The sequence below is a fragment of the Butyrivibrio sp. genome, assembly GCF_015056685.1.
Classification (GTDB): domain Bacteria; phylum Bacillota; class Clostridia; order Lachnospirales; family Lachnospiraceae; genus Butyrivibrio.
The window spans coordinates 1-57,671 of record NZ_SVFW01000014.1 but is presented as its reverse complement, the minus strand read 5'-3'; the positions used below and the strand labels follow the sequence as shown (position 1 = coordinate 57,671).

Annotated in this window: 52 protein-coding genes and 3 pseudogenes (1 of these 55 running past the window's edge); 51 read left to right on the top strand and 4 right to left on the bottom strand. The window is 41.1% G+C overall.

The window, feature by feature from the left end; all coding sequences use genetic code 11:
* The 14 genes from rimP to E7303_RS06835 all read left to right on the top strand — a co-directional run.
* Positions 1 to 283, top strand: partial view of a ribosome maturation factor RimP gene (gene rimP, locus E7303_RS06895; RefSeq protein ID WP_022775539.1) — the 3' portion only. Its footprint begins 179 nt before the window's first position; the window shows 283 of its 462 coding nt (coding positions 180-462); its start codon lies beyond the left edge, outside the window; the stop codon is at positions 281 to 283.
* A gap of 24 nt (positions 284 to 307) precedes the next feature.
* The gene (nusA, locus tag E7303_RS06890) at positions 308 to 1,465 is read left to right on the top strand and encodes a transcription termination factor NusA (protein ID WP_292144464.1); all 1,158 of its coding nucleotides are present in this window, start codon (positions 308 to 310) and stop codon (positions 1,463 to 1,465) included.
* A gap of 1 nt (position 1,466) precedes the next feature.
* The gene (gene rnpM / locus E7303_RS06885) at positions 1,467 to 1,736 is read left to right on the top strand and encodes an RNase P modulator RnpM (protein ID WP_022775536.1); all 270 of its coding nucleotides are present in this window, start codon (positions 1,467 to 1,469) and stop codon (positions 1,734 to 1,736) included.
* Positions 1,726 to 2,055: a L7Ae/L30e/S12e/Gadd45 family ribosomal protein gene (locus tag E7303_RS06880; RefSeq protein ID WP_292144463.1), complete on the top strand. Its 330-nt coding sequence runs from the start codon at positions 1,726 to 1,728 to the stop codon at positions 2,053 to 2,055. The genes rnpM and E7303_RS06880 overlap by 11 nt, the downstream gene beginning before the upstream one ends.
* On the top strand, positions 2,056 to 4,971 hold the full coding sequence (infB, locus tag E7303_RS06875) for a translation initiation factor IF-2 (RefSeq protein ID WP_292144462.1): 2,916 nt from the start codon (positions 2,056 to 2,058) through the stop codon (positions 4,969 to 4,971).
* Positions 4,968 to 5,390: a 30S ribosome-binding factor RbfA gene (gene rbfA, locus E7303_RS06870; RefSeq protein WP_074886625.1), complete on the top strand. Its 423-nt coding sequence runs from the start codon at positions 4,968 to 4,970 to the stop codon at positions 5,388 to 5,390. Before infB ends, rbfA begins: the two co-directional genes overlap by 4 nt.
* A gap of 19 nt (positions 5,391 to 5,409) precedes the next feature.
* A complete protein-coding gene (locus E7303_RS06865) occupies positions 5,410 to 6,354 on the top strand; it encodes a DHH family phosphoesterase (RefSeq protein WP_292144461.1) in 945 nt (314 codons plus the stop codon).
* 63 nt (positions 6,355 to 6,417) lie between these two features.
* Positions 6,418 to 7,374 (top strand): tRNA pseudouridine(55) synthase TruB, encoded by a 957-nt coding sequence (truB, locus tag E7303_RS06860; protein WP_292144460.1) that lies wholly within the window; start codon positions 6,418 to 6,420, stop codon positions 7,372 to 7,374.
* A gap of 23 nt (positions 7,375 to 7,397) precedes the next feature.
* On the top strand, positions 7,398 to 8,306 hold the full coding sequence (locus E7303_RS06855; RefSeq protein ID WP_292144459.1) for a bifunctional riboflavin kinase/FAD synthetase: 909 nt from the start codon (positions 7,398 to 7,400) through the stop codon (positions 8,304 to 8,306).
* A 43-nt stretch (positions 8,307 to 8,349) separates the two neighbouring features.
* On the top strand, positions 8,350 to 9,288 hold the full coding sequence (locus E7303_RS06850) for an AEC family transporter (RefSeq protein WP_292144458.1): 939 nt from the start codon (positions 8,350 to 8,352) through the stop codon (positions 9,286 to 9,288).
* A 194-nt stretch (positions 9,289 to 9,482) separates the two neighbouring features.
* Positions 9,483 to 12,059, top strand: coding sequence for an alpha-L-rhamnosidase (locus tag E7303_RS06845; protein WP_292144457.1), 2,577 nt, complete (start codon positions 9,483 to 9,485; stop codon positions 12,057 to 12,059).
* Between the two features lie 18 nt (positions 12,060 to 12,077).
* The gene (locus E7303_RS18015) at positions 12,078 to 13,565 is read left to right on the top strand and encodes an MFS transporter (RefSeq protein WP_330601638.1); all 1,488 of its coding nucleotides are present in this window, start codon (positions 12,078 to 12,080) and stop codon (positions 13,563 to 13,565) included.
* 11 nt (positions 13,566 to 13,576) lie between these two features.
* A complete protein-coding gene (locus E7303_RS06840; RefSeq protein WP_330601637.1) occupies positions 13,577 to 16,669 on the top strand; it encodes a beta-glucosidase in 3,093 nt (1,030 codons plus the stop codon).
* A 13-nt stretch (positions 16,670 to 16,682) separates the two neighbouring features.
* The gene (locus E7303_RS06835; protein ID WP_292144456.1) at positions 16,683 to 17,111 is read left to right on the top strand and encodes a hypothetical protein; all 429 of its coding nucleotides are present in this window, start codon (positions 16,683 to 16,685) and stop codon (positions 17,109 to 17,111) included.
* An 88-nt stretch (positions 17,112 to 17,199) separates the two neighbouring features.
* Here the strand turns inward: E7303_RS06835 and E7303_RS06830 are convergent, their stop codons facing one another.
* From E7303_RS06830 to E7303_RS06820, 3 genes are all read right to left on the bottom strand, one after another.
* Positions 17,200 to 18,396, bottom strand: coding sequence for a hypothetical protein (locus E7303_RS06830; RefSeq protein WP_292144454.1), 1,197 nt, complete (start codon positions 18,394 to 18,396; stop codon positions 17,200 to 17,202).
* A 111-nt stretch (positions 18,397 to 18,507) separates the two neighbouring features.
* On the bottom strand, positions 18,508 to 19,821 hold the full coding sequence (locus tag E7303_RS06825) for an MBOAT family O-acyltransferase (RefSeq protein ID WP_292144453.1): 1,314 nt from the start codon (positions 19,819 to 19,821) through the stop codon (positions 18,508 to 18,510).
* A gap of 206 nt (positions 19,822 to 20,027) precedes the next feature.
* A complete protein-coding gene (locus tag E7303_RS06820; protein WP_292144452.1) occupies positions 20,028 to 21,821 on the bottom strand; it encodes a leucine-rich repeat domain-containing protein in 1,794 nt (597 codons plus the stop codon).
* 109 nt (positions 21,822 to 21,930) lie between these two features.
* On the opposite strand from E7303_RS06820, the gene E7303_RS06815 reads away from it, so the two are divergent.
* The 24 genes and pseudogenes from E7303_RS06815 to E7303_RS18075 form a co-directional block, all read left to right on the top strand.
* Positions 21,931 to 22,659 carry a LytR/AlgR family response regulator transcription factor gene (locus E7303_RS06815; protein WP_292144451.1) on the top strand — a complete coding sequence of 243 codons (729 nt, stop codon included), beginning with the start codon at positions 21,931 to 21,933 and terminating at the stop codon, positions 22,657 to 22,659.
* Positions 22,660 to 22,661: 2 nt separating this feature from the next.
* Complete coding sequence (locus tag E7303_RS06810; RefSeq protein ID WP_292144450.1) at positions 22,662 to 23,978, top strand: ATP-binding protein; 1,317 nt, start codon at positions 22,662 to 22,664, stop codon at positions 23,976 to 23,978.
* 84 nt (positions 23,979 to 24,062) lie between these two features.
* Positions 24,063 to 25,757: a phospho-sugar mutase gene (locus E7303_RS06805; protein WP_292144449.1), complete on the top strand. Its 1,695-nt coding sequence runs from the start codon at positions 24,063 to 24,065 to the stop codon at positions 25,755 to 25,757.
* 160 nt (positions 25,758 to 25,917) lie between these two features.
* Positions 25,918 to 26,184 (top strand): 30S ribosomal protein S15, encoded by a 267-nt coding sequence (gene rpsO, locus E7303_RS06800; protein WP_022775827.1) that lies wholly within the window; start codon positions 25,918 to 25,920, stop codon positions 26,182 to 26,184.
* A 268-nt stretch (positions 26,185 to 26,452) separates the two neighbouring features.
* On the top strand, positions 26,453 to 28,543 hold the full coding sequence (locus E7303_RS06795) for a polyribonucleotide nucleotidyltransferase (protein ID WP_292144448.1): 2,091 nt from the start codon (positions 26,453 to 26,455) through the stop codon (positions 28,541 to 28,543).
* A gap of 145 nt (positions 28,544 to 28,688) precedes the next feature.
* Positions 28,689 to 30,293: a peptide chain release factor 3 gene (locus tag E7303_RS06790; protein ID WP_292144447.1), complete on the top strand. Its 1,605-nt coding sequence runs from the start codon at positions 28,689 to 28,691 to the stop codon at positions 30,291 to 30,293.
* A gap of 27 nt (positions 30,294 to 30,320) precedes the next feature.
* Positions 30,321 to 31,811 carry a transglutaminase domain-containing protein gene (locus E7303_RS06785; protein WP_292144446.1) on the top strand — a complete coding sequence of 497 codons (1,491 nt, stop codon included), beginning with the start codon at positions 30,321 to 30,323 and terminating at the stop codon, positions 31,809 to 31,811.
* Positions 31,812 to 31,962: 151 nt separating this feature from the next.
* Positions 31,963 to 32,316 carry an Asp23/Gls24 family envelope stress response protein gene (locus E7303_RS06780; RefSeq protein WP_292144445.1) on the top strand — a complete coding sequence of 118 codons (354 nt, stop codon included), beginning with the start codon at positions 31,963 to 31,965 and terminating at the stop codon, positions 32,314 to 32,316.
* A 31-nt stretch (positions 32,317 to 32,347) separates the two neighbouring features.
* Positions 32,348 to 32,749 (top strand): transcription antitermination factor NusB, encoded by a 402-nt coding sequence (gene nusB / locus E7303_RS06775; RefSeq protein WP_022775833.1) that lies wholly within the window; start codon positions 32,348 to 32,350, stop codon positions 32,747 to 32,749.
* Positions 32,739 to 33,962 (top strand): exodeoxyribonuclease VII large subunit, encoded by a 1,224-nt coding sequence (xseA, locus tag E7303_RS06770; RefSeq protein WP_292144444.1) that lies wholly within the window; start codon positions 32,739 to 32,741, stop codon positions 33,960 to 33,962. Before nusB ends, xseA begins: the two co-directional genes overlap by 11 nt.
* Positions 33,946 to 34,179, top strand: coding sequence for an exodeoxyribonuclease VII small subunit (xseB, locus tag E7303_RS06765; RefSeq protein ID WP_292144443.1), 234 nt, complete (start codon positions 33,946 to 33,948; stop codon positions 34,177 to 34,179). Before xseA ends, xseB begins: the two co-directional genes overlap by 17 nt.
* 1 nt (position 34,180) lies before the next feature.
* Positions 34,181 to 35,125 carry a polyprenyl synthetase family protein gene (locus tag E7303_RS06760; protein ID WP_292144482.1) on the top strand — a complete coding sequence of 315 codons (945 nt, stop codon included), beginning with the start codon at positions 34,181 to 34,183 and terminating at the stop codon, positions 35,123 to 35,125.
* 58 nt (positions 35,126 to 35,183) lie between these two features.
* Positions 35,184 to 37,034, top strand: coding sequence for a 1-deoxy-D-xylulose-5-phosphate synthase (gene dxs, locus E7303_RS06755; RefSeq protein WP_292144442.1), 1,851 nt, complete (start codon positions 35,184 to 35,186; stop codon positions 37,032 to 37,034).
* Positions 37,035 to 37,039: 5 nt separating this feature from the next.
* Positions 37,040 to 37,954 (top strand): TlyA family RNA methyltransferase, encoded by a 915-nt coding sequence (locus tag E7303_RS06750; RefSeq protein WP_292144441.1) that lies wholly within the window; start codon positions 37,040 to 37,042, stop codon positions 37,952 to 37,954.
* 2 nt (positions 37,955 to 37,956) lie between these two features.
* Positions 37,957 to 38,799 (top strand): NAD(+)/NADH kinase, encoded by an 843-nt coding sequence (locus E7303_RS06745; protein WP_292144440.1) that lies wholly within the window; start codon positions 37,957 to 37,959, stop codon positions 38,797 to 38,799.
* A gap of 27 nt (positions 38,800 to 38,826) precedes the next feature.
* Positions 38,827 to 39,282: an arginine repressor gene (gene argR, locus E7303_RS06740; protein WP_292144439.1), complete on the top strand. Its 456-nt coding sequence runs from the start codon at positions 38,827 to 38,829 to the stop codon at positions 39,280 to 39,282.
* A 46-nt stretch (positions 39,283 to 39,328) separates the two neighbouring features.
* Positions 39,329 to 41,020 (top strand): DNA repair protein RecN, encoded by a 1,692-nt coding sequence (gene recN / locus E7303_RS06735; protein ID WP_292144438.1) that lies wholly within the window; start codon positions 39,329 to 39,331, stop codon positions 41,018 to 41,020.
* Between the two features lie 4 nt (positions 41,021 to 41,024).
* A complete protein-coding gene (locus tag E7303_RS06730) occupies positions 41,025 to 41,678 on the top strand; it encodes a DUF1836 domain-containing protein (RefSeq protein ID WP_292144437.1) in 654 nt (217 codons plus the stop codon).
* Positions 41,679 to 41,691: 13 nt separating this feature from the next.
* Positions 41,692 to 44,193: a UvrD-helicase domain-containing protein gene (locus E7303_RS06725; RefSeq protein WP_292144436.1), complete on the top strand. Its 2,502-nt coding sequence runs from the start codon at positions 41,692 to 41,694 to the stop codon at positions 44,191 to 44,193.
* A gap of 90 nt (positions 44,194 to 44,283) precedes the next feature.
* Positions 44,284 to 44,550 (top strand): hypothetical protein, encoded by a 267-nt coding sequence (locus tag E7303_RS06720; RefSeq protein ID WP_022775848.1) that lies wholly within the window; start codon positions 44,284 to 44,286, stop codon positions 44,548 to 44,550.
* A 10-nt stretch (positions 44,551 to 44,560) separates the two neighbouring features.
* On the top strand, positions 44,561 to 45,961 hold the full coding sequence (rlmD, locus tag E7303_RS06715) for a 23S rRNA (uracil(1939)-C(5))-methyltransferase RlmD (RefSeq protein WP_292144435.1): 1,401 nt from the start codon (positions 44,561 to 44,563) through the stop codon (positions 45,959 to 45,961).
* Positions 45,962 to 46,139: 178 nt separating this feature from the next.
* Positions 46,140 to 48,407 carry an AMP-binding protein gene (locus tag E7303_RS06710; protein WP_292144434.1) on the top strand — a complete coding sequence of 756 codons (2,268 nt, stop codon included), beginning with the start codon at positions 46,140 to 46,142 and terminating at the stop codon, positions 48,405 to 48,407.
* A 26-nt stretch (positions 48,408 to 48,433) separates the two neighbouring features.
* Entirely contained in the window at positions 48,434 to 49,663 is a 1,230-nt protein-coding gene (locus E7303_RS06705) for an MFS transporter (RefSeq protein ID WP_292144433.1), read from the top strand.
* Positions 49,664 to 49,731: 68 nt separating this feature from the next.
* A pseudogene (locus E7303_RS18075) lies at positions 49,732 to 49,834 on the top strand (YoaP domain-containing protein); the annotation flags it as partial.
* 4 nt (positions 49,835 to 49,838) lie between these two features.
* Here E7303_RS18075 and E7303_RS06695 read toward each other — a convergent pair.
* Positions 49,839 to 50,324 (bottom strand): helix-turn-helix domain-containing protein, encoded by a 486-nt coding sequence (locus E7303_RS06695; RefSeq protein WP_292144431.1) that lies wholly within the window; start codon positions 50,322 to 50,324, stop codon positions 49,839 to 49,841.
* A gap of 521 nt (positions 50,325 to 50,845) precedes the next feature.
* Here E7303_RS06695 and E7303_RS06690 point away from each other — a divergent pair.
* The 13 genes and pseudogenes from E7303_RS06690 to E7303_RS18070 form a co-directional block, all read left to right on the top strand.
* Entirely contained in the window at positions 50,846 to 51,175 is a 330-nt protein-coding gene (locus E7303_RS06690; protein ID WP_292144430.1) for a DUF3847 domain-containing protein, read from the top strand.
* A pseudogene (locus E7303_RS06685) lies at positions 51,175 to 51,522 on the top strand (MobA/MobL family protein); the annotation flags it as partial. The gene E7303_RS06690 and the pseudogene E7303_RS06685, both read left to right, overlap by 1 nt.
* A gap of 72 nt (positions 51,523 to 51,594) precedes the next feature.
* Complete coding sequence (locus E7303_RS06680; protein WP_292144427.1) at positions 51,595 to 51,858, top strand: hypothetical protein; 264 nt, start codon at positions 51,595 to 51,597, stop codon at positions 51,856 to 51,858.
* 79 nt (positions 51,859 to 51,937) lie between these two features.
* Positions 51,938 to 52,423 (top strand): RNA polymerase subunit sigma-70, encoded by a 486-nt coding sequence (locus E7303_RS06675; protein ID WP_292144426.1) that lies wholly within the window; start codon positions 51,938 to 51,940, stop codon positions 52,421 to 52,423.
* 115 nt (positions 52,424 to 52,538) lie between these two features.
* The gene (locus E7303_RS06670) at positions 52,539 to 52,823 is read left to right on the top strand and encodes a resolvase (protein ID WP_292144425.1); all 285 of its coding nucleotides are present in this window, start codon (positions 52,539 to 52,541) and stop codon (positions 52,821 to 52,823) included.
* On the top strand, positions 52,820 to 53,335 hold the full coding sequence (locus tag E7303_RS06665; RefSeq protein WP_292144424.1) for a metallophosphoesterase: 516 nt from the start codon (positions 52,820 to 52,822) through the stop codon (positions 53,333 to 53,335). The genes E7303_RS06670 and E7303_RS06665 overlap by 4 nt, the downstream gene beginning before the upstream one ends.
* 65 nt (positions 53,336 to 53,400) lie before the next feature.
* Positions 53,401 to 54,009 carry a DUF6088 family protein gene (locus E7303_RS06660; protein ID WP_292144423.1) on the top strand — a complete coding sequence of 203 codons (609 nt, stop codon included), beginning with the start codon at positions 53,401 to 53,403 and terminating at the stop codon, positions 54,007 to 54,009.
* A gap of 125 nt (positions 54,010 to 54,134) precedes the next feature.
* A complete protein-coding gene (locus E7303_RS06655; RefSeq protein WP_035783510.1) occupies positions 54,135 to 54,488 on the top strand; it encodes an AbrB/MazE/SpoVT family DNA-binding domain-containing protein in 354 nt (117 codons plus the stop codon).
* Between the two features lie 3 nt (positions 54,489 to 54,491).
* A complete protein-coding gene (locus E7303_RS06650; protein WP_292144422.1) occupies positions 54,492 to 54,782 on the top strand; it encodes a type II toxin-antitoxin system RelE/ParE family toxin in 291 nt (96 codons plus the stop codon).
* A 230-nt stretch (positions 54,783 to 55,012) separates the two neighbouring features.
* The gene (locus E7303_RS06645; protein ID WP_292144421.1) at positions 55,013 to 56,089 is read left to right on the top strand and encodes an acyltransferase family protein; all 1,077 of its coding nucleotides are present in this window, start codon (positions 55,013 to 55,015) and stop codon (positions 56,087 to 56,089) included.
* Positions 56,086 to 56,520 (top strand): helix-turn-helix domain-containing protein, encoded by a 435-nt coding sequence (locus E7303_RS06640; protein WP_022774247.1) that lies wholly within the window; start codon positions 56,086 to 56,088, stop codon positions 56,518 to 56,520. The genes E7303_RS06645 and E7303_RS06640 overlap by 4 nt, the downstream gene beginning before the upstream one ends.
* 159 nt (positions 56,521 to 56,679) lie before the next feature.
* Positions 56,680 to 57,591: a helix-turn-helix transcriptional regulator gene (locus tag E7303_RS06635; protein WP_292144420.1), complete on the top strand. Its 912-nt coding sequence runs from the start codon at positions 56,680 to 56,682 to the stop codon at positions 57,589 to 57,591.
* Positions 57,592 to 57,594: 3 nt separating this feature from the next.
* Positions 57,595 to 57,671, top strand: a pseudogene (locus E7303_RS18070) (GNAT family N-acetyltransferase); the annotation flags it as partial.

Genomic DNA, 57,671 nt, shown 5'->3' with positions numbered 1-57,671 from the left:
GCTTTCGGATGCTCTTGATGCAGATGACTTTATTGAGGATGCTTATACCTTGGAGGTTTCAAGTCCGGGACTTGGCAGACAGCTCAAAAAGGACAGACACTTTGAGAACAGCCTTGGACAGGATGTTGAGCTTAAACTTTTTAAAGCACGTGATGGTGTTAAAGAGTTTGCCGGTACACTTAAAGGTTATGACAGCGACAGTGTTACCGTGACAATAAATGATAAAGATGAGATTTTTTCCAGAAAAGAGATATCAGTGATTAAGCTTGCACTGGATTTTTGATCCAGGCGGAAAAAGGAGATTACGATGAGTAAAGAATTAATGGATGCCCTTGACCTTTTAGAGAAGGAGAAGAACATCAGCAAAGATTCTCTGTTTGATGCAATTGAGAATTCACTTATCACAGCCTGCAAGAACAATTTTGGCAAGGCTGAAAATATCAGAGTAGAGGTAGACAGAAACAACTGCGACTTCAAATGCTATGCCGATAAAGAAGTAGTCGAGCTTGCAGATGATGTTATGGATCTACAGCTTGAGATCTGCCTTGATGATGCAAAGAAGATAACAAAAAAGGCAAAGATTGGTGATATAGTTGCAGTTCCTCTTAATTCTAAGGAATTTGGACGTATCGCTACTCAGAACGCCAAGAATGTTATCCTTCAGAAAATCCGTGAGGAAGAGCGCGGTGCTATCTACAATGAGTATTTTGAGAAAGAGCATGACATTGTAACAGGTGTTGTTCAGAGATTCATTGGAAGAAATGTAAGCATCAACCTTGGACGTGCAGATGCAATTCTTAACGAGAATGAGCAGGTTAAGGGTGAGGTATATAGACCAACATCACGTATCAGAGTATACGTACTTGAAGTTAAGAACGGATCAAAGGGACCAAGAATTCTTGTATCAAGAACTCACCCTGATCTTGTAAAGAGACTTTTTGAGCAGGAAGTTGCTGAAATCCAGGACGGAACTGTAGAGATCAAGTCAATTGCAAGAGAAGCAGGAAGCCGTACAAAGATCGCTGTTTATTCTAACAACCCTAATGTAGATGCTGTTGGTGCATGCGTAGGTGTAAACGGTGCAAGAGTTAACCTTATCGTAGATGAGCTTAACGGTGAAAAGATTGATGTCATCAACTGGGATGAAAACCCTGGAAATCTTATCCAGAATGCTCTTTCACCAGCTAAGATCGTAGCAGTATTCGCTGATCCTGATGAGAAGAGCGCAAAGGTAGTTGTTCCTGATTACCAGCTCTCACTTGCAATTGGTAAGGAAGGTCAGAATGCAAGACTTGCTGCAAGACTTACAGGATACAAGATCGATATCAAGAGTGAGACACAGGCCAAGGATGCTCCTGGATTCCGTATGGAAGATTATCTTGATGATGAAGATTATGATGAGTACGAAGAAGGCGAGTATGAGGAAGGCGAAGTAGAAGCTTCCGATTCTGAAGTAGAGGAATAATATGCAGAAAAAGATTCCGATGAGAAAGTGCGTTGGATGCATGGAGATGAAGGAAAAGAAGGAGATGATCAGAGTCATCAAGTCTCCTGAAGGTGAAGTAAAGATTGATTTCACCGGGAAGGCTAATGGCAGAGGTGCTTATCTGTGCAGATCAGAGGAATGTCTGAAAAAAGCATTTAAGAATAAGGGCCTTGAAAGATCTCTTAAATCACCTGTTCCTGAAGACGAGCTTCAAAAGCTTAAAAAGGAGTTAAGCGAGATTGGATTCTAAAGAAAAGTTACTTGGTACGCTGGGGCTGTGTCAGAGAGCCGGCAAGCTAAAGAGCGGTGAATTTGCTGTTCTTGAAGCAATCCGGAAAAAGACAGCTGTCATGGTTATTGTAAGCAATGATGCCTCAGACAATACCAAAAAAGAATTTAATGATAAATGTAGTTATTATAAAGTTCCAATTTATTTCTATGGAAACATGGATGAGTTGGGACATGCAATAGGTAAGGACGTTCGAACGAGTTTGGCTATTACTGATGCGGGATTTGCCAAGACGCTCATAAAGAACTTACTTTCAGAAAAAAGTACGGAGGAAATGTGAATGGCAAAGATTAAAATATCCGAACTTGCAAATGAGCTTGGATGCGACGCAAAGGAGCTGATAAGTGTTTTGCAGGAGAAAGGCATAGAGGCAAAACGTTCGAACAGTTCAATAGAGGATGCTGATGCGGAGGTGGCTAGAAAACACTTCAAGGGTTCATCTAAAAAAGCAGATGAGGCCAAGACAGAAGAGAAAAAGGCACCTGCAAAAACAGAAGCTCCTAAGGCTGAGGCGCCTAAAGCAGATGCTGAAGCGCCAAAGAAAAAGAAGAAGATCATCATGGTTACAAATGCCGGCAACTCAAAAATGGGTGGCTATCACAATAACCAGGGTGGAAACAACAGCGGTGCTCAGAATAACAATAACAACAATCAGCGCCGTGATAACAGAGGTGGTTATGGCAATAACCAGAATAATGGTAACAACAGAAGAGGCACTTTTGCACAGTCTCAGAATGTATACCATCCAATTAAGCCATTGACTGCTCCTTCACAGCTTGAGAGCTATAACACTCCTGTAAATAAGAGTGTTAACCCAAAGCCGGCTCCTAAAAAGGAAGCAGCACCTGAAGTTCAGGAAAATAAGGTTGTTAAAGAGCAGCCGGTTCAGCAGGCAGCACCTGTTCGCAGCGAAGCTCCTAAGAAAGAAAATGCTGCACCTGTTCAGAATGAGAGACCTAGAGATAACAGGGATAACAGAGATAACAACAGAGATAATAACAGAGATAACAGAAATAATTCCGGAAGGAACGAGCGAGGCGACAGAAACGGCTTCCAGAATAGAAATAATGGACAGAATGGCGGATTCCGCAGAGATAATAATCAGGGCGGATTCGGTCAGCGCGGTGGCCGTGATGGTCAGATGAGCGGTGGACAGCCTGGCGGCAAGTTTGGCGGAAGAAACGATCGCAACGACAGAAATGACAGAAACGATAGAAATAACAAATTCGATAAGAACCAGAGAGGCTCATTTGCTGACGCAGCTCCTGTAAAGGACGGAGGAAACCACAGAGACGAAGAGAGACGTCGTATCGGTCAGGAGAAGGATAAGAGAAATAAGAAGGATCTTGCTTACGAACAGGAAGAGATGATGCCAAGAAGCAAGAGAGTTGGCAGATTCATTAAGCCTGAAGTTAAGAAGGTTGAGGAACCTGAAGAGCAGATCAAAGTTATTTCTATTCCTGAGAAGGTTTCTATCAAGGAACTTGCTGAGAAGATGAAGATGCAGCCTTCAGTTATCATCAAGAAGCTCTTTATGGCTGGACAGGTTTCTACTGTAAATACAGAGCTTACTTATGAAGAGGCTGAGAATATAGCAATCGAGTACGATATCATCTGTGAGAAGGAAGTTCCTGTAGACGTTATTGAAGAACTTCTTAAAGAGGATGAGGATGCACCTGAGACACTTAAGAAGAGACCACCTGTTGTCTGTGTAATGGGTCACGTTGACCACGGTAAAACATCACTTCTTGATGCAATCCGTAAGACAAGCGTAACTGACAGAGAGGCCGGCGGCATTACTCAGAGAATCGGTGCTTATACAGTATCTGTAAATGATCAGAAGATCACATTCCTTGATACCCCTGGTCATGAAGCATTCACAGCAATGCGTATGCGTGGTGCTAATTCTACAGATATCGCAGTACTTGTAGTAGCTGCTGATGACGGTGTAATGCCTCAGACAGTAGAAGCTATCAACCATGCTAAGGCAGCTGAAGTTGAGATCATCGTAGCTGTCAACAAGATTGATAAACCAAATGCAAATATTGATAAAGTTAAACAGGAAATGACAGAGTATGGTCTTATTTCTACAGATTGGGGCGGAACAACAGAGTTTGTTCCTGTATCAGCTAAATCTGGTGAGGGTATTGAAGACCTTCTTGAGACAATCATCCTTACAGCTGATATCTTAGAGCTTAAGGCTAATCCTGACAGAATGGCCAGAGGACTTGTTCTTGAGGCAAGACTTGATAAGGGTCGTGGTCCTGTTGCAAACGTTCTTGTTCAGAAGGGAACACTTCATGTTGGTGACTTCATTTCTGCAGGCGCAAGCTCAGGTAAGGTTCGTGCCATGGTTGATGATAAGGGCAATAAGCTTAAAGAAGCTCGTCCTTCACAGCCTGTTGAGATCCTTGGTCTTTCTGATGTTCCTAATGCAGGTGAAGTATTCCTTGGACATGAGACTGATAAGGAAGCTAAGCAGTATGCAAATACATACCTTCAGCAGCACAAGAAAGACCTTATCGAAGAGACAAAGGCTAAGATGTCTCTTGATGATCTTTACTCCAAGATTGAGGAAGGAAGACTTCAGGAACTTGATATTATCATCAAGGCTGACGTTCAGGGTAGCGTAGAAGCCCTTAAACAGAGTCTTCTTAAGCTCTCTAATGATGAAGTTGTTGTTAAGGTTATCCATGGTGGTGTTGGTGCCATCAACGAGTCAGATGTAACACTTGCTGCTGCATCTAACGCTATCATTATCGGATTTGACGTTCGTCCTGATGCTACAGCAAAGAGCATGGCTGAGCATGAAGGCGTTGAGATCAAGCTTTACAAGGTTATCTATCAGGCAATCGAAGAAATTGAATATGCTATGAAGGGTATGCTTGCTCCTGTCTATGAAGAAAGAGTTACAGGACATGCAGAAGTTCGTCAGATATTCAAGGCTTCCAAGATTGGTAATATCGCAGGTAGCTTCGTAAAAGATGGTATCATTAAGAAAGACTGCAAAGTTCGTATTTCAAGAGATGGCGAGCAGATCTTTGAAGGAGACCTTGCTTCACTTAAGAGATTTAAGGATGATGTTAAGGAAGTTAAGGAAGGCTTCGAGTGTGGTCTTGTATTTGATGGCTTCGACCAGATGCATGAAGGCGATATGGTAGAGGCTTATGAGATGGTAGAGGTACCTCGTCAATGAGAAAAAACAGTAATAAAAATAAAAGAATAAATGGCGAAGTAATGAAAGTTATTTCAGAAGCCATTCGTTATAGTAAAGATCCAAGAATCAGTCCATTTGTCTCCGTTATGGAAGTTGAAGTTGCTCCAGACCTTAAAACATGCAAGGTCTGGGTAACTGTAATGGGTGATGAAGAGGACAGACTTCGCACTCAGGAGGGACTTAAGAGTGCATCAGGTTATATCCGCAGCACTTTGGCAAAAGAGCTCAATATGAGATACACTCCAGAACTTAGATTCATTATGGACGACTCAATTGAGTATGCTATCAATATGTCCAAGAAGATTGATGAAGTTACAGCAAAGGACAATGAAGCAAGGGCAGCCCGCGGAGAAGAAGTAGAAGATTCTTTTGAGGACGAAGAAGATAACGAAGATTGATAGGAAAGAGTAGGTAGATATGAAGATAGATGAATTAATGCAAGGCGTAAAGACAGTAGGTATTAGTGGTCATATAAGGCCAGATGGGGACTGTGTTGGATCATGCATGGGAATGTATCTTTATCTATCCAAGAATTATCCTGATGCAAGGGTGGATGTTTTTCTTGAGAGTATTCCACCTGAACTTGAATTCATCAAAGATTCAGATAAGGCCAATAAAGACTACACAACAGATATTGACAGTTATGATCTGTTCATTGCCCTTGATTGTGGCAAGGATCGTCTTGGAAATGCAGAAGGCTTTTTTGATGCAGCTAAAAACACTGTAAATATCGATCATCACATCAGTAATCCGGGAACAGGCAATGTGAATTATATAGTTCCTACAGCAAGTAGTGCCTGCGAGCTGGTTTATACTGTGATCGATACTGATAAGATGGATGAAGATATTGCAAAATCTCTTTATACCGGAATGGTGACAGATACAGGTGTATTTAAGTATTCCTGCACTTCTCCAAGAACTATGGAGATAGCTGCAAAGCTTATCGGATACGGATTTGATTTTGGAAGTCTTATAGACCATGTATTCTATGAAAAGACATATCTTCAGAATCAGATTCTTGGTAGAGCGCTTCTCGAGAGTATTCTGCTGATGGATGGAAAGTGCATTGTATCAGTTGTTTCAAGACAGACAATGGATTTTTACGGTGCTACCAGCAATGACATGGATGGAATCGTTAATCAGATGCTTCTTACAATCGGTGTTGGTTGTTCAATATTCATGTATGAAGAGGAACCAATGACTTACAGGGTAAGCCTTCGCAGCGACGGAAGTGTAGATGTTTCGAAGGTTGCCAAGATTTTTGGCGGCGGCGGACATATGAGAGCTGCAGGTTGTACTGTCAATGGAACACAGCATGATGTTATAAATAACATTACAAAATATATTCAGCAACAGTTATAACAATATAGCCACAAGATATGAGATGTCTTGTGGCTAGTTTTGACTAAGAATGAGAATAAGAACATGAACAAATATAATGGCTTGATAAATATATATAAGGAGCCTGGCTTTACATCTAATGATGTGGTGGCTAAACTAAGAGGAATCCTTAAGCAAAAAAAGATTGGACATACCGGAACTCTTGATCCTGATGCTGTTGGTGTGCTGGTGGTGTGCCTCGGGACAGGTACAAAGCTTGTTGAGATGCTTACAGATCATGATAAAGAGTATATCGCGGTCTGCAGGCTTGGGGTTACAACTGATACACAGGATATGTCGGGAAATATTCTTAGAGAGCAACCTGTAAATGTAACAAAGGCTGAACTTCATGAGGCTGTTCAGGCTTTTGTTGGCGATTATGATCAGATTCCTCCCATGTATTCTGCTATAAAGCAGGATGGCAAAAAGCTCTATGAGCTTGCAAGAGAGGGAATTGAGGTCGAGAGAAAGCCAAGAAAGATCCATATTGGAGCAATAACTGTTCTTGATGATTCTCGTCTTGAAAGTGATCATATTTTTACCATTGAGGTTAAGTGCTCAAAGGGAACGTACATCAGAACTCTTTGCCATGATATTGGACAAAGGCTTGGTTGCGGGGCAGCTATGCAGCACCTTACAAGAACAAGAGTCGGAGCATTTAATCTTGAAACAGCTATAACACTGTCTCAGGTGGAGGAGATGCGCGATAATGGTACATTATCAGAGGCAATTCAGTCTCCTGAGTATATCTTTAGGGATTTGGATAAGATTCATGTAAAAGACAGCGCGAGGGTTCTTCTTGAAAATGGTAACAGCTTCAGAAAAGACAATATTTTAAATGAAGATCCAAACGGAGTTAATGATAAAGAATTCGAAAAAGAGATGTTTACAGATGGAAACATGATAAGGGTTTATGCGGAAGACGAAACTTTTTTTGGAATCTATAAATATGATGAGAGAACAAGGATGTTCAAAGTCGATAAATTCTTTTTCGAGAAATAATGATTTAATTGGTGGTGATTTGATTGGAAATAATAACCAGACTTGATGAACTGAATATAAATAGCAAAACTGCCATAGCAATGGGAAAGTTTGACGGTATCCATTTAGGACACAAAAAGCTTTTGGGGAAGATTCTTGAGCAGAAGCAGGATGGTCTTAAGGCCTGTGTGTTTACATTTGAACCTTCACCTGAGGAGTTCTTTGTTGGACACACGGTCAGACAGCTTTTTACCAGAAATGAAAAGAGACGTGCCTTTGAAAAACTGGGTATTGATATCCTGGTTGAATTTCCTCTTACAGAGGCTACAGCAGCCACGGATCCTGAGGATTTTGTAAGAGATATTCTTTGCGATGATCTGAAAGCTGTGTATATCGCTGCGGGGAGCGATGTATCTTTTGGCGATAAAGGAAGAGGAGATCAGCATCTGCTCAGAAACTTAAGCAAGGAACTTGGCTTTGAGCTTGATCTTATTGAGAAGGTTATGCTTGATGGAACAGAAGTCAGCTCTACAAGAGTCAGAAACGAAGTCGCAGACGGCAATATGGCTGAAGTAAAAAGACTTCTTGGAACAGAGTACAGCATAAGCGGAATTGTGGAGCATGGAAGACATATAGGTCACACAATAGGAGTTCCTACAGTCAACATCCTTCCTCCAAATAATAAGCTTCTTCCTCCATTTGGAGTATATTCAAGCATTGTGGTCATAGATGATAAGGAATATGCGGGCATGACCAATATTGGCAGGAAGCCGACAATTTCTGAAAAAGAAGCAGTTGGAGTTGAGACTTATATCTATGATTTTGATGAGGATGTATATGGTAAAGGCCTCACTGTAAGATTAAAAGAGTTTTTGAGACCTGAAATGAAGTTTGACAGTATTGAGAACCTTAAGCATCAGATTGAAAGTGATCTGAAAAGAGCTGCGAATTAAGATAAAGAAATGGGGAATTGGGACAGGCTAAGAGGAGAAGAGTATGGAGAATCTGCAAATTGCAACCAGTGCTGTAATACCTTTTATGGTGTACATTTTTCTGGGGATGATTGCCAAAAAAAGTGGCGCTGTAAAAGAGAGCTTTTTAAAGGAATTAAACGGGGTTGTATTTAAAGTTTTTTTCCCATTTATCATGTTTAACAACCTGTACGATGTGGACTTTAGCAGGCTGAGCAATGCGGGGTATGTAGCCTTTGCATTTGTGGCTACGCTGATAGTTATATTTGCCTGCTTTTTCATGGTTCCTCTTTTTGTAAAAGAAAACCCAAGGCGCGGAGTTGTGATGCAGGCGATTTTCAGGAGCAATTCGGTTCTTTTTGCCATTCCGCTTACTGAGAGCGTTTTTGGAAAAGAAGGAGCTGTAATGGCCAGCATCATGGTTGCATTTATTGTTCCTTTATACAATATTGCGTCAGTAGCTATTCTAGAGTATTTCAGAGGAGGCAGGGTTTCTTTTCCTGTACTTCTTAAGAACATACTGAAAAATCCGCTTATCATAGGCGCTATTGCAGGTGTTGCATTTAATATTCTTCCGGTGACCATGCCAACAAGCCTTGTAAAGCCTATAGCTGAGCTAAACAGCATGGCAACACCACTGTCGCTCTTTGTTCTTGGAGGAAGCCTCCATGCAGCAAATATGAAAAGAGATGTGATTCCGCTTTGCACAGGAATATCCCTAAAGCTTGTTATCATCCCAAGTATCATGGTGACTGCTATGTCCCTGGTGGGAATAAGCGGAGCAGAGCTATTCGTAGTATTTTGTATGTTTGCAACTCCTGTTGCTGCGGCTTCTTATCCAATGGCCCAGAGCATGGGCGGAGATGCAGATCTTGCCGGTGAATATGTCCTTGTTTCAACTCTTTTGTCAATTGTGACAATATTCTTCTGGATACTTATACTAAAGAGCTTTGGATTAATGTAAAAAATAAATGTCAAAAAACTAAATACTATCGGATTGGTGAAAATATACAATTATTATCCGTGGTTTATTGTGCATAAACACCAAGGCAAAAACCAAATATGTAATAAAAGGAGCAAAACATGACAAAATTGTTTTGCTTCTTTTTTTTGTGAGAATATAAGTTAACAAGATTAGGTTGAGAAAAGAGGCTAAGTATGTTTGAGATAGCGCGACTTACAGTTGAAGGTCTTGAGAACAATATTGTTACTGATCAGAGCAATCCTCATATTTCTTACAAAGTGGTATCAGATGGACAGAATGTGCATATTGCAAACTGTCATATTGTGGTGAGAGATGAAGCAGGCAAAACGATGTGGAAAACAGATACCACAGAGCAGATAGAAATATCATATGAAGGAGAAAGGCTGAAACCTTCTTCTGAATATACTGTGGACGTAGCAGTAAAGTCAGACACCGGGGAAGAAGCGTTTTCATCAATAAGATTCACAACAGGACTTATGACAGACAAGTGGCCGGGGAAATTTATTACTGATGGAAGCTATTCTTTTACGGAAAAGAAAGTATCTCCTGAGCCTATGACTTTCAGGAAAAAGATAAGGGCAGCAGGAAATGTTGTAAAGGCCTATGTGTATGCTACAGCCATGGGAATATATGAGATGTATTTTGATGGAGAAAAAGTTGGCAACAGATATTTTGCTCCCGGATTTACATCCTATAAAAAGAGACTACAGTATCAAACCTATGATGTAACTGAGTTTTTTAATCAGGGAAAAGAAATAAACGTAGATTTCACTGTATCGGGTGGCTGGGCAGTTGGCTCATTTATTTACAGCAGAAACAATAGATTTGCAGCAGACAGACAAGCCCTTTCAGCAATGTTTTATTTTGTCTATGACAACGGAGAGGCAGATCTGTTTGGAACGGATTCCTCATGGTTTGTAACAAGGCAGGGGAAGGTTAAAATGGCTGATCTCTATGATGGAGAAACCTTCGATAGCACGGTAAAGCTTGAGGAAAGTGCTTGGAGAAATGCCGAAGAAGAAAAGCTAAAATGCAATCCGCAAATAATAGCAGAGTGTGGAGCACCTGTTACAGAGCATGAAGTATTTTTACCCTTATCTGAAGATAAAAAAGGTGAAGAGATAATATATGACTTTGGTCAGAACTTTGCAGGAATTGTGCGATTCACAGTAAAGAATGCAAAGAAGGGCCAGATCATTGAGATAAGACACGCAGAGATCCTTAATCCTGACGGGACACTTAATACCAGCTTTTTAAGAAGTGCAAAAGCAACAGTTACATATATTTGTAGTGATGGAGAGCAGACATTTAGCCCGTCATTTACATACATGGGATTCAGGTATGTAGCAGTCAAAGGAGTAAAAAGAGAAGACTTTGAGATCAAGGCAATAGCTCTTTACTCAGATATGGCTGACAGAGGAAGTTTTGAATGCTCGGATGAGATGATAAATAAACTCCAGTCAAATATACGATGGTCAACAAAATCAAACTTTGTAGACATTCCAACAGATTGTCCGCAGAGAGATGAGAGAATGGGTTGGACAGGAGACATAGCTGTCTTTGGTACAACAGCTTGTTTTAACTTCGATACAGGAAGATTTTTGAAGAAATGGCTTGGAGATGTAAGAAGCGAGCAGCTTCCTACAGGAGGTCTGCCAAACACAGTTCCTTCAAATGGTTTTGGATTCCCTGTTACCATGCCAACTATGGCAATTGATTGGTGGGGAGATGCATGTGTCCTTGTTCCATGGGCTATATATATGTCAGATGGCGACATAAGTGTGCTAAAAGACAACTATGACATGATGAAAAAGTACGTTGGTGCATGCAGAAGATGGGCAGCAACCTTTAGCGTTGGCAAAAACAGATTTATCTGGCATACACCTTCTATATTCCACTTTGGAGACTGGGTTGCACCAGATGCACCTAAGATGCAGCAATGGCAGAAAAGAAGCAAATGGACAGCTACAGCAAGCTTATATAACACCAGCAGTATTCTTTCAAGAATAGCTGAAATTCTTGGATATGAAGAAGATGCCAGGGAGTATAAAAAACTTTCCGAAAGTGTGGCAGACGCCTATGAAAGCATTTTTACGGATGGCAACGGAAGGCTCAAGGAAGAGTTTCAGACTGCTTATGTACTTCCTATACAGTTTGGAATGTTTAGGAAAGAAAACAGGAAAAAAGCAGTGGATAACCTGGTTAAGCTCATAGAAAAGAGTGATTACTGTATAGGAACAGGATTTCCGGGAACACCATATATTCTTTTTGCTCTTGCAGATAATGGCAGATCAGATGTGGCTTACAAGATGCTCCTTAATTCAAAATGTCCAAGCTGGCTATACGAAGTAAGGACAGGAGCAACCACAATCTGGGAGAGATGGGATGGACTTGATGAAAACGGACAGTGTCCTATTGGAGACGATGGAACAGGAAACATGATCTCCTACAATCACTATGCATCAGGAGCTGTTGGGGATTTCCTGTACAAGAGAGTTGCAGGAATTGAGCCATTGGAAGCCGGATATAAAAAATTCAGGATAAAGCCTGTTCTTGGAGGAAATCTTACTTATGCGAAGGCAAAAATAGATACTTCTTATGGAGTGGTAAGTTCTGAATGGCATTTAGCAGATTCGGATTTTTCCATTGACATTGAGGTTCCTGTTGGATGCCAGTGTATTTTGGAACTTCCCGATGGAAAAACTTTAGAATACGGTAGTGGACGTTACAGCGCTACTGTAAAGTTATAAGCAAATGCGGAGGATGAAATGTTAAAGGAAATTGTTGAATCACCGGTACTGAAAACAAAAATAAAAAGTCCGGAAGTAAAACTTAATGAAAAAGCACTTGGATATCTGATCGGACCATTTTGCGCTCTGATATCAAATGCAATTTTTGGCTCATATCTAAATAGGTACTATTCCGATGTTATAGGATGGACAGACACAGCCAGATTCGGAACATTTTCAGGGCTTCTTCCTATTTTGTCAGTGATTTTGGTGATCATAGGAAATCTCTTTGTCGGAAGAGTCATGGATAACACCAGAACAAATCAGGGAAAGGCAAGACCGCTTCTTATTTTGTCAATGCCACTTATAGTGATTGCGATCATAACTCTTTTCATGGTTCCAAAGGATAGCTCACCTGTGCTTCAGATGATATGGATAGCAGTTTCATACAATCTGTATTATGCACTTGCTTATCCGTTTTACTACACAGCCCACAGCGCTTTGGTTTCACTTTCCACCAGAAACAGTGATGACAGAGGACAGCTTGCAACATTTTCAAATGCAGCCGGTGTGGCAGCAGTTGGAGTAGGAGCCAGCATACTTGTTCCAATCCTGTTGCAGAACTATCTTTTTGTTCCAAAGGCAGATGGCGGGATTGATGCTGCGGCAAGTTATAACAACTGGAAAGTAGTAATGCTTGTTTTGTGCGTTTCTACACTGATAGGAATAATTATTGAGTACTTTTTTACACGAGAGAGAATCACAGAGGAAACTTATGGACTTGAAGAAGGTTCAAAGAAGATACCTCTTTCACAGCAGATTGGTGTGTGTGTAAAAGAAAAGTACTGGTGGATCATTATTCTTTACTTCCTTTTGTTCCAATTCGGAGGTCTGGTAAAAAACGGATCCATGAACTACTACTGTACTTGGGTTTTTGAAGGTATAGACGGCGGAACAGCTATGGGACTTCTGGGAGCAATTGGTGGAATCCCTACTGCGATAGGAATGGTACTTGCATGGCCTATAGCAGGAAAGCTTGGAAAACAAAAAGCGGTAACGCTTGGCCTTTTGATATCGGTTATCGGAGGTCTTGTAAGTTTTATAAATGTACATAGTTTTATTATCGTTACTATTGGTGTGATTCTTAAAGGCATAGGATCTATTCCTGCAATGTATGTAACACTTGCACTTTTGGCAGATGTTCTTGATCATCTTGAAGCAAAAAACGGATTCAGATCTGACGGATTTACCATGGCTGTTTATGGGGCAATCATGGTAGGAATGACAGGACTTGGAAATGGTATTATCAATGTATTTTTAACAGCAGCGGGATATGATGCAACTTTATCAGTCCAGAATGCTTCTGTTCAGAACATGCTTGTTCTTTGTTACCTTGGTATCGAGCTTATCTGCTACGCAGTAATAGTAGTTCTTATGAGCTTTTTGAAGGTAGAAAGTCATATAGAAGAAGATCACAGGTTAATACGCGAACGTCAGGAAAAAGAAGGCGCAGCGTTAAACAAATAAGGGAGGTCAATATGAGTAAAGGCAAAAAAATATCGCTCTATAGGGGAATGTCAGCCACTGGAGCAGCACTTCTGGCACTTACTGTATCAGCTACATCTGTTGTAAATGATCACAGAACTGATATAGATAAGTTCCTTGGTACATCAAGTACCAAAATCGTAACAGATGGAGATGTGGATACATCAAATATGTACACATATACATCAGATTATTCCAATACAACTGAACTTGTTCAGGCTATTGCAGATGTTGGAGAAAGAATGAGTGAAGAAGGAAGTGTTCTTTTAAAGAACAATGGTGCACTTCCGCTTACATCTGACGAAACTAAAAAGGTAAGTCTTTTAGGATTTTCAAGTTATTACCCTGTTCAGGGTGGTGATATGGGTTCATCCCTTACACCAAATGTTGGCACAGATGCTGACACAGTTGATTTTGTTGGAGCTTTAAAAGCTAAGGGATTTGTCGTAAATACACAGCTTCAGGATATGTATGAGAAGCTCAAAGAGACGTTTAAGACAGAAGTTGAGACCTGGGGCGGTACATCAACATATTATACTATGACAGCACCGGCGATCGGAGCACAGTTTACAAGCAAAGAGCCTTCACAGGAAGCTTTAAATGGCGCAGATTCAACTTGGAAGGATTCTCTTGCAGAAAATAATGTAATGATCGTTACAATTGCCAGAAGTGGCAGTGAGAACAAGAACTACACACCTGGTCAGGATGGTGTTGATTCCTCTCAGAAACTTGGTCAGACTGATCCATTGGGACTTTCAGATGATGAGAGAAATCTGATCCAGGCTGCTATTGATGCAAAGAATGCAAATGGCGGTAAGGTAATAGTTCTTTTAAATAACTCAAGTGCAATGGAGGTGCAGGAGCTTCAGGATAATGAGGGTGTAGATGCAATCCTTCAGATTGGTCTTCCTGGCGGATATGGATTTTATGGAATCGCAGATATCTTAAGTGGTGAGGTTAACCCTTCAGGACATCTTACAGATACATATGCAGTAGTAGCTGCAAATTCACCTGCTGCTCAGAACTATGGTGACCTCAGATGGACAAATGCTGATGACACTCTTTATATCAACGATGCACTTGTTGAGGCAGAGGGTATCTACACTGGTTACAAGTACTATGAGACACGTTACGCAGATGTGGTTCTTGGTCAGGGCAATGCTAATGATACAGTTGGCAGCAGCACAGGCAGTGCATGGAACTACGATGACGAAGTAACATATACATTTGGTTATGGACTCTCATATACAACATTTGAGCAGACAATTGACAGCCTTGATGTAGATACTGCAAACAGAAAGGTTACAGCTCAGGTTACTGTTACAAATACAGGTGAAAGAGCTGGTAAGGATGCTGTTCAGCTCTATGTTTCTCTTCCATATACACAGTATGACATTGAACATGGAATTGAAAAGAGTGCGATCCAGCTTCTTGATTACGGCAAGACAAGCGTTCTTGAGCCAGGTGCTTCAGAAACTGTAACTATTGAAGCTGATATGGATTACATGACAAGCTGGGATAGCACAGCATCAAATGCTACAGGCACAACAGGTTGCTACATTCTTGATGAAGGTGACTATTACTTCACAGTTGGAAATGGCGCTCACGAAGCTCTTAATAACGTTCTTGCGGCACAGGGCAAGACTGTTGCTGATGGCATGACAGAAGATGGAAATGCTGAGAATGTAAAGGTTTGGACTTTATCAGAGTTTGATGGCTCTACATTTGCAACAACTAAAAACGGAACTCCTGTAGAAAACCAGCTTTCTGATATGGATCTTAATAACTGGCTTCCTGACACAGTAACATACCTTACAAGAAATGACTGGGCAGGAACATGGCCAAAGACATACGAAGGTCTTACAGCAACAGATGAGATGCTGGCAATCCTTGACAATGATACTTATGAGATCACAGCAAACGGCGATCCATCATCAGTAGTATTTGGCGCTGATAACGGACTTAAGCTTGCTGATCTTAAGGGAGTTACAGATATAAACGACGAGAGATGGGATCTTTTAATTGATCAGATCACTCTTTCAGAAGCAATGATCAGAACAGGTTTTGGTGGAACAAGTACAAAGACTATTGATTCTATTTCTTCTCCTGAAGTAATTCAGAATGATGGTGCAAACGGAATTTACTCATATCCACTTAGCCAGTATGCTAACACAGATACATCTTCAGATGATCCTTGTGCTATTGATGCAAATGATAAGAATGCAGGCTACAAGGCAGGTGTTATGGCAAATGCAACAGTTATTGCCCAGACATTTAACAAGAACCTTGCTTCTGAGTATGGCTCAGTAATGGGTAACTACTCACTTTGGTCAAACCTTACAATTTGGTGGGGAATATCAAACAACATCCACAGAGTTCCTTACAATGCTCGTAACCATGAGTATTATTCTGAGGATCCTGTACTTTCATCCTTCACTGGACTTGCTGAAGCAACTGCAGCTCAGAAGTATGGTGTGATCGTAGCTACAAAGCACCTTGCATTCAATGATACAGAAGTCAACAGAACCGGTGTTTCAGTATTTATGACAGAGCAAAAGGCTCGTGAGCAGGAACTTAGAGCAACTCAGGCTCCTATCGAGACAGGAAAAGTTCTCGGTGTAATGACAGCCTTCAACCGTGTAGGTATAACACCTGCTAATGCTCATGCAGGTCTTTTACAGAATATTCTTCATAATGAATGGGGATTCTACGGACTTATGTCTGAAGACTTTATTATGGATCCTACTTATGTAGTATTAAAAGAAGCTGTTCAGAATGGTGTAACAATGTCATGTAATACCGGTGACAACACAATGGATGCAGTATCTTCTACATATTCTTACTGGACACTTGATAATGTTTCCAAGGATGCAACTCTTATGCAGGCCCTGAAGGATTGCATGAAGATGCAGAACTATGCTATTGCTAATTCAAATGCTATGGATGGACTTGTTTCTAATTCCAGACTTGAAAGCGTAAGAACATGGTATGACAACCTTCTTACAGTACTTTCAATAATATTTGGACTTGTAGTAGTATGTGGAATTGGTTTGTATGCAAATACAGCCCGCAAAAAAGAGGACTGATAGGAGGCAGAGTATGAATAAGAAATTAGGAAAAGGAATGATAACAAGCTGCATAACGTTTATCCTTGCGATTGTTGGATTTGTAGCTTACATAATCAATACAAACACAGCGTATTTTTCAAACCTTGGAAAAAACACTACAATTATTGCTTCACTTGCAATTGCAATAGTGGCCTTGGTCCTTTGGATGACACTTGGAGATGTATCACCTTCATGGACAGATATATTACCTGTGATCGCACCGGCTTGTCTTTTTGTTGGAGGCATTACACTTCTCAACACAAGAATAAACGGAATGGCTGCCATAATGACATTTACAAACAATGCTCAGAACATGTCAGATATGTCTAGTGCAGTTGTAGCAATAGCAGCGATCATCGTAGCAGCTATAGTAGGAATTATCAGTGCATTCTTTGATGTGAAAAAAGTAGCTGAGAATTAATGAAAACTCTCTATAATGGTAAGACTCTTAAGAGAACTAACCATTATAGGGAGTTTTTTAGTGTTCAAAATTTTGACTGCGCCCGCTACTACTTTTCAGCATAAATTCTGGATGAGTAGACTGAAAAGCGGTAGTCGGTTTTGTAGAGAGACAGAGCTTCTGCGGGAACATAAATATTGGCATCAGTGCCATCTAAAAGGTGCTGTCCTATCCGGAGTGAAGATGGGACAGTATTTTTTATATGAATTTCTTTAAGCGATGCGCAGCCTTTAAAGGCGTAGTCCTCAATCATAGATATGTCATCGCCTACTGTGATGGAAGTGATTGTGGTGTTACCGGAGTAGGTGCCGGCTAAAAGGACTCTTTTTTCTGTATCGGTTGCGTATAAGAGAGATGGCTTATCCGGAATATCTATGGCTGTTACAGATGAGTCTGACAGATAGGCTTTGAGATTCCTTATAAACTGCCTTGTATAGAGCTTCTTTCCGTTGCTGTTTAGATGGAAGTTTGTATCGTAGAACCATTCCTTATCCATGATGCTGTCATAAGGGTTCCCTATAACTTCAATAGCAAGAGTATTTCTGAGAAAAAGGTCATAGCCATCAATAGCATTTTCAAAGTCAGATTCTTTAGCGCCTACAACTGCAGCTTTATTTGCAGGGCAGTAAGTAAAAAGAAGAGTAGAACCTTTTTGCGTAGCTTTTTTATCACATTCATTGAGGTATGAAACATAATCGGCAGGTATAACTGAAGTATCATAGGAAACAGCAGTGTTTTCATCAAAGCCATTTAGCATGGTGTTCTGTGGGAGATCATCAGCAATATCCCCATACTCATTGAATGCAGATTTTCTATAAACTGAATCAGGGTCGGGGGCTGAATTTGTCACAAAAAGCTTAAGTTTTTGTACTGCAAATCTTGGAAATGCAGCTGCCATTAGGGATATATTCTTTTCTGACATCATAAAGAATGGGAGCATGTAATAAGCACCGTCAAGAGCCTGCCAGGCAAAGTCACTGCCGAGATACATTGATAATGGCTGGGTGTTTTGCTCCGGGGCATAAATAATAATATCTCCAGCATGGCAGTAGGAAATTGCCATATCAAGGACAGAAGCTGTTCCAAGAGCAGCATACATACCTAGATTTACCACTTCATATTCAGGAAAGTTCTCTTTTATCAAACTACTGTCTACATCAAATGCCATTCCACTTCCGCCAACAATGATGATCCTTTTTCCATCAGTGTTTTTTAAACGGTTATATTTGTATTTCAGTTCGCCCATGTAGCTCTTTTCATATTGGGAGGGAAGGCAAAACACTGATAGCAGTAAAACGATAGGGACTAGGAGTAATGCCCAAAGGTAAAATAGTTTCTTTTTCATATAAAACACCTTTTAAAATCTAAAGTAAATAAACGCATTTTCTATGCCGGATTCTAGCTGATACATTCTAGTAAATATTACAGCCATGGCCATTATGATAATAACTGCAGCTTTACCGATGATCTTTTTGTTCTCAAGGTATTTTGGCAAAAGATATAATGATAAAACTCCGGTAATTGTAAACAGGATACCGACATCAAAAGGAATTCCTGCCATATAGTAAGTGTCTCTGATATTATCAAGAGCATTTGACCAGTTACGCGGAAGCTGCATTATCAAACTTGCTGCAACGGTCATGCTTTTTGCCCTAAAGAATATCCACAGGAAATTTACAATCAGAAAATTGACGATGATTCTTAGGATTCTTGGTAATCTGCCCCTAAATCTCTTAACAGTGGCAATGTCTTCAAGCAAAACAATAAGTCCATGACCAAGTCCCCACAAAATGAATTTAAGCCCCACGCCATGCCATATGCCGCTGACTATAAAAACTATGAGAGTATTAAGTACCAGGCGCATTTGACCTTTTCTGTTGCCGCCAAGAGGAATGTATATGTAGTCCGTAAGCCATCTTGTGAGGGTCATGTGCCATCTTTTCCAAAAATCTCGCAGAGAGTCTGACAAATAAGGGTGATTAAAGTTTAGGCTAAGTTCTATACCGAATAGTTTGGCACTTCCCCTTGCAATGTCGCTGTAACCGGAAAAGTCAGCAAAGATCTGCAATGAAAAAAGAATCGATGCAAATAAAACTGATGGGCCGGAGGCAAGGTCTGGATTATCAAATACTGCATCAACAAGTGGTGCAAAAAAATCTGCTATTGCTACCTTATTAAAATATCCAAGGCAGAGAAGTGTTAGACCATCCTTTATCTGAGATGATGATGCTTTTTCGCAGGACTTTAGCTGTGGAATAAGTTTTCCCGGGCGCTCAATAGGACCTGCAACAAGCTGAGGGAAAAATGAAACAAAAAGAGCGTATTTAAGCAGGTCTTTTTCAGCGTGGGAGTCTTGTCTGTAAACATCGATCAGATATGAGATCGTCTGAAATGTATAAAAGGAAATACCTACAGGCAGAGAAAGCCTCAGTCCAAGGTATTTGAATACAACTAAAAATGAGAGTATTAAAGTTATGCCTGTTGTAAGTAAGAAAACTGACTTTTTCTTTTCAAGCTCTTTTCCAAAGATATAAGAAATAAGCGTTACAAGTAAAAGAATCCAAAAAGACTCAGGGCTTCCATAGAGATAAAATCCCCAGCTTGCAACAAGAAGGAGAAAGGCGCGAAACCTGACAGGTATGTGGTTATATGAGATAAATAGAAGCGGCATGGCTCCTAAAAAACACAGAGATAGGAAATTCATCTTACATATTCCGTCCTTTATCACCAGTTTTTGCAGATATCACCAGATGTATTGCCGCAAGTATCAGCATTATGTTCATCAAAACCAGAGCTATTTTCAGGTAGGAGAAGCCCTTAAATAACATAAAAAGGATAAGTATAGGAATTATGAAAAGAAGCAGTGCTTTAAACATTTTAATCGCCTTCCTTGTTAAGAGCTTTATTAAGATCGTTAATGATATTCTGAGTTCGTATTTTTACGCCTTCTGTAGAGAGATGGTTGTCAGTTTCAAATAGGTATTTCCCTCTGAATAAGGAATCTGCTATATCTGAAATAACCGGTATTTCTAGTGTCTCTCTAAAGTATTCATCCAGCTCTTTTCGCTTATCAGGGGTGCTGGAATCGGAAATGGCACTTTCATTTCTGGGAGCATAGGTAAAAAAGAATAAGATGCCTTTTTTAGTGAACTTTGAAGCCTCACTATTTAAGGAACTGATATACTCCCTTGGAAAAGCATCAATGGTGTAATCCACGGGGAGGTCGTAAACCGGGGTGTCATCTGCTGCATTTGGCCTGTACAGACAATAATCTCCCTGAAGGTTGTAGCTCTTTTCCGCAATAGGATTAAAGTTCTCGTCATAGTCTGAGGGAGAGAGGTCATAGCTTTTTTCCTCAATCCCGTGCCTGTTTGAAAGGTACTGGCCAAATGCGGAAAAGACTCCGGTATAATCCCTAAGATCGAGCTTTTCTATAAGTGAATAGTCCTCTTCAATCAGGTTAAAGAACTTGTCATCAAATTTATTCGTGACGCAAAACTGCCTTTTTGATGCGTCAAATTCCGGTGAATCAAGAAGAATGTCCCCTGAATTCATATACTGCAAAATAAGGTCAAGCTGTGGGAGAGCGTTGGTATAAGCAAAGACGCCCATATTTGCGACCTTGTATTCTGGCAGAGCACTTTCAAGCATGAGAGAGTCATAGCCAAATCGAGTAGAGGAGCCTGAAAAAAGAACCAGCTTTTTCATGTTTGGATAGTCACTTGAAAGCGACTGAAGGTAATCCATTTTATCAGGGAAGGTTGCGTAATAAGTTCCGGCATAGACTGGAGCTGAAGCAGCATTTATCCTGAGAGTTTTAATGCTATTACAGTCCTTAAATGAGTAGTCGGATATTTTTTCAATATTGTCAAAGAGAATCACTTCTTCCAACTGACAATCACAAAATGCGCCATTTTCTATATCTTTTATGGTAGGTGGAAGGATTACTTTTTTGATATCCAGATTCTTAAAGGAATTCTCAGCTATCTTTGTAACGACTTTTCCAGCTATCTTGCTCGGTATAACAAGCTCTTTTGCCTCACCCTTAAAACCTGTTATCAGTGCATTGTCGCCCTGGAGTTCATATTCAAATAGCAAAGGATCAGTCCACTTTGCCCATTGTCCATACAGGATGGATGAGCTCAGGATTTCTTTATTTATGCGGCTTCCGAGACTTATATCATTCTCGCGGCCCTCTCTTGATGTGCTCCAGGCATATAAGGTGTAGCCGTCTTTGGTAAAAGAATCTTCATATTTACAGGTGTTTATCTTTATATGACTATCATCGGGATAGTCGGTAAAAGAATAGGAATCAAGACAATAGCTTGCTTTGATAGGAGCAATAGATGTAAATATAGAAACTACGCTGGAGTATTTTACATTGTGAAGTGTTATATTATAGTAGTTGTCTGATCTTTCGATATCATAGTCGCTGTAGTCGCATCCGGATATTTTGTAGCCATCTTTGGGGAAAAGCTGTAAGTGAAGATCTGAATCATAGGTTGTCTCGAAACAATTTGTAGATAATATAAGGTCTTCATTATCTTCGATGATTATTTTTATCTTGTCTTTAGAATCGGTGGATTTAGCATTATCAGAGAAGGTACATGACGCTAAAAGAAATACGATCATTAGAGATATTAAATTTACAAACCATATTTTTCTTTTCATGAGACAATTATCTAAAAAATCACTTCTATGGTCAATAAAATTCGTATAATATGGTAACTGAGTGTGATTAAACATGTGATATCAAGTATAAGCTTATTTGGAGGTCGTTTTGATAAGCGTAGCAGTAGTTGATGATGATAAAAAATACAGAGAGCTTCTTTTGGAGTATCTGAAAAAATATGAGGCAGAATCAGGAAACAGGCTTCTTATTACGGAATATACCGATGGAAGTGACCTGACTACGGAGCTTTCCGGTAAGACAAGTTCAGGTTTTGACCTTATCTTATTGGACGTCGAGATGAAATTTATGGACGGAATGGAAACCGCCCGAATAATAAGACAGTACGATAGAAAAGTTGTGATCATATTTATTACCAATGCGCCGCAATATGCCATATCAGGCTACGAGGTTGATGCACTGGATTATGTATTAAAGCCGGTCAATTATTTTCCTTTTTCACAGACGATCGACAGGGCGATAGGCAGGATGAAGGAGCGGGAGCACAAATATATCTTTTTGTCAGGAAATGGCTATGCATACAAGATCGATCTATACAACCTTGTATATATTGAGGTCGAGGGAAGGGAACTTGTTTTTCATCTGAAAGAAGGAATGGAGAATTTTAGAATAACCTCTTCAATGAAAAAGATTGAGAGTAAGCTGGAAAACAAGATGCTATTTAGGTGCAGTCAGGGATTCATGGTGAATCTGGAGTACGTGGATGAAATTGATGGAATGGATGTTATCGTGGATGGAAAGAGAATTCCTGTCAGCAAGAGCCAAAAACGAGCATTTGTTGATGCACTGAATAATTATATGAGTGAAGTCAGAGGTTAATTATGGGGATTGATCTAGGCGGGAATATCCCGCGAATATGCACTGCGGTTGCGGACTGGTGCGCATGCGTGCTGTTTTTGCAGCATATGCAGCATAGATTTGAATTAAAAAAACATGTAGCTTTGTGCGGACTCTTTTTGCCTGTAATAGTGTTGTATATGCATCTTACAGGTGGAAAAGATGGGATTTTGTTCAATGTGTTTATGGCTATTTCGGCAGTCATGATGTTTGGCTTTATGCTTTTGCTGAGTAGTTCAGGAGTTTACAATTCGCTTTACTACTGCTCGAGAGCTTTTTTGCTGGCGGGTTTTTCAGCATCATTTTTTTGGCAATTGTACAGCTTTATGTCTGAACAAAACAGTAATCTGAATGCATTTTGGAAGATGATCCTGATAATGATCTGTGACTATATCATCATCTATGGGATATTTTTTTTCATGGATAAAAGTGACTTTGATGAAGGCTCCCTGGTCAGGATAAGTCCAATGGAAGCTGTAATAAGTGTGCTTGTCGCTTATTTTATCTATATCTTGTCATCTATTAGCTATGCTGACATTAGATCCCCATTCGGCGGCAGCTCCCAGGCAGATCAGTTTAATGTAAGGACTTTTGTTTATCTTGCGGGAGTGGCTATTCAGACAGCATATCATTATCAGCAGCGGGAACTTTATGCGGAGAAACAGAGTATAGCTATGAGAAATATGCTCAAGATGCAGTACAACAACTACCGCATAGGAAAAGAAAGCATAGAAGTAGTAAATCAGAAATATCATGACTTAAAGCATCAGATAGCGGTGCTGCGTGCGCAGTCTGACCCGGACAAAAGAAATGCTTATCTCGATAAGATGGAAGAAGAGATAAAAAGCTACGAAGCCCAGAACAAAACCGGCAATGAGGTTTTAGACATCATACTTACAACTAAGGCCCTTATCTGTCAAAAGAATAGTATTCAACTTTCTATAGTTGCTGATGGTAAGCTTCTTGAGCATATTGATGAAATTGATATAAGCACTATTTTTGGAAATGCTATAGACAATGCGATTGAAAGTGTCAAGAAGATCAACGACAAAGAAAAAAGACTTATCCATGTGGTGATCTCCGGTCAAAAGGGTTTTGCTCACATCCTTATCAGCAATTGCTATGAGGGTGAGATCAAAATGGTAAACGGAATTCCAAAGACAACTAAAAAGAATAAGGAATATCACGGTTTTGGAATAAAGGGTATAAAAGAAACTGTCCTGAAATATGACGGCAGTACCACCATCAAGGCTGAGAATGGATGGTTTGAACTTAGAATTTTGATTCCATTGAAAAAATGATAAAATATAAAGCAGAGCAAAGTTATTTTTTTGACATTTTTGCCATAATAGTATATGTTAATTTTTTTATCATAGGAGGTAAATATGGATTACAAAGAAAGATATAACGAATGGCTTGAAAAGTTGCCTGAGAGTGATCCGCTCAGAGCAGAACTTATAGAGATAAAGGACAATGACACTGAGATTGAGGAGAGATTCTTTCAGAATCTGGCCTTTGGTACAGCAGGTCTTCGTGGAAAGGTCGGAGCTGGTACCAACAGAATGAATTTCTACACAGTTGGTAAGGCAACTCAGGGTGTAGCCGATTATATCGTGGCTTCAGGCAAAGAAAACATGGAAAAGGGTGTAGTTATTGCCCATGATCCAAGACATTTTTCAAAGGAGTTTTCAAGGCTTGCAGCCAGCATCTTTGCTGCTAACGGAATTAAGGTTTATACATTCCCTGACCTTAGACCTACTCCTGAGCTTGCATTTATGATAAGAAGACTTGGTACTGTATCAGGTATAAACATTACAGCTTCTCACAATCCTAGAGAGTACAACGGATACAAGGCATACTGGGATGATGGATGTCAGGTTTCATCTGAAATTGCAGACGGTATGACAGAGAAGATCGAAGCTGTAGATATGTGGAACGGCATCAAAAAAGGTGATTTTGATCAGTTTGTAAAAGAGGGTAAGATCACAATTCTTGATGAGAAGTATGATAGAGAATACCTGGACAAGATTGAAGGTATGGCTATTCACGAAGGTGATGAACTTGATCTTTCGATTCCTCTTGTATACACACCACTTAACGGATGTGGTTCTATTCCATTCAGACAGATGCTTACAGACAGGGGATTTAACAATTGGAAGATAGTTCCTGAACAGGAAAATCCAGATCCTGATTTCACAACAGTTGGATACCCTAACCCTGAGGATCCTAAGGCGTTTAAACTTTCTGAGCAGTATGGAAAAGAGTTTGGAGCAGAGCTTTTAATGGCAACTGACCCTGATTCAGACAGATTTGCTATCGAGATCAGAAATGATAAGGGAGAATATATTCCTCTTAACGGCAATCAGACAGGATATATTCTTGTTAATTATGTTCTTGAGGGAAGAAAGGACGCCGGAACACTTCCTGCTAAGGGAGCTATGGTTAAGTCCATCGTTACATCAACTCTTTCAACAATCATGGCTAAGGCCTATGGAGTTGAGATGTTTGAAACTCTTACAGGATTTAAGAACATCTGCGGTAAGATTCCTTATCTTCATGAGAATGGATACACATATCTTTTTGGCTACGAAGAGTCAGTTGGCTATGCGGTATGCGAGGATATCCGTGATAAGGATGGAATTTCAGCAGGTATGCTTGTTGCTGAGGCAGCAGCTTACTATAGAAAACAGGGCAAGACACTCTGGGATGTACTTCAGGAAATCTACGCGAAGTATGGCTTCTTTGCAGAGGATGAACCAAACATTGTTCTCGAAGGAATCCCGGGAGCGCAGCGTATTCAGCGCATGATGAAGTGGTTCAGGGAAAATATCCCTTCAGAAGTTGCAGGAGCCAAGGTAGAAAAAGTTATCGATTATATTAACGGCTATGAGGATATCCCAGCCCAGAATGCGATAAGACTCTTCCTTGATAATGGTTCTTGGTTTGCAATCAGACCTTCAGGTACAGAGCCTAAGATCAAATTCTACTTCTATTCAAACAGGGACAGCAGAGAAAATGCCCTTGAGACAAATAAGAAGATAAAAGAAGAGATATTTGCACTGATCAACAGTGTAGAGTGATATTCTGCACTTTACATAATTGTTTTTATGTGTTAATATGTGTTAGTTGCTGACTTAATGTTCAGACAACTGTAACAGACTACCTTATACTCGGATGCAGGATACTCCAACCTTTGTCTGCGTATTAGGAGGAAATACTATTTTTTAAAGGAGAAAAGAAATGATTTCAAAAGAGAAGAAAACAGAAGTAATCAGCAAGTTCGCAAGAACAGCTGGAGACACAGGTTCACCAGAAGTTCAGGTAGCTATTCTTACAGAGAGAATCAAGGAGCTTAACGCTCACCTTGATAAGAACCCTAAGGATCACCACTCAAGAAGAGGCCTTCTTAAGATGGTAGGTCAGAGACGTAGCCTTCTTGGATATCTCAAGAAAAAGGATATCGAAGCTTATCGTAAGCTCATCGCAGACCTTGGTCTTAGAAAGTAATCTGTTAAAAGAAGACGGGATAAGGCTGATGTATTATCATCAGCCTATTCCGTTTTTTGTATTTTTATAACAAAGATATATGGATTCAAAGTTATAATAAAGATTATGCATGCGTGATTTTTATTATGACCTTGAAAACCATATATCAATAATAATGTTTAAGCTGCACACGCACCTGAAGTACAAAAATTCAATGAAACAGTCGTATATGAGTATGTTTTTGAATTTGTAGATGAAGGACTGCGGATGAGCAGTAGAAGGAGAAAAAATGGTAAAGACTTATTCAATGGAACTTGCCGGACGTACACTTAAGGTTGAGATCGGCAAAGTAGGAAAACAGGCAAACGGATGCGCCTTCATGCAGTATGGCGACACAACAGTTTTATGCACAGCAACAGCTTCAGCAAAGCCAAGGGATGGAGTAGATTTCTTCCCACTTTCAGTAGAGTATAATGAGAAGTTCTATGCTGTAGGTAAATTCCCAGGTGGATACAACAAGAGAGAGGGCAAGCCTTCTGAGAACGCTATTCTTACAAGCCGCGTTATCGATCGTCCTATGCGTCCTCTTTTCCCTAAGGATTACAGAAATGACGTAACAATCGAGACAATGGTTATGTCAGTTGATCCTCAGTGCCGTCCGGAGCTTCTTGCAATGCTTGGCGCTTCAATATCAGTTTCAATTTCTGATATTCCTTTCGATGGCCCATGTGCTATGACTCAGATCGGTATGATCGACGGTGAGCTCATCGTTAACCCTACACAGGAGCAGTGGAACACAGGTGACCTTAAGCTCACAGTTGCTTCTGTTGGACAGAAAGTAATCATGATCGAGGCTGGTGCCAACGAGATTCCTGAAGAGAAGATGAAGGAAGCTATCTACAAGGCACATGATGTTAACCTTCAGATCATTGAATTCTTCAAGGGTATTGTAGCTGAGGTTGGTAAGCCAAAGCACGAATATACAAGCTGTGCAGTTCCTGAAGAACTCTTTGCAGCTATCAAGGAAGTTGTTCCACCAGAAGAGATGGAAAAGGCTGTATTTACAGATGATAAGCAGACAAGAGAAGCAAACATCGCTGAGATTACAGATAGACTATCAGAGAAGTTTGCTGACAACGAGGAGTGGCTTGCAATCCTTGGTGAAGCAATCTATCAGTACGAGAAAAAGACAGTTCGTAAGATGATCCTTAAAGATCACAAGAGACCAGACGGACGTGGCATAAAGCAGATCAGACCACTTTCAGCTGAGGTTGATCTTATTCCTAGAGTACACGGAAGTGCTATGTTCACTCGTGGACAGACACAGATTTGTGATGTTGTAACACTTGCACCTCTTTCAGAGGCTCAGAAGGTTGAAGGTCTTGACAACTTTGCAGCTGATAAGAGATATGTACACCAGTACAACTTCCCTGCATATTCTGTAGGTGAGACAAAGGTTTCAAGAGGACCTGGACGTAGAGAGATTGGTCACGGCGCACTTGCTGAGAGAGCACTTCTTCCTGTTCTTCCTAGCGTTGACGAGTTCCCATATGCAATCCGTGCCGTATCAGAAACATTTGAGTCTAACGGATCAACATCAATGGCTTCAACTTGCGCATCATGTATGTCACTTATGGCTGCTGGTGTTCCTATCAAGAAGATGGTTGCTGGTATTTCATGTGGTCTTGTTACAGGAGATACAGATGACGATTTCATCGTTCTTACAGATATCCAGGGACTTGAAGACTTCTTCGGAGATATGGACTTCAAGGTAACAGGAACAAAAGACGGTATCACAGCTATCCAGATGGATATCAAGATCCACGGTCTTACAAAGCCTATCGTTGAGACAGCTATTGAGCAGTGCCGTGAAGCAAGATTCTTCATCATGGATGAGTGCATGAGCAAGGCAATTGCTGAACCTCGTAAGGAAGTATCCAAGTACGCTCCTAAGATCGTTTCTATGCAGATCGATCCTGAGAAGATTGGTGATGTTGTTGGACAGCGTGGAAAGACAATCAATGAAATCATCGCTAGAACAGGCGTTAAGATTGATATTACAGATGACGGACAGGTTTCTGTTTGTGGAGAAGATCAGGATAAGATCAATGAAGCTGTTAACATGATCAATGTGATCGTTACAGATTTCGAGAAGGATCAGATCTTCACAGGTAAGGTTGTAAGCATCAAAGAGTTCGGCGCATTTGTTGAGTTTGCTCCTGGCAAAGAGGGCATGGTCCACATCAGCAAGATCTCTAAAGAGAGAATCGACCATGTAGAAGATGTTCTTACACTTGGCGATACTGTAAAGGTAATCTGCCTTGGCAAGGATAAGATGGGAAGAATCAGCTTCTCAATCAAGGATTGCCCTAAAAGCTGAATACTTAATGAGACGTAAGTCGAATTTAGTATGAAGCTTGCTCTGGCGAACGAAGTGAGAGCAGAGCTTCCGTATCTAACGTATATTCTTTAAGACCGGCGTGTTATGCATACCGGTCTTATTTAAAGTAATAAAGGATTGAGCTATGAGTAATACAAAAGAAACAATTAATGAGATAAATAAGCGTCGTACTTTCGCGATTATTTCCCACCCCGATGCAGGTAAGACAACTCTTACCGAGAAGTTCCTGCTTTATGGTGGAGCTATTAATATGGCTGGTAGCGTTAAGGGTAAGGCTACAGCCAGACATGCTGTATCTGACTGGATGGAGATCGAGAAACAGAGAGGTATTTCAGTTACTTCATCAGTTCTGCAGTTCAATTTTGAAGGATGTTGCATAAATATCCTTGATACTCCAGGACACCAGGACTTCTCAGAGGATACATACAGAACACTTATGGCTGCTGACTCAGCTGTCATGGTCATTGATGCCAGCAAAGGTGTTGAGGCTCAGACAAGAAAGCTTTTTAAAGTCTGCGCCATGAGTCATATTCCAATCTTTACATTTATAAATAAGCTCGACCGTGATGCAAAAGACACTTTTGATCTTCTTGATGATATCGAGAATAACCTGGGAATCGCTACATGCCCTATGAACTGGCCAATTGGTTCAGGTAAGAATTTTAAAGGTATCTATGACAGAAGAGAAGGCCATATAGTTACATTCTCTGAGACACAGAAGGGAACTAAGGAAGGAAAAGAAACTTTCATAGATCTTAATGATAAAGCTGCTATTGACAGTGAGATCGGACAGGATGCTTTTGAAAAGCTTCAGGGAGAAATAGAGCTTTTGGACGGAGCAGGCGCTGAATATGATCTTGAAAAAGTAAGAGCAGGTGAACTTACTCCTGTGTTCTTTGGATCAGCTCTTCAGAACTTTGGTGTAGAACTTTTCCTCCATCATTTCTTAAAAATGGCCACTCCTCCTACAGGACGTAGGTCTTCAGACGGAGAGCTTATTGATCCATTTGAGAGAGATTTTACAGCCTTTGTATTTAAAATCCAGGCTAACATGAATAAAGCTCACAGAGACAGAGTCGCTTTTATGAGAATCTGTTCAGGACGCTATGATGCCAACAACGAAGTTAAGCATGTGCAGAGCGGCAAGGTTATGAGACTTTCACAGCCTCAGCAGCTTATGGCTGATGAGAGAAAGATACTTAGTGAGGCTTACGCCGGTGATATCATGGGTGTATTTGATCCGGGTATTTTCTCTATTGGTGATACGATCTGTATGCCAAAAGACAATGTGGTATACGAAGGAATCCCTACATTTGCTCCGGAACACTTTGCAAGAGTACGTCAGGTAGATACCATGAAGCGTAAACAGTTCGTAAAGGGTATCACTCAGATAGCTCAGGAAGGCGCTATCCAGATATTCCAGGAGTACAACACTGGACTTGAGGAAATAATTGTCGGAGTAGTTGGTGTTCTTCAGTTTGATGTATTGAAGTTCAGACTCCAGAGCGAGTACAATGTTGATATAATCCTTGAGAATCTTCCATACGAGTACATCAGATGGGTAGACAATGAGGATATCGATATGTCTACACTTGTTGGAACTTCTGATATGAAGAAGATCAAGGATATGCATGACAGACCACTTCTTTTGTTCATTAACGAGTGGAGTGTTGGAATGACAATGGAGAGAAATAAAGGACTTATTCTTTCTGAGTTCAAAAAGAACTAATGCTTATCGTAAGTTGGAGGGGAGTACTTGAGAAAAGGCATTGGAAGAGTTAAGAGAATAATGGCGGCGATTATGGCCGCGGGAGTTGTGACAAGCAGTCTTTCAGGGTGTCAGTATGAAAGCTTTGATGACTATCTGGAAGCTTTGGGGCTAAAAGATCCTAAATTGGACAATCCTGTTTCAACTACTGACAGCACTTATCTGGTGCCTGAAACTGTAATTGAAACGGGTGATACCGCTTATGAAGTATCAGATCAGGCTGCATCTAGTGAGACTACAGTCGTTGCAGAAGTAGAAACGGGAGCAGAGGAAGCTTCAAAAGAGGCGAGCTCATCAGATAGTTCTCTTGATGCTTCATCCGGTAAGTCAAGCGCTGTGCAGGAACAAAAGCAGCAGAGCCCTGGGGGTACCTTATCCAAAGCATCTGATGATGAAGATGAAAGGGTCAGGGAATCAATTGGACTTTCTCCTGTGGGAATAGAGACGATAAAAAAGAGTCAGGAAGGGCTTTATGCATATGAAAGGCTTACTGAAGCAGGGAAGACTTTGTATGTTGAGCTGCTTACAATAATGCAGAATCTTGCTGCAGATGTTATTGTCTCAACTACAAGTGACGATGCCATAGAGCAGGTTTTTAACTATGTAATGGCAGATCATCCGGAGATTTTTTACGTTGATGGATATCATTATACCAACTATACGATCGACAACGTGATCACCAAGATTTCTTTTACGGGCAATTACACTTGCAGTAAGGAACAGGCTGAGGCAAAAAAGGTGCAGATAAATGAAGCTGTTAACAGATGCCTTGCCAATGCGCCTTCCTCAGAAGATGACTATTATGCAATCAAGTATATATATGACTACCTGATCACTAATACTGAGTATGATATAGAAGCTCCTGATAATCAGAATATATGCTCTGTGTTTTTGAATGGCAGAAGCGTATGCAATGGTTATGCAAAGGCAGCACAGCTCCTTCTTAACAAGCTTGGGATTGACTGTACTCTGGTCACCGGAACCGTAGATACCAAGAATTCTAAAGGTGTCAGGCATGCCTGGAATCTTGTGAAGTGTAATAATGCATATTACTATGTGGATGTGACTTGGGGAGATTCCTCTTACCAGACAACAAATGGTGAGAGTGCGGACGCAACCAAGCTTCCTGCCATAAATTATGACTATCTTAATGTGACAACTTCAGATATTATCAGGAATCACACTATCTCTGATGAAATATATATGCCTAACTGCTCGAGCATGGCAGATAATTACTATGTCAGAGAGGATGAGTATTTCACATCCGCTGAGATGTCTCTTGTGAAGGATCTGTTTGATCGCAGGTACAATGATGGCAGCAATAATGTGACTATGAAGTGTGCTTCACAGGATGTGTATGACAGTATGTTCGCGCAGCTGATAACAGACAGAAAAGTCTTTGATTATCTGCAGGGGGATACAGCTTCAGTATCCTATACAACATTTGCAGATACCAAGACAATCATCTTTTGGCTGTGATGTGGAATTGTGGGAATTGTGGTATACTGATTCGCTTAGCGAGGTATTGTCGAGCTTAGCGATAAGGATACCAGAATTCTTAGTGAGGTATTTTCGAACTTAGAATTGTGGTATAATAATTCATGATTGTGAATAAATGAGGTGACAAGTTATGGGAAAAGAAATTGCAGAGATTGGATCTGTTAAGATTGCAGATGATGTAGTAGCTAGAATTGCGGCTCTTGCAGCACTTGAAGTTGATGGCGTTTCAGCTATGGCTGGCAATTACACAAGTGACACCCTTGAAAAGGTAAGCCGTAAGAACCTTACAAAGGGAGCAAAGGTCGTAATAGGTGCATCTCAGGTGCAGGTTGATCTGGCACTTATGATGGCTTATGGATATAATATTCCGGCAACTTGCCAGCAGGCACAGACAAAGGTCAAGGCTTCAATCGAAAATATGACAGGCCTTGAAGTTACAGACGTCAATATCAGAATAGCTGGTATTACAATGCCTAAGGCGTGATAAAACACTTTTATAGAATAGGAAAAACGTGATGAATAGAAGTTTACTGAGAGAGCAGATTTTTATGCTGCTTTTTCGTGTTGAATTTAATTCCATCGAAGAGATGGCAGAGCAGGAAGAGCTCTTTACAACTGTAAGTGATGAAGAGTTCTCTAAAAAGGATGCTGATCAGATCAGAGAAAAATATGAGAAGATCGCAGAAAAGCTTCCTGAGATCGATGAGGCAATAAACAGTGCCACATCAGGATGGGATACAAAGCGTATGGCGAAGGTTGATCTTACTATCATACGTCTTGCTGTCTATGAGATAAAATACGATGACAGCGTTCCAACAGGTGTAGCTATAAATGAGGCAGTAGAACTTGCCAAGAAGTTTGGACAGGATGGATCACCTGCTTTTGTAAACGGAGTGTTAGCTAAATTTGCGCAGTGAATATACAGTCACACAGGTTAATTCTTACATCAGGAATATGTTTACTCAGGATTTCCTTTTAAGGACTATTACCATAAAAGGGGAAGTGAGCAATTTAAGGTACCACTCATCCGGTCATATTTACTTTACTATGAAGGATGCCGGTGGTGCTATTTCTTGTGTGATGTTCCGCGGTGACAGGGAAAGAGGCGGTCTTTCTTTTTTGATGAAAGAGGGACAGCAGATAAAGGCCAGCGGAACTGTTGATGTATACGAAAGAGACGGGAAATATCAGCTTTATGCCAGAAAGATAGAGCTTGACGGCGCCGGAGCTCTTTATGAAAAATATGAAGAACTCAAGAAAAGACTGGCTGAATCTGGCATGTTTGACCAGGTATACAAACAGCCTATTCCCAAATATATAAAAACTCTTGGAATAGTTACAGCTCCTACTGGTGCGGCAGTGAGGGATATAATAAATGTGGCTACCCGTAGAAATCCGCATATTCAAATAATTCTTTATCCCGCCATAGTACAAGGTGCAGAAGCTTCTGAGAGTATAGTCAGAGGAATACAGGCTCTGACAGAGAAAAATGTTGATGTCATGATCGTTGGACGTGGTGGAGGTTCTATAGAAGATCTTTGGGCTTTCAACGAAGAAAACGTAGCACAGGCTATTTTCGATTGCCCTATTCCTATCATTTCTGCAGTTGGTCATGAGACGGATACAACAATAGCTGATTATGTTTCTGATAGAAGAGCACCGACTCCTTCTGCGGCAGCGGAGCTTGCAGTGTACGAGTACGAGAGGTTCCTTCAGGATATAGAGGATTATGCTTTTACTCTTACCAAGAGCATGGAAAGCAGGATAAGAGCAAGGAAACTTATAGAGGACAGGTTAAAAGAGAACCTACGACTTTTAAGTCCTATGAATAAGGTCAGGGACAGGCTTCTTAGAATTGATAAACTTGGTGATGCCCTAAACTCAAGGATGGATAGAAAACTGTCAGAGTACAGGCACAGATTAAATATCGATATAGAAAAGATGAAGGGTTTATCGCCACTTAACAGACTAATGGGCGGATATTCTTATGTCTCAAATGGGGCAGGAGATAATGTCAAAAGCATTGAGTCAGTTAGTGAAGGCGATGAACTTAACATATACGTTACAGATGGAATCATAAGAAGTACTGTTGTTGGAACAAAGGAAATATCGTATGGCAAAGAAAAGTGAGAATGCAGAAGAAAAGAAGCTTACAGTAGAAGAAGCTTTTTCTGAGATAGAAAAGAAAATACAGGCTCTTGATAAAGAAGATATTTCTTTAGAGGATTCTTTTAAAGAATATCAGGAGGGAATGGAACTTCTAAAGTATTGCCATGAGGCTATCGAGAAAGTTGAGCAGAAGGTTCAGAAAATAGCAGCAGATGGCAATCTGGAGGATTTTGAGTAAGATGAGCAAGGCAGGTTTTGAAGAGCGCCTCAGTGAAAAGGCAGCTTTTGTTTCAGATATTATAAAGACTTTTCTTCCTAAAGAGGAAGGCTATGCAGCGAAGGTTTTAGAGGCGATGAATTACAGCCTTTTGGCCGGAGGAAAGAGGATCAGGCCTATAATGATGCTTGAGTCCTACAGGATGTTTGCAGGAGATTCAGCAGATGATAGCGTCATCAAGCCCTTTTTGGCAGCTATCGAGATGATCCATACATATTCTCTTGTTCATGATGATCTTCCTGCTATGGACAACGATGAATACAGAAGAGGACGCAAGACAACCCATGCTGTTTATGGTGCAGGAATGGCGACTCTTGCAGGGGATGGTCTTTTAAACTATGCTTTTGAAACAGCTATTTTGGGTGCTATGTCAGGAAAAGAGCTCTCTGACTATGACGCAGATACCAAAAACAGATATCTGGCTGCTTTGAACATCCTTGCTACTAAGGCAGGTGTCTACGGAATGGTGGGCGGTCAGTGTGCTGATATTATGGCAGAGAATTCAACGGACCTCTCAGATAGTGAAAAGAAAGATGTTCTTTTCTATATTGATGAGAACAAGACCGGAGCGCTTATAGAAGCAAGCCTTATGGTTGGAGCTGTATTAGGCGGAGCTGACAGAGCACAGGTTGAAAAGATGGAGAAGATCGGAAGCAATGTTGGAATTGCCTTCCAGATCCAGGATGATATCCTTGATATTGAGGGAACTCTTGAAGAACTCGGAAAGCCAATAGGCTCTGATGAGAAGAACGGAAAGAGTACCTATGTAGCCCTTTATGGAATGGAAAATGCCAAGGCAAAGGTAAAAGAACTTACAAAAGAGGCTACAAAGAGTCTTGAGGAAATGAATTTTGATAATTCATTTTTAGATGAATTATTTCAGTATATGATCTACAGAAAGAAGTAATTTCTATAGTTTGCAGAATAATCTGCTGTAGTATAACGAAATTAGGTAGGTGGAAGTTATGCTTCTAGATGAGATAAATAAAACAGGCGACATAAAGAATATTCCCCAGTCTAAGTATCCTGAGCTGGCCCAGGAGATAAGAGATTTTTTGATTGAAAAGATCTCTGTTTCAGGTGGTCATCTGGCTTCTAATCTTGGAACTGTTGAACTTACTATGGCACTTCATGTTGTGCTTGATCTTCCAAAAGATAAGATAATATGGGATGTTGGGCATCAGTCATACACGCACAAGATTCTTACAGGAAGAAAAGATAAATTTGATACCTTAAGACAGTTTGGTGGAATGAGCGGTTTCCCTAAACGCTGCGAATCAGACACAGACTGTTTTGATACAGGACACAGTTCAACTTCTATTTCTGCAGGTCTTGGAATGGTAAAGGCAAGAGACCTTAAGAAAGAGGATTATACTGTAGTGTCTGTCATTGGTGACGGATCACTGACAGGTGGGCTTGCTTATGAAGCGCTAAATAATGCAGCAAAACTTGAGACCAATTTCATTATCATTCTCAATGATAATGAGATGTCTATTTCTGAGAGTGTTGGAGGTATGAAAAAATACCTCAATTCAGTGCGTACAGCGGAAGGTTATCTGAATCTGAAAGAGGATGTTTACGCCCAGCTTCGAACCAATACAAAAGTGGTTGATAATATCAGAAGGGCCAAGAACAGCTTTAAGCAGCTCTTTGTACCGGGAATGGTATTTGAAAACCTTGGAATAACCTACTTAGGACCTGTTGATGGCCATAACACGGCAGAGCTTGTGAAAGTTATAAAAGAAGCCAAAAAGGTCAAAAAAGCCGTTATGATCCATGTTATGACCAAGAAGGGCAAGGGATATGAACCTGCGGAGAGGCATCCTGCAAGGTTTCATGGTACCGAACCATTTATTGTCGAAAATGGTCTTCCAAGAAATCCAAGGACTACATCCAATTATCAGGATATTTTCAGTACTGTTATGTGCAAGCTTGGCGACAGGGATGACAAGGTTGTTGCCATAACTGCGGCTATGGCTGACGGAACAGGACTTAAGAGATTCAGGAATATGTACCCTGACAGATTTATTGATGCAGGAATAGCGGAAGAGCATGCAGTAACTTTCGCAGCCGGAATGGCAGCCGGCGGCTACAAGCCTGTTTTTGCAGTTTATTCCTCATTCCTTCAGAGGGCATATGACCAGATATTGGAGGATGTATGTCTTCAGAAGCTACCAGTTGTTTTCGCAATTGACAGAGCGGGACTTGTAGGAAGCGATGGTGAGACCCATCAGGGAATATTTGATCTGTCCTATCTTTCATCTATGCCTAACATGACTATCTGTGCTCCCAAGAATAAATGGGAACTTTCAGATATGCTCAAGTTTGCCGTAAACTATGGAGCACCGATTGCAATCAGGTATCCGAGGGGCAATGCATATGATGGTCTTAAGGAGTTCAGAGCTCCTGTGGAAGCTGGCAAGTGTGAAGTTATCTATGAAGAAAAAGATATATGTCTTTTTGCACTTGGATGTATGGTTAAGATAGGTGAAGAAGTAAGACAGATCCTTAAAGATAATGGCTTTAAGTGTACTCTTGTTAATGCAAGATTTGCTAAGCCGATAGATACTGATTATATTCATGTTGCATCTTCAGACCACAAGCTCTTTGTCACTATGGAAGAGAATGTGGCAAGTGGCGGCCTTGGCGAGAAGGTCAGAGCCTATATTGATGAGAACAGGCTGGATTGCAACGTGTTGCAGATTGCTATACCTGATAAATTCGTAACTCACGGAAATGTTGATAAACTCAGAAAAGAACTGGGAATTGATGCACAGTCTATAGCAGACAGAATCATGAAAGAGATACAAAGGTAATATTTATGGCAAAAGAGAAATCAAGACTTGATGTCCTTTTAGTTGACAGAGGCTTTGCTCCTTCAAGAGAAAAGGCAAAGGCACTTATCATGGCAGGTGATGTTTTTGTCAACGGACAAAGAGAAGATAAACCCGGAACAACCTTCGATGAGGCCAAGATAACAAGCCTTGAGGTGAAGGGGGATACGCTTCCTTACGTTAGCAGAGGCGGACTCAAGCTTGAAAAAGCAGTTAATAGTTTTGGCTTTTCTTTAGAGTCAAAAGTATGTATGGATATAGGGGCATCCACAGGTGGATTTACAGACTGCATGCTGCAGAATGGAGCCACAAAGGTTTATTCAGTGGATGTTGGGCATGGACAGCTTGACTGGAAGCTTAGAAGCGACGAGAGAGTTGTCTGCATGGAAAAAACAAACTTCAGGTATATGGTGAGGGATGATATACAGGATGACCTTGATTTTGCATCCTGCGATGTTTCTTTTATCTCACTTACCAAGATACTTCTTCCGGCCAGAAGGCTCTTAAAGGATAATGGAGAAATGGTATGCCTTATCAAGCCGCAGTTTGAAGCGGGCAAAGATAAAGTGGGCAAAAAAGGCGTAGTCAGGGACCCTAAAGTTCATGAGGAAGTAATTCACAGGATCATGGACTTTGTAGGAATAGCAGGGTTTGACGTTCTCCACCTTGATTTTTCTCCTATAAAGGGACCCGAGGGAAATATTGAGTACCTTATACATATAAGGAAAAATCCTGAAAAGAATGATGTGGCAGGAAAGCTGTCAGAGGCTGATGGCGAAAAGAAGTTATCTGAAGTTGTTCTTGAAAAAAGTGGAATATCCCATGAACCTGATATGGAGAGTCTCATAGCAGAAACTGTTCTCAGAGCTCATGGAAAACTTGATAAAAATGCTGGGGAATAAAGATGCACAATTTTTGCATTGTCACAAACAGAAGCAAGGATGTCAATCTTGACATCACAAACTACATTAAAGAATATCTTGAAAAGAACGGAAAAGAATGTGTTATCGCAGAGAGCACAAAGATCCGTGATGACAAGCACACAGGTAAAGAGTTTCAAAGCTCTATACCGGAAGATTCAGACTGTTGTATAGTGCTGGGAGGAGACGGGACCATGCTTCAGGCTGCAAGAAGTGCAGCGCGCCTTGATATTCCTCTTATTGGTGTTAATCTTGGAACACTGGGATATCTGGCTGAAGTTGAAAAGAGTGGTATTGACGACGCTCTTCAAAGGATTCTTGCAGGAAAGTATGAGATAGAAGACAGGATGATGCTCTATGGAAGCATGAATGGTCAGGAGGGGTATTGTCTAAACGATATCGCAATTACCAGATATTCATCTATCAAAGCCGTAGATTATGAGATCTATGTCAATGATCTTTTGCTGTGCAATTACCACGCAGATGGAATCATAATTTCTACTCCGACAGGTTCAACCGGCTACAATATGTCAGCAGGTGGCCCTATCGTTGAGCCTTCTGCAAATATGATATTGATAACTCCTATCTGTCCTCATACGCTTAATTCCAGAAGCCTTGTTTTATCAGCTGATACCAAGATTGAGGTTGGAATTGGCGGCTTCAGAGATGGTATAAACCAGAAGGTCGTTGCTTCTTTTGACGGAAGCGGAATAATAGAGATGACTACCGGGGACAGGATCGGTATAAAGAAATCCAGTAAGACTACTAAGATCTTAAAACTAAACAGAGTTAGCTTTTTGGAAGTACTGGGGGAAAAATTCAGATAAATAAGTATTAAAGAGAGGGGAATCGTAATGAAAAGAAACAGACATGATAAGATAATTGAGATCATAGCATCAAATGTTGTTGAGACACAGGAGCAGCTTGCAGCTCTTTTGAAAGAAGCAGGATATGACGTTACACAGGCTACTGTATCAAGAGACATAAGACAGATGAAGCTTGCAAAGCAGGCAACAGAAGATGGCAAGTATAAATATGTATACACCACTGCAGACAGTGATGCTATGCAGGATAAATATGTAAGTGTGTTAAGAGCAGGATATTTGAGCATGGATGTTGCACAGAATCTGCTTGTAATAAAGACAGTGTCAGGAATGGCAATGGCGCTTGCAGCAGCTATTGATGCATTGGATTTTCCACAGATAGTTGGATGTATTGCTGGCGATGACACTATAATGATTGCTATTAAGACCAGTGAAGAGGCAGTTGAAGTTATGGAAGAGCTGCGTACTCTGATGGGAAGGAACTAAAAAAGTTTTTTAGCATGGCGGGGTCCTCTTTTGTGAGGAGAAAAATATGTTATATAGTTTACACGTAAAGAATCTTGCTCTTATTAAGGAGCAGGAAATTGAGTTTTCAAAGGGACTCAATATTTTAACCGGAGAGACAGGTGCAGGTAAATCAGTAATCCTTGGATCTGTCAATCTGGCACTTGGCGCTAAGGCTGATGGAAGTCTTATAAGGACCGGGGAGGAATATGCGCTTGTTGAGCTTGTTTTCGGAGTTGAAAATGAACTTCAAAAGAAGCTTCTTTTGGATATGGATATTCCTGTTGAGGAAGACGGAAACGTTGTGATTCAGAGGAAAATCATGCAGGGACGCAGCATCTCCAAGGTTTGTGGCGAGACAGTGACCACAAGGCAGCTGAAAGATATTGCCAGTGTTCTTATCAATATTCATGGACAGAATGATCATCAGGAACTTCTTCACAAGAAGAAACATATGGAGATTCTTGATGATTATTGTTTGGACAAATTGAAGCCTCTTTTTGAAAAGCTCTCAACTGAGTATTCAAAGTTAAAAGAACTTGAGAAGAGCCTTGAAAGTACCAATATTGATGAGGCAGCAAGGCTGCGAGAGCAGGAGCTTCTTGAATTTGAGACAGGTGAAATATCCGATGCCGAAATAGTTGTCGGCGAGGATGAGAAGCTTGAGACCAAGTATCACAAGATGGTGAACAGTCGCAGGATTTCTGAGGCTGCCTGTGTGGTATCTTCTATGACCGGGTCAGGAGATGGCGATGAAAATGCGTCAGATATGATTGGAAGAGCAGTCAGGGAATTGTCGTCAGTTGTTTCCTACGACAAGGATTTAGAGGACCTTCTCTCACAGCTTTCTGATGTGGAGAATCTTTTGACTGATTTTAATCATGCCCTTTCAGGCTATCTTGATGATCTTGAATTTGATGATGAGGATTTCAGGACGACAGAGGAGAGGCTTAACACCTTAAATCACCTTAAGGACAAATATGGTGGTACCTTGGAAAGAGTTCTTGAGTACTACAATGAAAAGATGGCCCGCCTTGAGACATTAAGTGATCTTGATGCCAATAGAAACAAGATGATAGCTGAGATAGCGGCTCAGAAGGAGAAAGTTCTTTCTCTGTGCAAAAAGATATCAGATATCAGGAAAAAGCAGGCTTTAGTTTTACAGGAGAGCTTAAAAGATGCTCTGATAGACCTTAACTTCATCGATGTCAAACTTGAGATAAGGATTACCAGCGATGAAGATAAGATATCTGCAAGAGGTTATGATGATGCCCAGTTTATGATATCAACTAATCCTGGTGAGAGCCTTAGAGCTATGGACCAGATAGCAAGTGGCGGTGAGCTTTCAAGGATCATGCTTGCCCTTAAGACAGTGGTCGCTGACAAGGATGATATCAACACACTTATTTTTGATGAAATAGATGCGGGAATAAGCGGAAAGACAGCCTGGAAAGTATCCAAGAAGCTTGGAGAGCTTTCAAAAGAGCATCAGATCATCTGTATTACACATCTTCCACAGATCGCAGCTATGGCTGACACCCATTTCATGATCGAAAAAGGTCTTGAAGATGGAAGAACTGTAACAAATATTTACAGACTAAAAGAAGATGATGGAACAAAGGAACTTGCAAGACTCCTTGGCGGAGACGAAGTCACTGAGGCAAGTTTACAAAATGCGAGAGAGATGCGACAGCTAGCGGAAGAAACTAAACGAGGATAATGAAATGACTATCGACAATGATGATCTTTTAAATAGTGTTATGGCTTCACTGGGAAGAATTGATACCATTTCCCTGTCAGATATGCCAAATATTGACCTGTATATGGATCAGCTTACAACTTTCATGGATGAGAGACTAAAAAAGACAACAAGGTATCCTGATACAGACAAGATACTGACAAAGACCATGATCAATAATTATGCCAAGAATAATCTTTTGCCTCCTCCTGTAAGGAAGAAGTATTCAAAAGATCATCTGATACTGCTCATTTTTATTTATTACTACAAGAGCATATTGTCCATAAATGACATACAGACACTTATTGAGCCTTTAAAAGAAAGATTTCATATAAGTGACGATGAGTTTAATTTAAGTAAGATCTACGAAACTACCTATGAGCTTCAGAACGAAGAGCTTGAGCCCGTGATGGAGGATCTTAAAAAGAAATATGCCAGATCACTGGAGACATACGAAGATGCGGATATTTCTGAAGAAGAGAGAAAACGCATGCAGATGTTTTCTTTTATAACTCTTTTATCCTATGATGTTTATGTAAAAAAACTTCTGATAGAGAAGATACTTGATAACATTGTCCTTGACGAGAAAGAAAATGGCAGCAAAAAGGATAAAGCGAAGGACAAGAAGAACAAAAAATAAGGAATAAGATTTAATGGGAATTTACGATACACTTAATGCGCAGCAGAAAAAAGCTGTGCTTCAGACAGACGGACCTGTGTTGATACTTGCCGGAGCCGGTTCCGGAAAAACAAGGGTTCTGACACACAGAGTTGCCTATTTGATAGATGAATGCAATGTCAATCCCTGGAATATCATGGCAATCACTTTTACCAACAAGGCAGCAGGTGAGATGCGTGAGAGGGTTGATAAGATAGTAGGATTTGGAGCAGAGAGTATATGGGTTTCAACCTTTCACTCAAGTTGCGTAAGGATCCTTAGAAGATATGCTGACAGACTTGGATATGGAAACAACTTCACTATCTATGATACAGATGATTCCAAGTCTCTTATGAAAGACATTTGTAAAAAATATCAGCTTGAAACTTCAACACTTAAGCTTCGCGGTATCATGGGAAGCATTTCAAAGTGCAAGGACAATCTGGTTACAACCAATGAGTATGCATTAAACACTCAGAATGAATATAACAAGGTTCGAATCTCCAAGGCTTACACAGAGTATCAGAATGCTCTTAAAAAGAACAATGCCATGGATTTCGATGACCTCATTTTTAATACTGTTGAGCTCTTTAAAAAGAATCCTGATGTTCTTGAATATTATCAGGACAGATTCCGTTATATCATGGTGGACGAGTATCAGGATACCAATAATGCCCAGTTTGAGTTCATTAGACTTCTTGCAGATAAATACAGGAACCTATGCGTAGTGGGTGATGATGATCAGAGTATCTATCGCTTTAGAGGAGCCAATATCAGGAATATTCTTGATTTTGAAAAGGTATACCCTGATGCGACAGTAATAAAGCTTGAGCAGAACTACCGTTCAACGCAGCAGATCCTTGATGCAGCCAATGCAGTTATCGGAAACAACTATGGCCGTAAGGAAAAAGCTCTTTGGACAGAAGAAAAAGACGGTGAAAAGGTTCACCTTCGTCAGTTCGATACTGCATATGATGAGGCAGAGTTTATTGCTTCAGACATAGGAAAACTTAAGAGAAGCGGCAAGCTTTCTTACAGCGATACAGCTGTTTTATACAGAACAAATGCTCAGTCCAGACTTATAGAAGAGCGATTCGTCCATGAGGGAATTCCTTATGACATCGTTGGTGGTACGAATTTCTATTCCAGACGAGAGATAAAAGATCTTTTGGCTTATCTTAAGACTATTGATAACGGCAGAGATGACATTGCAGTTAAAAGAATAATAAATGTGCCAAAGAGGGGCATTGGCGCTACTACACTTGAGTATGTGCAGAATTATGCGGATGAGAGGCAGATAAGCTTCTTTGATGCCCTGTGCGAAGCGGACCAGATAATGGCCGTTAGCAGAAGCGCTTCAAAGCTAAAAGACTTTGTGACTATGATAAGGGCTTTCAGGACAAAGCAAAAGTCCTACTCTTTGGAAGAACTTCTTAAAGATGTTATAGACATTACAGGCTATATGGACTTTTTGAAGACTCTTGATGACGACGATGACAGCGGAGATAACGACAGAGCTGCCAACGTGGACGAACTTATATCCAAGATCGCAGCATATGAGGAAAATGATGAGGTTGAGGAACCGACTCTTTCAGGCTTCCTTGAAGAAGTTGCCCTTGTTGCTGATATAGACAGGATTGGAGAGGACAATGAAAAGGTTCTTCTTATGACTCTTCACAGTGCAAAGGGACTTGAGTTTGAACACGTTTATCTGGCAGGAATGGAAGAGAATGTATTCCCTTCATATATGACTTTGCAGACAGAAGACTCTGATCCTGAGGGAATAGAGGAAGAGAGAAGACTTGCCTATGTTGGAATAACCAGGGCAAAGAGAAACTTAACTCTTACAGCGGCAAAGCGCAGAATGGTAAGAGGAGAGACCTGGTTTAACCAGCTCAGCAGATTTGTAAAGGAAATCCCCGCCGAGTATTTAGACAGGGAGAAACAAAAGTTTGATAAGCCGGCATTTCTTTTTGATGATGGCGACTCTATCGATGAGTATGAGGGCGTTGAGGATACCTATGGAACTTCTGGAAGATATAGTGATGAGGATGATTCCTATCGTAGTTCCGGAAGATACGGCAATGGAGATTCCTACGGGAAATCAGGCGGATATTCCGGTATTGGCGTAAAGTCATCCTACCAGAATAAGAACTTTGGAAGCGATAATGGCGCTTCCCAGCTTTCTAACAGCTACAAGATAAAAGCAAAACCTGCTCCCAAAAAGCCAAGAGCTGTTCCGCAGAGTAAGCCATATATCGCAACAGCAGCCAAGACCCATGTTAAGGGCTCACTTGCAGGTATCTCCAAAGGCATGCCTATGAAAACAGCAAAGCCTGAATATGAGACAGGAGACAGAGTTTCTCATATCAAATATGGTATTGGCACAGTCACTTCTTTGGAAGAAGGACCTAGAGATTACAAGGTAACAGTTAATTTTGACGATTGCGGACAGAAGATCATGTATGCCGCTTTTGCAAAATTAAAAAAGATGTGAGTATGTCACAATTCTCAGTGAAGTAATGAATGAGCTGGGAATTATGGTATACTGATATTAATAAATTTTTCTTATAGAAAGGGGTTACTTATGGAAGTAAAAACAAAGATCGATGACATTATTGAAATGACACGTATTAACGAACTTCTCGACAAGAGAGAGGCTGCAAATGCTAAGAAGCCTTCCAACGTGATCCTGTGGTGTTTGGCTGTTCTTGGTTCTATCTCAGCGGTTGCGATCATTTCTTATCTTGTTTATCGTTACATGACACCGGCATTTGAAGATGATTATTATGATGATGACTTCGATGATTTCGAAGATGACTTCGACGACGATGACTTCATCAAGGAAAGTTAAGAATTAAAAAGTGAAGAAAAAAGAAGTTTATACAGGAATAGTAAAAAGGGTTGAATTCCCTAATAAAGGAATAATAGAAGCTCCTGACGGGAAGATCGCTGTTAAGGGCGTTCTTCCTGATCAGAAAGTTTCAGTACAGATACAGAAAGTAAGAAACGGTAAGGCAGAAGGAAGACTTTTGGAAGTCTTAGAAGAAGCTCCTGACTGTATTGAAAGCCCATGCATTCATTTCGGAAAATGCGGTGGCTGCAGTTACCTTACAATGCCTTATGTTAAGGAACTAGGCCTTAAGGAACAGCAGGTAAGAAGTTTACTTAAGCCTGCAGTAGCAAGAAATACTACAAGGTTTACCTGGGAGGGCATCAAAGTAAGCCCTATTAAGTTTGCCTACAGAAATAAGATGGAGTTCTCATTTGGCGATGAAGTCATGGGAGGACCCCTTTGTCTTGGCATGCACAAAAAAGGAAGCTTTTATGACATTGTAACTGTCAGCGGCTGCAGAATTGTCGATGATGATTACAGAGCTATCCTTTCAGCTACGCTTGATTATTTTTCACCAATGTATGATAGAAAAGAGATTTCTTTTTACCATAGGATGAAACAGGAGGGCTACTTAAGGCATCTCCTTGTGAGAAAGGCAGTCAGAACCGGAGATATCCTGGTTGACCTTATTACAACAACTCAGGAAGAACATGATCTTACAGGCTTTAAGGAAGCTCTTTTAAACCTTGAGCTTGAGGGAAGGATCACAGGAATCCTTCACACAAAGAATGATTCTCTTGCTGATGCTGTAATTGATGAAGGCACTGAGATCTTATATGGTCAGGACTTTTTCTATGAACAGCTTTTAGGCCTTAAGTTCAGGATCACTCCTTTCTCATTTTTCCAGACTAACAGCTTAAGTGCTGAGGTTCTGTATCAGACAGTAAGAGGCTATATTCAGAGTCTCTACGATCAGAAGAACATAAAGCAGGACGGCGTAATTTACGACCTCTATTCAGGAACCGGTACAATTGCCCAACTCCTTGCACCTGTTGCCACAAAGGTCATTGGTGTTGAGATCGTTGAGGAAGCTGTTGAAGCCGCCAAAGAAAATGCAAAACTTAATCACCTCGATAACTGCGAATTTATCGCAGGCGATGTGCTTAAGGTTTTAGATGATATCGAGGTAAAGCCTGATCTTATTATCCTTGATCCGCCTCGTGACGGAATAAATCCTAAGGCTCTTACTAAGATCATAAATTATGACGTAAATTACATTATTTACGTCTCCTGTAAACCAACTTCCCTTGCCCGCGACCTGGAAATCTTCCAGCAGAACGGTTACATGATGAGCCGCGCCGTTGCCGTAGATCAATTCCCGTGGACAAGCCATGTAGAAACAGTCGTGTTGCTTACAAGAGTGAACTAATAGAAATCCTTGAATTTACGCGCTTTTTCGAGCATTTCACGTTTGATAAGACTGATTATTCTGAGCGTGGAAAGCACATGAAAAAGTATATTCGGGTAGTTGTAGCTGTCGAACTCGTGACAGTAGGTGCAAAAATAGAGCCTACGTCGTGACAGTATATATACACATGAGGTAAGTTATGACTGAAAACAAAAGTAAAAACATCTTGGAAATGCTGGAACAACACGTGATCAGCCTGCCGGACCGGCAGGCTGTCATATATGAACCGGGGGAAAGAATTACCTACAGGGAACTGTGGATGCTCTCCGGAAGGATTTATGCATGGCTGAAGGCGAAAGGGATCGGCGCAGAAGATGTAGTGATGTTCTGTCTTCCCAGAGGGATCGGCCTGTACGCATGCATTGTGGGTACACTGCGTGCCGGAGCTGCTTTTGTCCTGACAGAAACGGACAACAGTCCCGTACGCACTGCCTACATCCGTAAGGACAGCGAATGCAGGCTGTTCGTGGATGAAAAATGTATGGAGGAGATCATGCAGACCGAGCCTCTGGAAGGATATGAACCTGTAGAACTCCACAATCTCTGCTACATTGCCTATACATCCGGCACAACAGGTAATCCGAAGGGGGTTCTGCATGAATACGGCTCCCTCGAAAATGCCTGGAAATCCCTGCGATGGAACGGGATTCCCCTGATTGGAGAGCAGGATACTTTTCTTGCGATGAGCCCGATGAACTTTGTTTCCCTGCCGATCATCTTCGCTGCAGCATGCGCTTTTGGGTACACGGTGGCGCTCATGCCCTACGCGTACAGCAAGACAGACGAAAGTTTTGGCAACTATCTCGAGGAGGCCGGTGTAAACTGCGGGTATCTGACGCCATCATTTCTGCAAAATCATTATCCGTTCCGTCACCCCTGGAGAATGTGTATTATGTCCAGCGAGCCGGCGGACGGTCTCTATATTCAGGATATGAAGTGCTACAACTGTTATGCCTCCACAGAGTCAGGATGTCTTTTGACAGTCTTTGAACTGCCTTATGCCATGACGCCGGCACCTGTCGGTAAATCACAGTCAGATATCGAAGTCTTTGTACTGGATGAAGATGAAATGGAGTTGCTGCCGGGCGAGGTGGGAGAAATCTGTTACCGGAACCCGTACGTGCGCGGGTATCTGAATCTGCCGGAACGCACACGCAATCTCCTGCGCGGCAGGATATTTCATCCCGGTGATGCGGGGTGCATGACGGAGGATGGCGACCTGATCATCTGTGGGCGCGTGGATGAAATGTTCAAGATCAGCGGATACCGGATCGAACCGGAGGAAATTGCTGCGGCCGTCCGTAAAGTGAGCGATATTTCCCATCTTGTTGTCAGGGGCTTTGTATACAAGGATGTTGCCGCAATTAATGTATTCTATACGGATGATACAGAAGTGGACACGGCCCAGATGAGGGAACGGCTGCTTACTCTGCTGCCCGAATATATGGTTCCCACCGGATTCATCCGTTTGAAAAACTTTCCGCTGCTGGAGACCGGAAAGCTGGACAAACTTAGTCTCCTCCCTTCGGAGGGAAGCTGGGATGCGTTCAGGAAGGTCTCTTCCTCCACTTTACCCATACTCGGAAAAGGGAAAACAGCCACGATCTATGCCCTGGGGGAAGATAAGGCGTTGAAGGTATACAGGCCGTCCATCCCGTTTCTCACGATCCGTCAGGAGCAGGTACTGACAGAGGCGGCACACGACATGGGACTTCCCGTGCCGAACGCTTATGAGATCGTACATGTGGGGGCAGGATACGGTGTCATGATGGACAAAATAGAGGGAGAGCCTGTGGAGAATATCCTCAGGGATCAGCCTGAGAGGCGGGACGACGTGATCCGATGCTTCGCCGAAGCCGTCAGGAAGCTTCATGCGGTAACTGTAAAGGATGATCGTCTTCCCGATATCAGGGAAGTCTCCATAAACCTCACCGGATATCTGGATGAAGCCTTCTGCACAAAAGAGGAAGCCGTAAAGATCCGGACGGTGTTTGAAGCAGTTCCGAAGGCGGATACCTTTGTACACGGCGACTGTCATCCAGGCAATGCGATCGCCGGGGAAATGACATTTATTGACCTCATGCTCTGCGGTCGGGGTGATCCGGTCTTTGACCTTTTGTGTATGTATTCCCACTATGTTTTCCTTCCCTCATTTGTGACTGATGAAAAATACAGGAAGGAGAACGGGATGGACAAAAGGGAAGCGGAGGCACTGTTTGACTCATTTCTGCGGGCATACCGCCCTGATCTGCCGGAAGCAGAAATTGCAGAATGGAAGGAACAGATCAAAGGGGTTCATGCGGCAAGGATCTGCCTTGCTCCTGTCGTGATGCCCGGCATATTCCCTACAGAAGTGCTTAAGGCGGCAAAGGACAGAGCTGTCCGGTTTTCCGAAAAAATAATGTGATTTCCCAAAAGGAACATAAAAAAGAGATGAACAGGATAAGGGAAAGATATCAGGAAAAATTTTATCGTGGGTATTTGTGGTACACGGCGCTGGAAACGGAACTGCTTTTTTTTGTGGTCTGTGACGCGATGTTCCTGACAGAAGTTAAGCAGCTTCCCATGAAAATGGTTTCGCTCCTTACTTTTTTGTCCCTCCTCTTCTCCCTGCTGATCCAGTATCCGCTCTTAAAATGGATCAACAGGGTGGGAACAAGGACAGCCGTGCGGGCAGGAAGCATTGCTTTTATGCTGTCAGCGGTCTGCATTACCTTTTCTCCGGGCTTTGCGATGGTCGCAGCAGGAGGATTCTTAAAATGCATCGGTCATACGCTGGGCGCCATGGGCGTAGCTGTTTTAAAAAAACGGTTGACCAAAGATCATATGGATGACCAGTATGCCGCTTATCAGTCGGACGCGAACAGCGCGTCTTCCTTCGTCATGATGGTGACGTCCCTGCTCTGTGGGGGATTGTTCCGTATTAACGCGTATTATCCTATGTATGCATGCATTTTTTTAAGTGTGGCAGGGATATTTGTTTCCTATCAGATAACCCGGGAGGATGATTCCACAAAAGAGATCGGTCCGGCAGATGACCTCATAAAATACACCGCAGCCGGGAAATCGGCAACAGCCGGAATCGGTATCCTGGTACTCGCCTCTTTTGCCATATTCACCGCGATCACAGGAACGGGATTGTCCTACGCAAAACTGAATATTCAAGCGGTTCTGTCTAAAGAAGACCCCGCATATATCGTTTCGCTGATCAGTGTCATTTCCACGGCAGTCTTTCTGCTCAGATTATTGTCAAACCTGCTGATGGGGAATCTGTATACCAGAATCAGGGATCGTGTATACCTGATCACATCAGGATTACTGGCCGCAGGAGTGGGACTGATGTTGTTCCCGTGGTTTATGGATTCAGGAAACAAAGCGGTTCTTCTTTGCACAGGGTACCTGCTGATGGCATTCACCCGTGATCCTTATATCACATTTATTCAGGGTATTTCCCTTGAAAAAGGGGAAGAAGAGAGACAGCAGAGCATGCTGATCGCACTGAATAGTGCCAAAAAGGCAGGATCACTCATCCTGGCGGCATCAGGAACTCTGCTTCTGGCAAAATGGACAATTGTTTCTGTAATGATCCTGATGATCGCTGCGGCTTTGATTAATGTGCTGATGTGTGGCAGGCTTTATTTTTCAAGAATAAAGGATAACTGAGATTATGACGGCATATTCATACTATCTTTAGCACTTCTAATCCCTTCTAAACAACGCTTTATTCAGATGCACTGACTCCGATCACGAATTATGCTCATGTTTCATGATGGGGCGTATGTTACAAATGAACAGATGAATGATAAGAAGTTCCTGAAAATTGTCCATGGATAGGACGCTATCTTTTTTTCTTCTTTGATGATTTATTTGGATTTATGAGTTTTTTGCGTTCAGGGTCAGAGTGATTTCTCTTCATGATCTGAAGATACTCGAACAGTTCGCCCCTTGCAACATCATCTAACACGAAAAAGTCAGCGATAAGTTTATCAACTATGTTCAGCTCTGTATAATCAAAGTTTTTCAGCAGATCAAAAGTCTTTTCAGAAACATATGCCTTCTTGTAAATAGATGTCATCATGATTTCTTTATCTGACGGCAACTCGGGGAGTGTTTTTCCGGGAGCATAGGGATTATCTTTACATATCGAATTGATCGGTATGTCGAGAGTGTTAGAAATCTTTAACGCAGTATCAAACCTGACAGCAGTATCCCTTTGGATAATAGAGTAAAGAGTAGTCGGCGCTATGCCGGCTTTTTTTGCGAGTTCTTTTACGGTCATTCCCTTATCGTCAAGTATATCCTTAAGATTTTTTCCGTATCCCATGTCGCTGTTCCTCCCATCTGTGAAAAGTATAACACCAGTCCATCAATTACGCAACTTGTAAATTTGTAAAAAGAAAAATAAAATGAGTATTGACTTTCTTGGAGGTTATACTATCATCAACATGCAGTACGAAAAGCGTAATATTTGAATAGCAAACACGCATGATTTGGAAAGTGAGGTGAGAAAAAATGCTGAAAAGACATAAAAGCAGCAGAATACGGGATTCTTGCAGGGACCACTTATGATACCCTAACAGCGCACTTCTACGTTCATCCGGTCGGATGAACACAAGCGCGCCCTGCCGGGAGCCGGCATACACATTACCCGAGTAATGGTATGCTGCGGTGCTTTGCACCGGAAAAGGGCTGCCGCCCTTTCGCTGCCTGCGGCAGCTATCCCCGACATACTTCGACGGGATATATATTTTTGCTTCATATGGTCGGAGCCGGTAACATTCCCAATCTTGTACATACATGATCGGGATTCACATTTTATAACACAAAAATCGAAAGGAGTATCACATGGATGCAGAAAAGGAAATAAATAGAATCAATGAGGAAATCAATGATACGGGGATGAAAAGGCGACAGCATATTCACAAGCTGAAGCTTGAACAGGCGAAGGCAGCCCATCAGAAACGGATGACCAGTCCGGAATACAGAGCGAGGACGCACAGGCTGTGCAATAAAGGTGGTGTCATTGAAAGCTTCTATCCTGAAACGAAGGAGTTGACTGACGAGGAATTCTATGAACTGGTCTATACGCTCAATAATGATCTTCTGATTAGGTTCAGTTGGCCGGAAAGAACAAAGGAAATAATCGAGCGACGAGGAAAGGAGGCGGATACATAATGGCACTTTATCATTACAGTCTGAATCACGTTAAACGGAGCGAGGGTCATACGGCGATTGCTGCAGCGGCATACCGCTCCGGTGAAAAATTGTATGACAGATATTACGGCGAGGTACAGGACTACACGAAAAAGGGCGGCGTTATCATGTCGGAGATCCTGATGCCGGATTATGTTCCTGAAAGGCTGGCGGATCGGGAAACACTTTGGTACGAAGTTGAAAATCATGAGAACCGAAAGGATGCCCAGCTTGCCTACAGTTTCGATTTTGCACTGCAGAACGAGCTGACCATGGAAGAGAACATTGAAATTGCAAGAAGGTATATCATGGAGAATTTCGTCGCAAGAGATAATAAGCAGACTGAATGAAAACGGGTAATTTGGAAGAGTGAAAATCCTATAAAAAGCAAGGGAAAAAGAATGGCTAAAAAGCAAGAAAAGAAAATTGATGAAATAACCACAGTGAAGAGTCTGGTTTCAGATTTGGATGCTAAGGCTTTTGAATACTGTAGGGACACTTTATTCGATATGTTCGGATATAAGTTTATGGAGAAAAAGGATTTTCGATCAGTCGACTTTTGTGAACAGATTCTTGGTGCTATAGAAAAATGTGGTGACCTTTCCAAGAATAATGGAAGTCTTGGATACTACGCTGTATTACTTGAACAAAACATAGCACCTTGACTATTTCTTCCTTATAAGTGATGTATGGTATACCGTTGCGGCGGACAAATACTATATGTTCAAATAAGGAGGTATCGCAATGAATGCAGAAATGGCACGTCAGATTACGGAGCTGCAACATAAGGGACTTGGGTATAAGTCCATAGCCATAGTTGTTGGAACTTCTCGTGAGAATGTCAGGTACTATTGTAAGACACATGGCCTTGATGGATATGCAGAGCAGGTAAAGATGCAATATAGGGAGCATCGCAATACCCCTGATAACTGCAAGTATTGTGGAAAGCATCTTTTCAGAAAGCCTCATTCCGGGAAAAAGCTCTTTTGTTCAGATGAGTGCAGGAGAAGGTGGTGGAAAGAGCATCCTGAGGCAGGTAATAAATCCGCTGGCACTTATTACAATCAAGTCTGCGCCTATTGTGGCCGCTTCTTTTCATCATATGGGAAGAAGGGCCGGAAGTATTGCTGCCACGACTGCTATATCATGGATCGGTTCTGGTCGGATGGTGATAAGGACAGAGTAGTAGCCAAGAATCCTGATAGGAAGACAATAAAGATTGCGCTTTAAACAATAAACTGCCTGTTAATAAGAATAGATTCATGGAGGGTGTCAATGTTAAATTGACACTCTCTTTTTGAATGGCTATAATTGTGTCATAAAAAATTTGACACAGGAGGTAAATATGATAATCACTTTGGAAGATGCTCTGAAAAGGATCAGTGAACTGGAAGTGGAAAATGCCAATCTGAAAGCTGAGCTTGAGGAATACAGAGGTCGTAAGTTTGCTGGCAGACAGAAACATGATGCCGCTTGGACGCAGTCATATAATGACTTTGCTGTCAAATTTGAAAGTGGCATGACGATCATGGAGATTGTAGCAGAAGGCAAAATAAGCAGGAGAACTGCATATCGTTACAAGGCTTATTATGATGCTTTACGTCAGAGGGAGTTAGAGGATTGCCAATGATATATTTTACAAGTGATTTACATCTGGGGCATAAAGGCATCATAACCATGCAGAACAGACCTTTTGAATCTGTAGAAGATATGAACCGGATACTATTGACTAACTATAACGCAGTTGTTGGCAAGGATGATACTGTTTATATTCTCGGAGACATTTGCCACCATATGAGTGTTGGTGAAGCAAACAGTGTTATAGAGGGAATGAAGGGGAGAAAGTATCTGATATGTGGAAATCATGATAAAAAATATAATCCAGCATTATTTGAAGACATAAAAGATTTCATGACGGTTTCACTTAATGGAAGATATTTCGCACTTATGCATTATCCTATGCTGTCATGGCCCAAGAAAAACAGCGGAAGTATTCAGCTACATGGGCACATACATGCGAGAATGGATTATAACGAGCAGAACAGGAACGAAGGTGTGCTCAGGTATGATGTCGGAGTGGATGCAAATAACTTTTATCCTGTGTCGGTGAAACAGATTCTTGAATTCTTTGAAATGTCATGAAAATCATGTTGTAATCGTGACAATACGTCTGTTAAATTATATAATCTATCTGACGAAAGGAATTCATGATGAGAGGTAAATATCAGACTGAAATAGAAAAAAGAATAGAAAGCTTTGATCCAAGATATGCTTTTTCTGCAATAGACTTTAGTGATATGGCTGGAACTGATCCGATAAATAAGGCATTATCAAGGCTTTGCGAAGCTGGAACAATACGAAGAGTATTTAAGGGAATATATGATAAGCCTTCATACAGCGAGTTTTTAGGAGAGTACTTTCCACCAAATATTGAGAAGGTTGTAGAGGCTATTGCTCGGAAGTATAATTGGACGGTTGCGCCTTCAGGAGAAATTGCACTTAATAAATTGCATTTATCAACACAGGTACCTATTAATTATAGCTATGTCAGCGATGGCCCATATCGAAAGTACAAGATTGGAAATTATCTGGTTGAGTTTAAGCATTGCGCCAATAAGGAAATATCCGGCAAAAGTTACATTACGATTATAGTTATTCAAGCAATTAAGAGTATTGGAAAAGATAGAATTCAGCCTAAAGACATAAGTATATTATCAGATTTGCTACCGGAAGAGGAAAAGAAAAAAATACTTCGTGAGGCAATGACTACTACACCGTGGATATATGGAGTTATAAAAGAGGTATGTAAAAAGTGACAACTATTGCTGATTTTTTTATGAAATAAATATAAGGTTAATTGAAATAACAAAGAAAGTGAGATACAATGAAACCAAGAAACAAAGAAATTTGTTTTTTGGACTGTTTCGGTTAGGAGGTTCAAATGATAGCTGAAATGAATAAAAAGATTATAAGCATTTCGTCAAAAAGACAGCTAACTATCCCAGGAGCTTTTTATGCAAAACTTGGGTTTGAAGATAAAGCAGAATGTATCATAAGGGATAATGAGTTGGTTATACGCCCGGCTAGAATTGATTCTAATGGTGAATTTGCAGAAGAGATTCTTTCTGATCTTATAAAGGAAGGATATTCTGGACAAGCTCTACTTAAGGAATTCAAGAATAGACAGGCAAAAGTAAGACCAGCAGTTAAAAAAATGCTTGATGACGCTCATAAGATGGCAACCGGAGAGCTTGAGTCAATGTCATATGACGATGTCTTCGGTGAGGAGGAATGATTAGTGGCAAAACTTATTATTTCTCCTGCAGCAGGTAAATATCTTAAAAAGATTAAGGATAAAAATCTTAAGGGATTGTTTAAAGATGCAATTGATGAGATTGTTGAAGATCCATCCATAGGAGATGCAAAAGTAGGTGATCTGGAAGGAGTGTCTACCTACGATTTCAGGTATAACAAGACTGATTACAGAGTGGCTTATACAGTGGAATATGTAAATGATGAAACTGTAGTAGTGATTTTGGCAGGAACACACGAGAATTTTTACAAAGAATTAAAGAAGTATTGGGATTAAGAATAAGTATAGACGTGAGTGGAATTATGCAAGTCTGCTTGCACAATTGCCTCGAATTTTATTTTCCAGGATTATTGACGGCACCAATGAGCGCTTTTACAAAACTATGCGCTCGCAACCAAATTTAACAAAAAATAGCAAAATATGTAAGCTTCGCTTGGTAGACAGGCGGAGCTTACTTTTTTATGATTGAGAAAAATGTTAAAATATTTAGCAAAGGTGGTAGAAACATGAGAAAGGTATATTTGGATAATATTCGCTGGATAACAGTAGTGCTGGTTGTCATTTATCATGTAATCTACATATTCAACGGTGTAATACAACATGGAATCATCGGTCCCTTCAGTGAGCATCAGCCCCAGGATACGTATCAGTACATTGTATATCCCTGGTTCATGTTACTTCTGTTTGTGGTATCCGGCATGTCAGCCCGCTATGAACTGGTTAAGCGAACAGAGAAGGAATTCATCAGAGTAAGGACGAGAAAGTATCTTGTGCCATCAACAATCGGCCTTCTGGTTTTCGGCTGGGTTCTTGGCTATTACAACATGCTGATGTCCGGTGCTTTTAATTCCATGAACAACGTACCAGGGCCAATCCTTTTCCTGATAATGGCAGTCAGCGGATCAGGTCCGCTGTGGTACATTCAGATGCTTTGGCTCTTCAGCCTGATACTGGTACTGATCAGAAGGATTGAAAAAGACAGATTCTATAATATCTGTGGTAAAGCAAATCTTTTGACACTTATACTTCTTGTTATACCCGTATATGGAGCGGCGCAGATACTTAACACACCGATAATTGTGGTATACAGATTCGGTATCTACGGACTGGGCTTTATGATCGGCTACTTTGTATTGTCCCATGACGAAGTGATGGATCGACTTGGTAAAAACTGGCTGTTATTAAGCATCCTTGCCTTCGCATCCTGCATAGCCTTTGTGATTTTATATAAAGGTCAGCCTTATCCGGATCACGTAGTTCTGGACACAATCATGTGCAATGTATACGCATGGTTTGGAACTCTCGGTATACTTGCCTTCATGAAAAAGTGGGGAAATTTCACGAATGCTTTCTCAAAGTGGATGTGCCGAAAATCATGGGGCCTCTACGTATTCCATTATCTGATGATAGCGGTCAGCGGATGGTATCTGCATACATTATGTCCGTTCCTTGCCCCTGTCATCGTATACCTGTTGGTTGCAATAGCAGCATTCGCAGGCTCCTACCTTCTGTATGAAATCATGAGCCGCATACCTTTCATAAGGTGGTGTGTTCTGGGAATAAAAAAGGAGAAGAAAGAATGAGTTTTGCAGACAATCTTATGGAATTAAGAAAGCTTAATAACCTGTCACAGGAGGAAATTGCAGAGAAGATAGGCGTATCCAGACAGACGCTTTCAAAATATGAGACCGGAGAGTCGCTGCCGGACATAAAGAGATGTAAGATGCTGGCTGACCTCTTTGGTGTATCCATGGACGACCTTATCTCTTATGAAAAGAATGATTCGGACAACCTGGGATATGCTATACCGCCGAAAGGAAAACATATCTTTGGAATGGTCAAAGTGGGAGATAAGGGTCAGATCGTCATTCCTGCCAAAGCAAGAAAGATCTTCGATATTAAAACAGGCGACAATCTGATTGTCCTCGGAGATGAATTCCAGGGTATAGCTCTTATTAAGGAGACGGGCCTTCTCGGTCTTATCAACAGTGCGAAAGAAAGTATAACTGACTAAAAGAATGTAGGTGATAGATTCCGAATATAATCATATAATTTTAAGCCTCTATCTTGTAATGAGATAGAGGTTTTTTATATCAAATAAGAAAATGTTATAATAAACATGACATATAGATGACGTGTTTGCAATGATATGATTTTAGTGGAGTGAAAGATAATGAAGATAGACAGGCTGATTGGAATACTTTCTGTATTACTTCAGGAAGAGAAAACTACAGCACCTGAGCTGGCAGAACGCTACGAGGTTTCAAAAAGAACTATCAATAGAGACATCGAGGATCTGTGTAAAGCAGGGATTCCTATACAGACTTCCCAGGGAGTTGGCGGAGGAATCAGCATCATGGATGGCTATCGCATGGACAGGACTATTCTGACATCGAAGGACATGCAGATGATCCTTGCTGGTCTAAGGAGTCTTGATAGTGTCAGCGGCAGCAGATACTATGGTCAGCTCATGGAAAAAATCCAGGCAGGATCTTCAGAGTTTGTCAGCGGCAGGGATTCAATTCTGATCGACCTTTCATCCTGGTACAGGGAATCTCTTGCTCCAAAAATTGAAGTTATACAAAGCGCCATTGAAAGTAGGCACATACTTAAGTTTACCTACTACAGCCAAAAGGGTGAAAGTGTCCGCAAGATAGAGCCTTACTACGTTGTCTTCAAATGGTCCAGCTGGTATGTGTGGGGCTGGTGCTTGAAAAGGAAAGATTTCCGTCTGTTCAAGCTAAATCGTATGGATAAGGTTACGATAACTGACACTGCGTTTAATTGTAGAACTGTCCCGACGCCAGATCTTTCCACTGAAAAGATATTTCCAGGTGGAATAAAGGTGAAAGCTCTTTTTACAAAAGACGTCAAATGGAGGCTGGTGGAAGAGTTCGGCCCAGAGTGCTATACAGAGGCCGAGGGCGGCAGACTATTATTTACCGCTGACTACACTGACATGGATAACCTTGTCACCTGGATACTGACCTTTGGAGATAAGGCTGAGCTCCTTGAACCCAAGGAAGCGAGAAATCGGATAAGGAATACAATTGAGGCTATGAAAAAGAACTATGAGAGGGCGTGAAAGATGGAATATATTAGAGTTACCAAGGACAATTTAGAGGAAGAGCACATTTGCTGCGCTATATCCAATAATAAAGACGT

Bases quoted from the DNA above. Each gene is read 5' to 3' on its own strand.
- E7303_RS06820 (WP_292144452.1), bottom strand. From the start codon at position 21,821: ATGAAAAGAAAAATATGGTTTGTAAATTTAATATCTCTAATGATCGTA.
- E7303_RS06645 (WP_292144421.1), top strand. From the start codon at position 55,013: ATGAGAAAGGTATATTTGGATAATATTCGCTGGATAACAGTAGTGCTG.
- E7303_RS06835 (WP_292144456.1), top strand. From the start codon at position 16,683: ATGAATAAGAAATTAGGAAAAGGAATGATAACAAGCTGCATAACGTTT.
- truB (WP_292144460.1), top strand. From the start codon at position 6,418: ATGAACAAATATAATGGCTTGATAAATATATATAAGGAGCCTGGCTTT.
- E7303_RS06845 (WP_292144457.1), top strand. From the start codon at position 9,483: ATGTTTGAGATAGCGCGACTTACAGTTGAAGGTCTTGAGAACAATATT.
- E7303_RS06655 (WP_035783510.1), top strand. From the start codon at position 54,135: ATGATAGCTGAAATGAATAAAAAGATTATAAGCATTTCGTCAAAAAGA.
- nusA (WP_292144464.1), top strand. From the start codon at position 308: ATGAGTAAAGAATTAATGGATGCCCTTGACCTTTTAGAGAAGGAGAAG.
- dxs (WP_292144442.1), top strand. From the start codon at position 35,184: ATGCTTCTAGATGAGATAAATAAAACAGGCGACATAAAGAATATTCCC.
- E7303_RS06675 (WP_292144426.1), top strand. From the start codon at position 51,938: ATGAATGCAGAAATGGCACGTCAGATTACGGAGCTGCAACATAAGGGA.
- recN (WP_292144438.1), top strand. From the start codon at position 39,329: ATGTTATATAGTTTACACGTAAAGAATCTTGCTCTTATTAAGGAGCAG.
- E7303_RS06690 (WP_292144430.1), top strand. From the start codon at position 50,846: ATGGATGCAGAAAAGGAAATAAATAGAATCAATGAGGAAATCAATGAT.
- E7303_RS06745 (WP_292144440.1), top strand. From the start codon at position 37,957: ATGCACAATTTTTGCATTGTCACAAACAGAAGCAAGGATGTCAATCTT.
- E7303_RS06665 (WP_292144424.1), top strand. From the start codon at position 52,820: ATGATATATTTTACAAGTGATTTACATCTGGGGCATAAAGGCATCATA.
- rpsO (WP_022775827.1), top strand. From the start codon at position 25,918: ATGATTTCAAAAGAGAAGAAAACAGAAGTAATCAGCAAGTTCGCAAGA.
- infB (WP_292144462.1), top strand. From the start codon at position 2,056: ATGGCAAAGATTAAAATATCCGAACTTGCAAATGAGCTTGGATGCGAC.
- E7303_RS06705 (WP_292144433.1), top strand. From the start codon at position 48,434: ATGAACAGGATAAGGGAAAGATATCAGGAAAAATTTTATCGTGGGTAT.
- E7303_RS06635 (WP_292144420.1), top strand. From the start codon at position 56,680: ATGAAGATAGACAGGCTGATTGGAATACTTTCTGTATTACTTCAGGAA.
- E7303_RS06805 (WP_292144449.1), top strand. From the start codon at position 24,063: ATGGATTACAAAGAAAGATATAACGAATGGCTTGAAAAGTTGCCTGAG.
- E7303_RS06830 (WP_292144454.1), bottom strand. From the start codon at position 18,396: ATGGGCGAACTGAAATACAAATATAACCGTTTAAAAAACACTGATGGA.
- E7303_RS06850 (WP_292144458.1), top strand. From the start codon at position 8,350: ATGGAGAATCTGCAAATTGCAACCAGTGCTGTAATACCTTTTATGGTG.
- E7303_RS06710 (WP_292144434.1), top strand. From the start codon at position 46,140: ATGACTGAAAACAAAAGTAAAAACATCTTGGAAATGCTGGAACAACAC.
- E7303_RS18015 (WP_330601638.1), top strand. From the start codon at position 12,078: ATGTTAAAGGAAATTGTTGAATCACCGGTACTGAAAACAAAAATAAAA.
- E7303_RS06810 (WP_292144450.1), top strand. From the start codon at position 22,662: ATGGGGATTGATCTAGGCGGGAATATCCCGCGAATATGCACTGCGGTT.
- E7303_RS06760 (WP_292144482.1), top strand. From the start codon at position 34,181: ATGAGCAAGGCAGGTTTTGAAGAGCGCCTCAGTGAAAAGGCAGCTTTT.
- E7303_RS06670 (WP_292144425.1), top strand. From the start codon at position 52,539: ATGATAATCACTTTGGAAGATGCTCTGAAAAGGATCAGTGAACTGGAA.
- E7303_RS06720 (WP_022775848.1), top strand. From the start codon at position 44,284: ATGGAAGTAAAAACAAAGATCGATGACATTATTGAAATGACACGTATT.
- argR (WP_292144439.1), top strand. From the start codon at position 38,827: ATGAAAAGAAACAGACATGATAAGATAATTGAGATCATAGCATCAAAT.
- E7303_RS06780 (WP_292144445.1), top strand. From the start codon at position 31,963: ATGGGAAAAGAAATTGCAGAGATTGGATCTGTTAAGATTGCAGATGAT.
- E7303_RS06640 (WP_022774247.1), top strand. From the start codon at position 56,086: ATGAGTTTTGCAGACAATCTTATGGAATTAAGAAAGCTTAATAACCTG.
- nusB (WP_022775833.1), top strand. From the start codon at position 32,348: ATGAATAGAAGTTTACTGAGAGAGCAGATTTTTATGCTGCTTTTTCGT.
- E7303_RS06750 (WP_292144441.1), top strand. From the start codon at position 37,040: ATGGCAAAAGAGAAATCAAGACTTGATGTCCTTTTAGTTGACAGAGGC.
- rnpM (WP_022775536.1), top strand. From the start codon at position 1,467: ATGCAGAAAAAGATTCCGATGAGAAAGTGCGTTGGATGCATGGAGATG.
- xseB (WP_292144443.1), top strand. From the start codon at position 33,946: ATGGCAAAGAAAAGTGAGAATGCAGAAGAAAAGAAGCTTACAGTAGAA.
- E7303_RS06725 (WP_292144436.1), top strand. From the start codon at position 41,692: ATGGGAATTTACGATACACTTAATGCGCAGCAGAAAAAAGCTGTGCTT.
- E7303_RS06865 (WP_292144461.1), top strand. From the start codon at position 5,410: ATGAAGATAGATGAATTAATGCAAGGCGTAAAGACAGTAGGTATTAGT.
- E7303_RS06795 (WP_292144448.1), top strand. From the start codon at position 26,453: ATGGTAAAGACTTATTCAATGGAACTTGCCGGACGTACACTTAAGGTT.
- rbfA (WP_074886625.1), top strand. From the start codon at position 4,968: ATGAGAAAAAACAGTAATAAAAATAAAAGAATAAATGGCGAAGTAATG.
- E7303_RS06825 (WP_292144453.1), bottom strand. From the start codon at position 19,821: ATGCCGCTTCTATTTATCTCATATAACCACATACCTGTCAGGTTTCGC.
- E7303_RS06680 (WP_292144427.1), top strand. From the start codon at position 51,595: ATGGCTAAAAAGCAAGAAAAGAAAATTGATGAAATAACCACAGTGAAG.
- E7303_RS06790 (WP_292144447.1), top strand. From the start codon at position 28,689: ATGAGTAATACAAAAGAAACAATTAATGAGATAAATAAGCGTCGTACT.
- E7303_RS06660 (WP_292144423.1), top strand. From the start codon at position 53,401: ATGATGAGAGGTAAATATCAGACTGAAATAGAAAAAAGAATAGAAAGC.
- E7303_RS06730 (WP_292144437.1), top strand. From the start codon at position 41,025: ATGACTATCGACAATGATGATCTTTTAAATAGTGTTATGGCTTCACTG.
- E7303_RS06695 (WP_292144431.1), bottom strand. From the start codon at position 50,324: ATGGGATACGGAAAAAATCTTAAGGATATACTTGACGATAAGGGAATG.
- E7303_RS06840 (WP_330601637.1), top strand. From the start codon at position 13,577: ATGAGTAAAGGCAAAAAAATATCGCTCTATAGGGGAATGTCAGCCACT.